General features: G+C 72.6%; 48 protein-coding genes (1 of these 48 running past the window's edge). 31 read left to right on the top strand and 17 right to left on the bottom strand.

From position 1 onward, the window contains the following. Window positions 1–120: 120 nt before the first annotated feature. Window positions 121–1,578 (top strand): MFS transporter, encoded by a 1,458-nt coding sequence (locus tag ACWCPF_RS19780; protein ID WP_451046334.1) that lies wholly within the window; start codon window positions 121–123, stop codon window positions 1,576–1,578. Between the two features lie 55 nt (window positions 1,579–1,633). Here the strand turns inward: ACWCPF_RS19780 and ACWCPF_RS19775 are convergent, their stop codons facing one another. The 4 genes from ACWCPF_RS19775 to ACWCPF_RS19760 form a co-directional block, all read right to left on the bottom strand. Further along, on the bottom strand, window positions 1,634–2,278 hold the full coding sequence (locus ACWCPF_RS19775; protein WP_451046333.1) for a response regulator: 645 nt from the start codon (window positions 2,276–2,278) through the stop codon (window positions 1,634–1,636). Next, the gene (locus ACWCPF_RS19770; protein WP_451046332.1) at window positions 2,275–3,528 is read right to left on the bottom strand and encodes a sensor histidine kinase; all 1,254 of its coding nucleotides are present in this window, start codon (window positions 3,526–3,528) and stop codon (window positions 2,275–2,277) included. Before ACWCPF_RS19770 ends, ACWCPF_RS19775 begins: the two co-directional genes overlap by 4 nt. A 99-nt stretch (window positions 3,529–3,627) precedes the next feature. Beyond that, complete coding sequence (locus ACWCPF_RS19765) at window positions 3,628–4,794, bottom strand: ABC transporter substrate-binding protein (protein ID WP_451046331.1); 1,167 nt, start codon at window positions 4,792–4,794, stop codon at window positions 3,628–3,630. 171 nt (window positions 4,795–4,965) lie between these two features. Continuing rightward, window positions 4,966–5,970, bottom strand: a complete 1,005-nt coding sequence (locus ACWCPF_RS19760) for a helix-turn-helix domain-containing protein (RefSeq protein WP_451046330.1) — start codon at window positions 5,968–5,970, stop codon at window positions 4,966–4,968. Between the two features lie 128 nt (window positions 5,971–6,098). On the opposite strand from ACWCPF_RS19760, the gene ACWCPF_RS19755 reads away from it, so the two are divergent. After that, window positions 6,099–7,466, top strand: coding sequence for a TerD family protein (locus ACWCPF_RS19755; RefSeq protein WP_451046329.1), 1,368 nt, complete (start codon window positions 6,099–6,101; stop codon window positions 7,464–7,466). A gap of 130 nt (window positions 7,467–7,596) precedes the next feature. Here ACWCPF_RS19755 and ACWCPF_RS19750 read toward each other — a convergent pair whose 3' ends face one another. Then, window positions 7,597–8,574 carry an alpha/beta hydrolase gene (locus ACWCPF_RS19750; RefSeq protein WP_451046328.1) on the bottom strand — a complete coding sequence of 326 codons (978 nt, stop codon included), beginning with the start codon at window positions 8,572–8,574 and terminating at the stop codon, window positions 7,597–7,599. Window positions 8,575–8,834: 260 nt separating this feature from the next. Between ACWCPF_RS19750 and ACWCPF_RS19745 the strand changes: the two genes are divergently transcribed. After that, on the top strand, window positions 8,835–9,809 hold the full coding sequence (locus ACWCPF_RS19745) for a TerC family protein (protein ID WP_451046327.1): 975 nt from the start codon (window positions 8,835–8,837) through the stop codon (window positions 9,807–9,809). Window positions 9,810–9,846: 37 nt separating this feature from the next. On the opposite strand, the gene ACWCPF_RS19740 is transcribed toward ACWCPF_RS19745, so the two are convergent. Further along, window positions 9,847–10,794 carry an FkbM family methyltransferase gene (locus ACWCPF_RS19740; protein WP_451046326.1) on the bottom strand — a complete coding sequence of 316 codons (948 nt, stop codon included), beginning with the start codon at window positions 10,792–10,794 and terminating at the stop codon, window positions 9,847–9,849. 103 nt (window positions 10,795–10,897) lie between these two features. Further along, window positions 10,898–11,461, bottom strand: coding sequence for an NADPH-dependent FMN reductase (locus tag ACWCPF_RS19735; RefSeq protein WP_451046325.1), 564 nt, complete (start codon window positions 11,459–11,461; stop codon window positions 10,898–10,900). Between the two features lie 120 nt (window positions 11,462–11,581). On the opposite strand from ACWCPF_RS19735, the gene ACWCPF_RS19730 reads away from it, so the two are divergent. From ACWCPF_RS19730 to ACWCPF_RS19720, 3 genes are all read left to right on the top strand, one after another. Beyond that, window positions 11,582–12,286 (top strand): TetR/AcrR family transcriptional regulator, encoded by a 705-nt coding sequence (locus ACWCPF_RS19730; protein WP_451046324.1) that lies wholly within the window; start codon window positions 11,582–11,584, stop codon window positions 12,284–12,286. Window positions 12,287–12,478: 192 nt separating this feature from the next. Continuing rightward, on the top strand, window positions 12,479–13,516 hold the full coding sequence (locus tag ACWCPF_RS19725; protein ID WP_451046323.1) for a LacI family DNA-binding transcriptional regulator: 1,038 nt from the start codon (window positions 12,479–12,481) through the stop codon (window positions 13,514–13,516). Between the two features lie 266 nt (window positions 13,517–13,782). Further along, a complete protein-coding gene (locus ACWCPF_RS19720; protein ID WP_451046322.1) occupies window positions 13,783–15,219 on the top strand; it encodes a benzaldehyde dehydrogenase in 1,437 nt (478 codons plus the stop codon). Between the two features lie 14 nt (window positions 15,220–15,233). Here ACWCPF_RS19720 and trxA read toward each other — a convergent pair whose 3' ends face one another. Continuing rightward, window positions 15,234–15,623, bottom strand: coding sequence for a thioredoxin (gene trxA / locus ACWCPF_RS19715; protein WP_451046321.1), 390 nt, complete (start codon window positions 15,621–15,623; stop codon window positions 15,234–15,236). A gap of 134 nt (window positions 15,624–15,757) precedes the next feature. Here trxA and ACWCPF_RS19710 point away from each other — a divergent pair, with 134 nt between their 5' ends. Then, window positions 15,758–17,179 carry a dihydrolipoyl dehydrogenase family protein gene (locus ACWCPF_RS19710; protein ID WP_451046320.1) on the top strand — a complete coding sequence of 474 codons (1,422 nt, stop codon included), beginning with the start codon at window positions 15,758–15,760 and terminating at the stop codon, window positions 17,177–17,179. Between the two features lie 20 nt (window positions 17,180–17,199). Here the strand turns inward: ACWCPF_RS19710 and ACWCPF_RS19705 are convergent, their stop codons facing one another. Further along, window positions 17,200–17,844 carry a peptide deformylase gene (locus ACWCPF_RS19705; protein ID WP_451046319.1) on the bottom strand — a complete coding sequence of 215 codons (645 nt, stop codon included), beginning with the start codon at window positions 17,842–17,844 and terminating at the stop codon, window positions 17,200–17,202. 150 nt (window positions 17,845–17,994) lie between these two features. Here ACWCPF_RS19705 and ACWCPF_RS19700 point away from each other — a divergent pair, with 150 nt between their 5' ends. Then, window positions 17,995–19,395, top strand: coding sequence for a PepSY-associated TM helix domain-containing protein (locus ACWCPF_RS19700; RefSeq protein WP_451046318.1), 1,401 nt, complete (start codon window positions 17,995–17,997; stop codon window positions 19,393–19,395). A 117-nt stretch (window positions 19,396–19,512) separates the two neighbouring features. Here the strand turns inward: ACWCPF_RS19700 and ACWCPF_RS19695 are convergent, their stop codons facing one another. Next, complete coding sequence (locus ACWCPF_RS19695; RefSeq protein ID WP_451046317.1) at window positions 19,513–19,869, bottom strand: tetratricopeptide repeat protein; 357 nt, start codon at window positions 19,867–19,869, stop codon at window positions 19,513–19,515. 403 nt (window positions 19,870–20,272) lie between these two features. On the opposite strand from ACWCPF_RS19695, the gene ACWCPF_RS19690 reads away from it, so the two are divergent. The 16 genes from ACWCPF_RS19690 to pcaB all read left to right on the top strand — a co-directional run bounded on the left by ACWCPF_RS19690 (window position 20,273) and on the right by pcaB (window position 39,168). Next, a complete protein-coding gene (locus ACWCPF_RS19690) occupies window positions 20,273–21,343 on the top strand; it encodes a type III polyketide synthase (protein ID WP_451046316.1) in 1,071 nt (356 codons plus the stop codon). Between the two features lie 47 nt (window positions 21,344–21,390). Beyond that, on the top strand, window positions 21,391–21,990 hold the full coding sequence (locus ACWCPF_RS19685) for a cupin domain-containing protein (protein ID WP_451046315.1): 600 nt from the start codon (window positions 21,391–21,393) through the stop codon (window positions 21,988–21,990). A gap of 5 nt (window positions 21,991–21,995) precedes the next feature. Then, window positions 21,996–23,153, top strand: coding sequence for a DegT/DnrJ/EryC1/StrS family aminotransferase (locus ACWCPF_RS19680; RefSeq protein ID WP_451046314.1), 1,158 nt, complete (start codon window positions 21,996–21,998; stop codon window positions 23,151–23,153). Continuing rightward, window positions 23,150–24,145, top strand: a complete 996-nt coding sequence (locus ACWCPF_RS19675) for a class I SAM-dependent methyltransferase (protein ID WP_451046313.1) — start codon at window positions 23,150–23,152, stop codon at window positions 24,143–24,145. Before ACWCPF_RS19680 ends, ACWCPF_RS19675 begins: the two co-directional genes overlap by 4 nt. 35 nt (window positions 24,146–24,180) lie before the next feature. Beyond that, window positions 24,181–25,779 carry a class I adenylate-forming enzyme family protein gene (locus tag ACWCPF_RS19670; protein ID WP_451046312.1) on the top strand — a complete coding sequence of 533 codons (1,599 nt, stop codon included), beginning with the start codon at window positions 24,181–24,183 and terminating at the stop codon, window positions 25,777–25,779. Between the two features lie 15 nt (window positions 25,780–25,794). Beyond that, window positions 25,795–26,712, top strand: a complete 918-nt coding sequence (locus tag ACWCPF_RS19665; RefSeq protein ID WP_451046311.1) for an aromatic prenyltransferase — start codon at window positions 25,795–25,797, stop codon at window positions 26,710–26,712. After that, on the top strand, window positions 26,712–27,998 hold the full coding sequence (locus ACWCPF_RS19660; protein ID WP_451046310.1) for a cytochrome P450: 1,287 nt from the start codon (window positions 26,712–26,714) through the stop codon (window positions 27,996–27,998). The genes ACWCPF_RS19665 and ACWCPF_RS19660 overlap by 1 nt, the downstream gene beginning before the upstream one ends. A 31-nt stretch (window positions 27,999–28,029) precedes the next feature. Beyond that, complete coding sequence (mvk, locus tag ACWCPF_RS19655; RefSeq protein ID WP_451046309.1) at window positions 28,030–29,037, top strand: mevalonate kinase; 1,008 nt, start codon at window positions 28,030–28,032, stop codon at window positions 29,035–29,037. Next, window positions 29,027–30,094, top strand: coding sequence for a diphosphomevalonate decarboxylase (gene mvaD / locus ACWCPF_RS19650; protein ID WP_451046308.1), 1,068 nt, complete (start codon window positions 29,027–29,029; stop codon window positions 30,092–30,094). Before mvk ends, mvaD begins: the two co-directional genes overlap by 11 nt. Next, complete coding sequence (locus tag ACWCPF_RS19645) at window positions 30,091–31,230, top strand: phosphomevalonate kinase (protein ID WP_451046307.1); 1,140 nt, start codon at window positions 30,091–30,093, stop codon at window positions 31,228–31,230. The genes mvaD and ACWCPF_RS19645 overlap by 4 nt, the downstream gene beginning before the upstream one ends. Next, window positions 31,227–32,354, top strand: a complete 1,128-nt coding sequence (gene fni, locus ACWCPF_RS19640; RefSeq protein ID WP_451046306.1) for a type 2 isopentenyl-diphosphate Delta-isomerase — start codon at window positions 31,227–31,229, stop codon at window positions 32,352–32,354. Before ACWCPF_RS19645 ends, fni begins: the two co-directional genes overlap by 4 nt. Beyond that, the gene (locus ACWCPF_RS19635) at window positions 32,351–33,409 is read left to right on the top strand and encodes a hydroxymethylglutaryl-CoA reductase (RefSeq protein ID WP_451046305.1); all 1,059 of its coding nucleotides are present in this window, start codon (window positions 32,351–32,353) and stop codon (window positions 33,407–33,409) included. The genes fni and ACWCPF_RS19635 overlap by 4 nt, the downstream gene beginning before the upstream one ends. Window positions 33,410–33,413: 4 nt before the next feature. Continuing rightward, entirely contained in the window at window positions 33,414–34,613 is a 1,200-nt protein-coding gene (locus ACWCPF_RS19630; RefSeq protein ID WP_451046304.1) for a hydroxymethylglutaryl-CoA synthase, read from the top strand. A 157-nt stretch (window positions 34,614–34,770) separates the two neighbouring features. Continuing rightward, window positions 34,771–35,745 carry a 3-oxoacyl-ACP synthase III family protein gene (locus ACWCPF_RS19625; RefSeq protein ID WP_451046303.1) on the top strand — a complete coding sequence of 325 codons (975 nt, stop codon included), beginning with the start codon at window positions 34,771–34,773 and terminating at the stop codon, window positions 35,743–35,745. A 23-nt stretch (window positions 35,746–35,768) separates the two neighbouring features. Further along, window positions 35,769–37,757, top strand: coding sequence for an FAD/NAD(P)-binding protein (locus tag ACWCPF_RS19620; RefSeq protein ID WP_451046302.1), 1,989 nt, complete (start codon window positions 35,769–35,771; stop codon window positions 37,755–37,757). Next, on the top strand, window positions 37,747–39,168 hold the full coding sequence (gene pcaB, locus ACWCPF_RS19615) for a 3-carboxy-cis,cis-muconate cycloisomerase (RefSeq protein WP_451046301.1): 1,422 nt from the start codon (window positions 37,747–37,749) through the stop codon (window positions 39,166–39,168). Before ACWCPF_RS19620 ends, pcaB begins: the two co-directional genes overlap by 11 nt. 123 nt (window positions 39,169–39,291) lie before the next feature. Here pcaB and ACWCPF_RS19610 read toward each other — a convergent pair whose 3' ends face one another. Together ACWCPF_RS19610 and ACWCPF_RS19605 are read right to left on the bottom strand one after the other, a co-directional pair. After that, entirely contained in the window at window positions 39,292–39,474 is a 183-nt protein-coding gene (locus ACWCPF_RS19610) for a hypothetical protein (RefSeq protein ID WP_451046300.1), read from the bottom strand. Then, window positions 39,471–40,088: a hypothetical protein gene (locus ACWCPF_RS19605; RefSeq protein WP_451046299.1), complete on the bottom strand. Its 618-nt coding sequence runs from the start codon at window positions 40,086–40,088 to the stop codon at window positions 39,471–39,473. Before ACWCPF_RS19605 ends, ACWCPF_RS19610 begins: the two co-directional genes overlap by 4 nt. A 199-nt stretch (window positions 40,089–40,287) precedes the next feature. Between ACWCPF_RS19605 and ACWCPF_RS19600 the strand changes: the two genes are divergently transcribed. The 3 genes from ACWCPF_RS19600 to ACWCPF_RS19590 all read left to right on the top strand — a co-directional run bounded on the left by ACWCPF_RS19600 (window position 40,288) and on the right by ACWCPF_RS19590 (window position 43,558). Further along, window positions 40,288–41,307, top strand: coding sequence for a polyprenyl synthetase family protein (locus ACWCPF_RS19600; protein ID WP_451046298.1), 1,020 nt, complete (start codon window positions 40,288–40,290; stop codon window positions 41,305–41,307). 283 nt (window positions 41,308–41,590) lie between these two features. Then, window positions 41,591–42,361 (top strand): isoprenyl transferase, encoded by a 771-nt coding sequence (locus ACWCPF_RS19595; RefSeq protein WP_451046412.1) that lies wholly within the window; start codon window positions 41,591–41,593, stop codon window positions 42,359–42,361. A 123-nt stretch (window positions 42,362–42,484) separates the two neighbouring features. Further along, window positions 42,485–43,558 (top strand): methyltransferase, encoded by a 1,074-nt coding sequence (locus tag ACWCPF_RS19590; protein ID WP_451046297.1) that lies wholly within the window; start codon window positions 42,485–42,487, stop codon window positions 43,556–43,558. Between the two features lie 44 nt (window positions 43,559–43,602). On the opposite strand, the gene ACWCPF_RS19585 is transcribed toward ACWCPF_RS19590, so the two are convergent. The 5 genes from ACWCPF_RS19585 to ACWCPF_RS19565 all read right to left on the bottom strand — a co-directional run bounded on the left by ACWCPF_RS19585 (window position 43,603) and on the right by ACWCPF_RS19565 (window position 51,913). Continuing rightward, the gene (locus ACWCPF_RS19585; RefSeq protein ID WP_451046296.1) at window positions 43,603–44,424 is read right to left on the bottom strand and encodes an AfsR/SARP family transcriptional regulator; all 822 of its coding nucleotides are present in this window, start codon (window positions 44,422–44,424) and stop codon (window positions 43,603–43,605) included. A gap of 187 nt (window positions 44,425–44,611) precedes the next feature. Then, window positions 44,612–46,732, bottom strand: coding sequence for a BTAD domain-containing putative transcriptional regulator (locus tag ACWCPF_RS19580; RefSeq protein WP_451046295.1), 2,121 nt, complete (start codon window positions 46,730–46,732; stop codon window positions 44,612–44,614). 60 nt (window positions 46,733–46,792) lie between these two features. Continuing rightward, window positions 46,793–47,656: a LuxR family transcriptional regulator gene (locus ACWCPF_RS19575; RefSeq protein WP_451046294.1), complete on the bottom strand. Its 864-nt coding sequence runs from the start codon at window positions 47,654–47,656 to the stop codon at window positions 46,793–46,795. Between the two features lie 142 nt (window positions 47,657–47,798). Further along, window positions 47,799–48,014: a tautomerase family protein gene (locus ACWCPF_RS19570; protein WP_451046293.1), complete on the bottom strand. Its 216-nt coding sequence runs from the start codon at window positions 48,012–48,014 to the stop codon at window positions 47,799–47,801. Continuing rightward, window positions 48,011–51,913: an amino acid adenylation domain-containing protein gene (locus ACWCPF_RS19565; RefSeq protein ID WP_451046292.1), complete on the bottom strand. Its 3,903-nt coding sequence runs from the start codon at window positions 51,911–51,913 to the stop codon at window positions 48,011–48,013. Before ACWCPF_RS19565 ends, ACWCPF_RS19570 begins: the two co-directional genes overlap by 4 nt. 233 nt (window positions 51,914–52,146) lie before the next feature. Here ACWCPF_RS19565 and ACWCPF_RS19560 point away from each other — a divergent pair, with 233 nt between their 5' ends. From ACWCPF_RS19560 to ACWCPF_RS19545, 4 genes are all read left to right on the top strand, one after another. Then, window positions 52,147–53,112 (top strand): PLP-dependent cysteine synthase family protein, encoded by a 966-nt coding sequence (locus ACWCPF_RS19560; RefSeq protein WP_451046291.1) that lies wholly within the window; start codon window positions 52,147–52,149, stop codon window positions 53,110–53,112. A 123-nt stretch (window positions 53,113–53,235) separates the two neighbouring features. Beyond that, entirely contained in the window at window positions 53,236–54,537 is a 1,302-nt protein-coding gene (locus tag ACWCPF_RS19555; protein WP_451046290.1) for an ATP-grasp domain-containing protein, read from the top strand. Beyond that, window positions 54,534–55,838 (top strand): ATP-grasp domain-containing protein, encoded by a 1,305-nt coding sequence (locus tag ACWCPF_RS19550; protein ID WP_451046289.1) that lies wholly within the window; start codon window positions 54,534–54,536, stop codon window positions 55,836–55,838. Before ACWCPF_RS19555 ends, ACWCPF_RS19550 begins: the two co-directional genes overlap by 4 nt. Continuing rightward, window positions 55,835–56,115 carry the 5' portion of an MFS transporter gene (locus ACWCPF_RS19545; RefSeq protein WP_451046288.1) on the top strand. It continues 985 nt past the right edge of the window, so only the first 281 of its 1,266 coding nucleotides appear in the window; its start codon is at window positions 55,835–55,837; its stop codon lies beyond the right edge, outside the window. Before ACWCPF_RS19550 ends, ACWCPF_RS19545 begins: the two co-directional genes overlap by 4 nt.

Genomic DNA, 56,115 nt, shown 5'->3' with positions numbered 1-56,115 from the left:
CACCATCCTGGCACACCGGTGTGCATGCGCCATGTCATGTGCTCGATACATACGACATGTACGATGCACATCCATCGCAGCAGAGATCCTTCACCGCGCACCCACGTTCGAGGAGTCCCCATGGGCGCCCCCGCCCCCCAGCCCACGGCCCGCCCAGGAGCCGTGATCGCCACGCTGGCCTTCGCCGGCACCACCGCGGCGGTCATGCAGACCCTGGTCACGCCCCTGATCGCCGAGCTGCCACAGATCCTGGACACCTCGTCCTCGAACGCCGCCTGGGTGATCACGGTGACCCTGCTCGTGGCCTCCGTGTGCGTGCCGGTCGTCGGCCGCCTCGGCGACCTGGTCGGCAAGCGCAAGATGCTGCTCGCCTGCTCCGTGCCGCTGGTCGTGGGCTCTGTGGTGTGCGCGTTCGCCTCCGACGTCGTGACGATGATCGTGGGCCGCGGTCTGCAGGGCATGGGCATGGGCATGGTGCCCCTCGGCATCGCCCTGCTGCGGGACGTCGTACCGGCCGAGAAGCTCAGCGGCGCCATCGCGCTGGTCAGCGCCTCCATGGGCATCGGCGGCGCCATCGGGCTGCCGGTGGCGGCGGCGGTCGCCCAGTACGCGAACTGGCGGGTGCTGTTCTGGGGCGCCGCCGCCCTGGCCGCCGTCGTCGCCGTCCTGATCTTCGTGTTCGTCCCGGACGTCCCCGCCGGCGCCAAGGGCCAGCGCTTCGACCTGCCCGGCGCGATCGGCCTCGGCGTCGGCCTGGTGGCCCTGCTGCTCGCGATCTCCAAGGGCGCCGACTGGGGCTGGGCCTCCGGCACGACGCTCGGCCTGTTCGCCGTCGCCGCCCTGGCGCTGTTCGGCTGGGGCGTGTGGGAGCTGCGCACCACCGACCCGCTGATCGACCTGCGCACCACCGCCCGCCCCCGGGTGCTCTTCACCAACATCGCCTCGGTCTTCATCGGCTTCGGCATGTACGCGAGCCTGCTGGTGATGCCGCAGCTGCTGCAGTTCCCCGAGGCCACCGGCTACGGCCTCGGCCAGTCGATGCTCGCGGCCGGTCTGTGGATGGCGCCCGGCGGCGTCATGATGATGATCGTCTCCCCCCTCGGCGGAAAGCTCACCAACGCCCGCGGTCCGAAGTTCACGCTGGTCTGCGGCGCCCTGGTGCTGGCCGCCGGCTACTTCGTCTCGCTGGCCCTGATCGGCTCCGCCTGGGGCGTCATGCTGGTCACGATCATCACCAGCAGCGGTGTGGGCCTCGCCTACGGCGCCATGCCCGCCCTGATCATGGGCTCGGTGCCGCTGACCGAGACCGCCGCCGCCAACGCCTTCAACACCCTGATGCGCTCGCTCGGCACCTCGATCGGCGCCGCCGTCATCGGTGTGATCCTCTCCCAGCTGACCACCACCATGGGCGGCCACACCTTCGCCTCCGAGGACGGCTTCCGCACCGCGCTGCTCGTCGGCGGCGGACTCGCCCTGGTCTCCGGGGCCATCGCGGCCGTCATCCCCGCCCTGCGCAAGACCGCGGCCGACGAGGACCCGGCCGCACCGGTCACCGCACCGGAGCAGGCCAAGGTCTGATCCGCCGCGGCACGAAAGGGGCGCCCGTGTCGTACCGGGCGCCCCTTTCGCGGTCTCACGCCAGGTCCAGCAGCCCCCTGCGCACCGCCTCCGACACCGCCGCTGCCCGGTTCTCCGCGCCCAGCTTGCGGTAGACCCGCACCAGATGCGTCTTGACGGTGGCCTCGCTCAGGAACAGCGCCTCGGCGATGGACCGGTTGCTCAGGCCGTCGGCCAGCAGCCGCACCACCTCCACCTCCCGGCCGCTCAACTCCCGCTCGGGCGCGACCACTTGGCCGACCAGCTCGTCCATCACCTCCGGCGCGAGCCCCAACGCCCCGGCCGCGGCCCCGCGCACCGCCCGGAACAGCTCCTCGGGCGGACCCGCCTTCAGCACATACCCCCGGGCCCCCGCCTCCAGCGCCCGCACGACATCGGCCCGGCCCGAGTAACTCGTCAGCATCACCACCGGCACCCCGGGAGCCTCGCCCGCCAGCCGGCGCACCGCCTCGATGCCGTCGATGCCACCGCCGCCGCCGAACCGCAGATCCATCAGCACCACGTCGGGCGCCAGCCGCGCCGCGAGCCGCACGGCCTCCTCCCCGCTCCCCGCCTCGGCCACCACCTCGACACCCGGCTCGCCCTCCAGCAAGGCCCGCAACCCGGCCCGTACGACGACATGGTCGTCCGCCAGCACCAGCCGCAACGGCACCCCGGTCACCGGACGGTCGCCGGGGCCGGGCGGGTCGCGGGCCGGGTCGGGACGGTCGCGCGCAGCCGGGTGCCGTGGCCCGGTGCGCTGCCGATGTCGAGATCGCCGCCGCATTCGCGCAGCCGCGCCCGGGCGGCGGGCAGCCCGAGCCCACGGGAGCTCTGGGACGGGACGCCGATCCGGCCGGGCTCGAAGCCCGCGCCGTCGTCGCGCACCTCCAGCTCCACCCGGTCCGCGTGCCCGTGCAGCGTGACCAGGACGTTCACCGCACGCGCGTGCTCGCGCACATTGGCCAGCGTGCTCTGCGCGACCCGGAACAGGGTCGCCGCCGACTGCCCGTCCAGGGCCGGCCGAGGCTCGCCCACCGAGCGGAACCGCACCCGGGCCGCCGCGCCCTCCGCCTCGGCCCGCGCGCACAGCAGCCGCAGCGCGCCCTCCAGACCGGCCTCGTCCACGGCCGCCGGCGTCAGATCGCTGATGATCCTGCGGGTCTCGGCGAGATTGGCGTGCAATCCGTCGGCGACCGTCCGCAGCCGGGTGCGGGCCACCTCCGGACGCGTGTCCCAGTCGCGGTCGGCGGCCTGCAGCAGCATCACCCCGCCCGAGAGCTCCTGGGCCAGCGTGTCGTGCAGGTCCCGGGCGATCCGGGCCCGCTCGGCCAGCACCCCGGCCTGCCGCTGCTGCCGGGCCAGCACATCCCGGGTGCCCCGCAACTCCTCGACCAGCCGCAGCCGTTCGGCCGCGTCGCGCTGCTGGGTGCGGTAGAGGGCGACGGTGCCCCACACGGCCGCCACCGGGATCAGGACGATCTCCGGGTCGAACGAGCCCGTGCTGCGCACGAGTTGAGCGGCCAGGACGACGGTCAGCACGGCCAGCGCCGCCCCGGCCGCCCGCCGGCCGAGCGCCCGCAGCGCGACACAGGCCAGGGGCACCGCACACCACACATAGGCGGCCGTGAGCGACTGCGGGGCGAGGGAGACCAGCGTCGTCCACAGCGTCACCAGGGCCGCGATCCACAGCGGGCGGCCGATCCGCCCGAGCCGCTCCCCGGCCGCGAGCCCGCCCGCGTACACCAGCGCGAGCAGCCCGCTGACGGTGACGATGTCCCAGCACAGGCCGATTCTCAGCCGCTCCAGCCGGACCAGCCCGGCGCCCACGACGACGAAGAACGTCAGATGGGCGAAGTGGGCGGGCGTCGGCCGGCTCGCGCGGACGGCTCTCACAGCGCCGGAACCACGGGCGGGAGCACGGTCGGACACGGCAGATCCCCTTGGACGATGATCCGTTCGAACGGGGGTCCGAGTCTATCCGCCGCCTGTAGGGACCGTGTGAGGACGGGTGGGGTCCGCCGCCCTCGGTCAGGCGCCCGGGCGCAGCCCGAGGAAGCCCGGGGTCGGGTCGCCCTTCACCTCGCCGAAGTACAGCGCGAACGTCTGCTTCAGCCGCTCCACCTCGGCCCGGTCGGACATGAAGCGGGGGAAGCCGTCGACGTTGGCGTTCGGGTACTCCCAGACCGGCTTCAGACCGGCCGGGGGAGTGATGTCGGTGCGCACCGACCAGCCGCTGAAGGACGCCCCCTGCGTGGCCGCGGACAGCTGCCAGTTGAGGTAGAGCTTGGCGGTCGCGGTGTTCTTCGCCGCCTTCAGGATCGCCGCCCGCTGACCCCACGCCATGAACGGGGCGCTGTCCGGCAGCACCCACTTCACCGGGCCGGTGGCCAGCGCCGAGCCCGAGCCGCCGACGCCGATCGCGTACTGCCCGGCGCGCACAGCGTCCCCGGGCGAGTTGCTGCCGCGGGCGAACCGGACGTCCTGCGCGGCCAGCCGGGCCACGAAGTCCCAGCCGTAGTGCTTGACGTAGAGGGAGTACAGGAAGAGCACCGCGTCGTCGTCGTGCGGGAACGACGACGCGATCTTCCCCTTCCACTTCGGGTCGAGCAGGTCCAGCGGGGTGCGCGGCGCGTCCGGGCCGACCGCGCCGGGCCCGTACATGAAGCTGAAGCCGATCGCCCCGATGGCGACCCACGCGCCCTGCGGATCCTTGAAGCCCTCGTGGACCTTGGAGAACCCGGCGGGCCGGTAGGCGAGCAGCCGGCCCTGGGACTTCCAGCGGACGAAGTCCTGGAGAGTCTGGAGCTGGACGACGTCCGGGACGAGGGTGCGGGTGGCGAACTGGTTGTCGACGCGGACGTCGTGGTACTTGCTGTAGTCCACGATCAGCTTCAGGTCGATGCCCGGGAAGGCCTTGAGGAAGGCGGCCTTGGTGCCGTCCTGCTGGGTCGGGGTGTCCCCGCCGGCGTAGACGACGAGCTTGCCGCCCTCGGCGAGCGCGGCCCGGTACAGCTCGTCGAGCGACCGGGTCTCCTCGGCGTCGGCGCTCCGACGGCCGGAGGAGGAAACGGAAGCGGCGGGAGTGGCGGGAGTGGCGGCGGCGGGCGAGGCGCCGAGGGCGCCGACGCCGAGGGCGGCGCCCGCACCGGTCACGAGGAGACGCCTTCTGCTGGGAGAGCCGGCGGAGCTGGGCATGTCGGGGAGACCTCTCTGCTGCTGACGGGGGATGGGGACCGGGCGCCTCGGTCGAAGCCGATTCTGCTGTGCCCCGTCTGTGCCGCGCGTCGTCCGGACGGATCGAACGCCCCGCGTGCGGTGGAACCCCCGTTCAACCGAACGGTTGAACGGCCTCCCTGGCTGCGGACGTTACGGCCGCGCCAACCGCCGCATCGTCAGCGCGAGCTGCAGCCGCAGCCGCCCCTGCGGTGTGCGCACCGCCCACCCCAGCAGCTGCTCGGCGTGCGTCAGCCGGTCCTGGAGCGTGGAGTGGTGGACGTTCGCCTCGGCCGCCGCCGCCCGCAGACTCGCCGTGGCGGTGACGGCGTACAGGGTCGCGAGCAGCCAGGGGGCGTCCGCGGCGGCCGTCTCGACCGCGTGGACGTCCGGCGGAGGCTCGGCCCCCGGCAGCACGAGGTCCGCCAGCAGGGCGATGCTGCCGAGTTCGTCGGCGTAGACGACCCGGGGACCGGGGTCCTGCGCGGTGCCGTCCGCGGTGAACCGGAGCGCGGTGCGGGCCGCGGCCCAGGAACGGGGCAGCTCCGCGACGGGCACGGCCGGCCCGTAACCGGCCCGGCCGACGGGCGCCGCGCCCACGGCGCCGACCGGTCGGCCGTCCGCGGGCAGCACCCGGGGCCGGCCGCCGGGGGTGGCCAGGGCGCGGGCCGGGGCGGCGGGGTCGAGGCCTAGGCGGCGGGCCGCGTGCAGCCGCGCCGGTTCGGCGGCCGTGGCGTCGAGGAGGGTCTCGACCAAGGCGGGATCGTCCAGCGGCGCGCGTCCGCGGGTGCGGTCGAGGACCAGCCGGGCCACCCCGGCCGCCCGTTCCAGGATCACGGCGTCCACCACGCTGGGCTCGGCGCCGGCGCGTTCCAGCCACAGGGCGGGAGGGCCCTCGGGCGTCAGTCCGGCGGACGGCCAGGCCGGGTCCGCCGGCAGGTCCGTGTCCCGGCGCGTGCCGTCGGCCTCCACCCGGATCCGCACCCGCCGGTCGGCGTCGACGAGCCGGGCGGGCACCCCGGCGAGCACCGCGGCCCCGCGCACCAGCGCCTCCACCCCGGCCCGGGACTCGGCCAGCCGGTCGAAGTAGGCGATGACCCGCACGGCGGCGCCGGCGTCCGGGTCGAGCGCGGTCAGGCGCCCGGCCAGCTCTTTCATACGGCCATGATGCGCCATGCGGGCACCCGCGAGGAGGGGGCCGGCCGCTGCTTCCCGCCAGGTGCTCGCACGGACGGTCGATTCCCGGCCAGGTATGGCAAAGTGGCGGTAAAACCGACGGAGATCGCGTGGGGGTGGGCGACATGCCGGAGCTGGGCAAGGGCGGGAACACGGCGCTGGGGGCCGGACCGGTGCGGATGGAGCTGTTCGCGCAGGGCGACCAGGTCGACCTGAGCGCGCTGCTCGTCGCGGCGGACGGCAAGGTGAGATCCGACGACGACCTGGTCTTCTACAACCAGCCCTCCGCGGAGTCCGACGCCGTACGGCACCGGACCGCCGACGCCGACGGCCCCGAGCGCGTCGAGGTGGACCCGGCGGCGCTGCCCGCGGACGTCGACCGGGTCGTGCTGGTGGCCAGCTGCGACCCCGACGACCGCACACGCACGTTCAGCGAGGTGAAGAACGTCGAGGTGCGTGCCGTGCAGGAGGGCGGCGAAGCGGTCGTCTTCCGGCCGCCGGCCCTCACCGACGGCGAACGCGCGGTGCTGCTGACCGAGCTGTACCGGCGCGGCGACGCGTGGAAGCTGCGCGCCATCGGCCAGGGCTACGCCGAGGGACTCGCCGGTCTCGCCACCGACTTCGGCATAGACGTCGCGCAGGAGGACGACGCGCCGGAGCCCGCGCCCGAGCAGACACCGGCGCCCGCCGCGCCGCCGCCCGCCGCGCCCCCGGTCGCCGCTGCTGCTGCCGCCCCGCCCCGGCCGAGCCTGGTCAAGCCGCCGCTCGGGAAGATCAGCCTCGACAAGGGCAGCCAGGTCTCCCTGAGCCTGGACAAGGCCGACCGCGAGCTCGTCGTCACCGTCGCCCTGGAGTGGGACGGCGGCAGCGACCGGCGTCGCCGGGCCGGGGCCGACCTCGACCTCTACGCCCTCTTCGTGCCCGCGAGCAAGGCGCTGCGCGGCCCGCAGCCGCCCGGCGCCCTCGTGAAGTCCGGGCACGTTCCGCAGGGCGAGCCGCTGCGCCCCGGCGGGCAGCACACCGCCGGGGCCACGGTGCAGAAGGGCAAGAAGCAGAAGGCCGACGTCGTCTACTACAAGCGGCTCGGCTCGCTCGGGAGCCGCCCGTACATCGTCCTCGACGGCGACTCCAAGGTCCCCGGCCGCGAGGCCGTGCGGATCGCGCGCCCCGACGAGCAGGGCTATGTGCTGCTGTGCGCGTACTCGGCGGTCAGCAACGGCTTCGGCTCGTTCCGCAGTTTCGGCGCGAAGGTCGTCGTCGACGACGGCCGGGGCTCCAACGTCACCGTCCCGCTCTTCGAGAACACCAAGACCCGCTACTGGGTGGCGATCGCGCTCGTCGACTTCACCTCCGCCGACGGCGCGGCGATCCACCACATCGAGGCCTACAGCGCCCGCATGACGGAACGCCGACCGGTGCTGCACCCCGACGGCGCCATCGAGATGAACGCAGGCCCGGTGGAGTTCAAACGCCGCTGAGCCCCCGCCCGGGCGGTCGGCTGCGGTTCGGCAGCGCCCCAAAGGGGCGCGGGGAACTGCGCGACCAGCCACGACGGCGCCGCACCGAAACGACGGCACAGGCACGTCGTAGGCGCTCCCAGCGGAGCGCCTACTCGGCGAGCAGCCTGCGCAGCCAGTCGAGTTGGGCCGCGCGGGCCGACTTCGACAGCGCGGCCTGCGGGGCGAAGCCGTCGAAGCCGTGGAAGCCGCCCGGCCACACGTGCAGCTCCGCGACCCCGCCGGCCTGCCAGATCCGGGAGGCGAACGCGACGACCTCGTCCCGGAAGGTCTCGGCGGAGCCCACGTCGAGGAAGGCCGGGGGCAGCGCGCTCAGGTCCTCGGCACGGGCGGGCGCCGCGTACGGGGAGACGTCCGGGCCGCCGCGCCGCTCGCCGAGCAGCGCGCCCCACCCGGTCGCGTTGGCCGTGCGGTCCCAGACGCCGAGGCCCGCCATCTGGTGGCTGGAGGGGGTGTCGTTGCGGTCGTCGAGCATCGGGCACAGCAGCAGCTGTCCCAGCGGCCGCGGCCCCTGACGGTCGCGCAGCAGCAGACCGAGCGCGGCGCCGAGGCCGCCGCCCGCACTGGCCCCGGCGATCACGATCCGCTCCGGGTCGGCGCCCAGCTCCTTCGCGTGCTCCACCGTCCACAGCAGACCGGCGTACACGTCGTCGATCGGCGCCGGGTGCGGGTGCTCGGGCGCCAGCCGGTACTCCACGGACACCACGATCATGTCCAGTTCCCGCGCCCACTCCAGGGGCCCGTCCACGCCGACCCGGTTGTTGCCGATGACCATGCCGCCGCCGTGCACGTGGTAGACGACGGGCCGCGGCCGGTCGGGAGCCGGCGCGGCGGGCCGGCAGATCAGCAGCGAGATCTCGGGGGCGCCCTCGGGCCCCGGCACCGTCCGGTCCTCGACCTCGAAGGCCCCGCCCAGGGTCAGGTCCAGGTCGGCCAGGAGCGCGATGCCCGGCCCCTGGCGGACGGCCTCGATGTCCTCCGGGCTCATCCCCGGCTGGATCGACTCCTTGATGAGTTCCAGGGCGGCGGCGAGCTCGGGGTCGAAGGGCGGCGGCGGTACGGACGTCATGGGCTTCTCCTCGCGTGACCTGTTGCGACTCGTGCGGCCCATGTTCGGCCCGTCCGCCGCTCGCCGGAGCACCGCCGTCCGGCGGAACCTGCCCGCCGTTCGGCGGGTGACAGCCGTTGCCGCCGCCGTCCGCCTTCGCAGCTTGCCAGGACATGACCCTTTGTTCACCTGTGCGGGGTGGAACGGATCCGGCCGTTGCGACAACGATTTTCACCCCCACACAGGTATCAGGGCCCCACACAGGTATCAGGAGTCCCACAGTGAACGTCTCGCTCTCCGTCTGGCTGCTGACCGTCGCCGCGCTGTGCGCGCTGGTCGCCGTCGACTTCCTCATCGGCCGCACACCGCACGACGTCTCGGTCCGGGAGGCCGGCGTCTGGACGGTCGTCTGGGTCGTCCTGGCCTGTCTGTTCGGACTCGGTCTGTTCCTCTTCGGGGGCGGGAGACCCACCGGGGAGTTCTTCGCCGGGTACATCACCGAGAAGTCGCTGAGCGTGGACAACCTCTTCGTGTTCGTCCTGATCATGGGCAAGTTCGCGGTGCCCACGCAGTACCAGCAGCGGGTGCTGATGGTGGGCGTGCTGATGGCCCTGGTGCTGCGCACCCTGTTCATCGCGGCCGGCGCGGCGATCATCTCGACGTTCTCGTGGGTGTTCTACCTCTTCGGCGCGTTCCTGATCTGGACGGCCTGGAAGCTGATCCAGGACGCGAAGAGCGGCGGGCACGAGGCGGAGTACGAGGAGAACAAGCTGCTCAAGTCGGTGGAGAAGCGCTTCGGCGTGGCCGACCGCTACCACGGCACGAAGCTGTGGGTCGAGCAGAACGGCAAGCGGGTCATGACCCCGATGCTGGTCGTGATGCTCGCGATCGGCTCCACCGACGTGCTGTTCGCGCTCGACTCCATCCCCGCCATCTACGGGCTGACCGACGACCCGTACATCGTCTTCACGGCCAACGCCTTCGCGCTGATGGGCCTTCGGCAGCTGTACTTCCTGATCGGCGGCCTGCTGAAGAAGCTGGTCCATCTGAGCTACGGGCTGTCGATCATCCTGGGCTTCATCGGCGTCAAGCTGCTGCTCCACGCGCTGCACGAGTCCGGGGTGCACGTGCCCGAGATCGGCATCCCGTTCTCGCTCGGCTTCATCGTGCTGGTCCTCGCGGTCACGACCGTCACCAGCCTGCGGGCCGCCAAGCGGCAGGAGGAGGCCGCGGCGGCGGCCGGTTCCATGGTCTGACGGCGGCGGGGCGCGGCGGCTCCCCGGGCGCGCCGGGCTACGGGGTGGGCGCCGCGTCCGCGCGCATCAGCACGCAGTCGAACTCGATCACCCGCCCGGTGCCCGCCTCGCGGGTCACCGGGTACATGCCGGTGATGCCGAATCCGGCGGCCTCGTAGGCGGCGACGGCCTCGCCCATGCCGGGGCTGCCCTCGTACAGCTTCAGCACGGCCACCTCGGACTGCATCCCGACGAACTCCGCGGTCCGCTCCCCGGCCCCGGCGAAGACCTCCAGGTCGTAGCCCTGGGTGTCCATCTTGAGATAGGGGCGCGGGTCGGCGAGGCCGTCCAGCGCCTCGTCCATGACCTCCGCGAGCCGCCGGACGCGGATCTCCTCGGTGTCGGGCTTCGTGAACCGGCTGTAGCGGCCCTTGCCGTAGTCGCTGGCCGGGAGCAGGGAGTTCATCGTCTTCCAGCCGGTGTGGATCTCGGCCGTGCTCTCCTCGCGGCCCAGCCCGCACCGGTGCACCCGCCACGCGGGGTCGTTCGCGGCGGCCGTCTCCAGCCGGGCGAACGCCTGCGACGTGGGCTCGAAGGACACGATCCGGCCCGTGTAGCCGTGCCGGCGCAGTCCCTTGGCGTACTGGCCGGTGTTGGCGCCGACGTCGAAGACGCAGTTCACGCCGTAGAGCTCCAGCATCGCGGCCACGTGCTGGGCGCACAGATACGCGGCCGCCGCCAGCTGCAGTCTGCGCTCGTCCTGCCGGTCCGGGGCGTCCATCAGCAGCACGGCGCCGGTGTCGCCCAGCCGCACGACGCCGCCTTCGACGACCTCGGAGCGCGCCGCGTCCTTCGTCCGCCGCAGTACCCAGGTGTCCTTGTCCGTGCCGGTCACCCGGTACGGACCGCCGCGCCGCGAGACCACCGCCGTGCCCGGACCGAGGTCGGTCACCTCGACGCCGATCCGAGGCAACAGGGCGAGCAGTCGTCGATACAGGGTTCGCATCCCCCAGCCCTATCAGACGCGACCGGGTGCGGTCTGCACGTCGAGGGACGACGGAAGGGGCCCGGCAGTAGTGCCGGGCCCCTTCCGTCATCCGTCCGTGCGCTCAGGCGGCAGCGACCTCGCCCGCGTGGCCGTGCAGCCGGGCCACGACCTCGGTCAGCTGGGCGACGACCTCGGCGTCGTCGACCGGGTGGGTCTCCGCGAAGCGGGTCAGGGAGCTCGGGATGGAGAGCTTCAGGTCCTCGATCACCTTGCCGCCGGCGATGTTCACGGCCTTGCGGGCCTCGTCCTGCGCCCAGACGCCGCCGAACTGGCCGAACGCGGTGCCGATCACGGCGACGGGCTTGCCGCCGAAGCCGCTGGCGCCGTAGGGGCGGGACAGCCAGTCGATGGCGTTCTTGAGCACGGCCGGGATCGTGCCGTTGTACTCGGGGGAGAAGAGCAGGAACGCGTCGGCGGACTGGGCGGTCTCGCGCAGCTTGGCGGCGGCGGCCGGGACGCTGCCCTCGACGTCGAGGTCCTCGTTGTAGAAGGGGATCTCGGCGAGGCCTTCGTAGAGGTCGATCTGGGCGCCCTCGGGAGCGACCTTGACAGCCGCCTCGGCGAGCTGGCGGTTGGTCGAACCGGCGCGAAGGCTGCCGACGAGCGCGAGGATGCGGACAGACATGGGTACTCCCAGAGAGCTTGAAACATTGCCGTAACGAATCCGGACCGGGGTCCGTTTAATGTTCTAGCACTCTAACCGGACCACGGTCCAGTTTCATTCCCGGTGCTTTACGCTGTGTTCATGTCCAGCCTGCTGCCGCCTTTTCCGGAGCCCGAGGAAGGGGCCGGCGAACTCGAGTTGTTGCAGCTCGGGTCTGCCGGCGACGAGCCGTGCCTGCGGGCCGACGCGGCCCGCAACCGGGCCCGGCTGCTGGACGCGGCCGCCCGTCTGATCGCCGAGCACGGCGCGGCCGGCGTCACCATGGAGGCGGTGGCGAGCGCGGCGAAGGTGGGCAAGGGCACAGTGTTCCGCCGCTTCGGCGACCGCACCGGGCTGCTGACCGCGCTCCTGGACCACTCCGAGCGCAAGTTCCAGGCCGCCTTCCTCGGCGGTCCGCCGCCGCTGGGACCGGGCGCGCCGCCCGTGGAGCGGCTGCGGGCCTTCGGAATCGCCCTGCTGAGGCGTACCGTCGACGAGCTGGACCTCCAGCTGGCGGCCGAGCCCGGACCGGACCGCCGCCACTCGGTGCCGGTGCGCCGCTTCCACCACGGCCATCTGGCCCTGCTGCTGCGCCAGGCGCTGCCCGACGCGGACGGCGAACTGCTCGCCCACACGCTGATGGGGTATCTCAACCCGGTCCTGGTGCACTACCTCACCCGGGAGTGCGGCATGCCGCCGGCCCGGCTGGAGGCCGGCTGGACCGAACTGGTCGACCGGATGACCACAGGGGTGACGAGTGGTGTGACCAGTGCGGTCACCGGTGCGGTGCCCTCGGCCCGGGGCTGAGCGCTTCGCTGGGAGTGCCGCGATGGGCCCAGCCGGTCGGGCGAAGTCGGCAGCGCCCCGAAGGGGCGCGGGGCGCTGACATCTGCGGCTCCGCCGCGCGGGCGCGACCAGCCACGACGGCGCCGCGCCGGCGCACCCTGCGTCCCCCCGCCCGACACGTCGTGCACAGCTTCTGCCAAGATGCGTCACGTCATGGTGCAGATACCGAACACGCCCGCGCCGACGAAGTCGCCGGCGCCGCGCCCCGTGCCCACGAGCGCAGACGTGGCCCGCCTGGCCGGCGTCTCGCGCGCGACCGTCTCCTATGTCCTGAACAACACCAGCGCCGTACGGATCAGCGAGCCCACCCGCCGTCGGGTCCACGAGGCCGCCAAGGAACTCGGGTATGTGCCGCACGCGGCGGCCCGCAGCCTGCGCGCCGGTCACAGCCGCATGGTGCTGATGCCCACCCTGCCGGTCCCGGCGGGGCCGCTCTACAGCCAGTTCGTGCACGAGTTCCAGGGTGCGCTCAGCCGCCTCGACTACACCGTCGTCCAGTACGGCGCGAGCGGACTGTCCGGGGACGCCGCCGCCCGCGCCTGGGCCGAACTGCGGCCGGTCGCCGTGCTGGTGCCCGTGCCGGGCCTCGGCCCGGAGGGGGTGGCCGTCCTCAAGCGCTCCGGGGCCCGGGCCGTGGTGACCTTCAGCCCCGAACAGGTCGAGGGCGCCCACGCTGTGCTCCTGGACCACGCCGGGGTCGGCCGCCGGGCCGCCGGGCACCTGTACGCCCGCGGCCGCCGCCGGATCGGCGTGGTCGTCCCCGAGGAGCCGGGCATGGAGATGTTCTCCGTGCCCCGTCTGCGCGGCGCCCGCGAGGTGCTGCAGGGCGCCGACGCCACCGTCACCGAGCTGCCGCTCGCCTTCACGCAGAGCTCCGCGGCCGCCCTCGCCGCCCGCTGGCCCGACCTCGGTCTCGACGCCGTGTTCGCCTACAACGACGAGTACGCGATGCTGCTGATCGGCGCCTTGCAGGACGAGGGTCTGCGCGTTCCCGAGGACGTCGCCGTCATCGGTGCCGACGACCTGATGCTCGGGCGGCTGCTGCGGCCCCGGCTCAGCACGGTCCGGATCGAGCTGCCCTCCGGCCGCGACCTCGCCTCGCTGGTCGACCGGGCCGTCCGCAACCCCGCGGCCGCCCCCGAGGCGCACCGGCTGATCGAGGCCACGGTGGTGCACCGCGAGTCCAGCTGAGCCGTGCACCACGCCGGAGCTCGGCGCGCGTCCCCCGGCGCCGCCGCCAAGTCCCGTGCGGGGCAAGGGCGCAGGACCGGCCCGAGGACCCGCCCGAGGACCGGCCCGACGATCGGAGCCGTCTCCGCGACTTGTGTGGCAGGCGCCACATTTTTCCCTAGGGCATGACTAGGATGTTGCCCGCTCAACCAGCTGGGGAGGCGTTCGACCACCGGATCCCCCTGGGCGAGCCGTGAGTCCCGCGGGTCACCGATCGGAGAGCCTTCATGCCGCTGCTCGACCCCCAGACCTGGCAGCCCCGCACCTTGTCGGGGCCCCGGTACACCGTCACCGAGCCCGCCACCGGCGACCAGCTGGGCACGGTCGTCCTCGCAGCCGCCGCGGACGTCGGCCCGGCCGCCGAGGCCGCCCGCGCCGCGCAGACCGAGTGGGCCCGGCTTCCGCACTTCGTCCGCGCCGGAGTGCTGCGCAAGGCCGGCGACCTCTTCGCCGCGCACGCCGACGAACTGCGCGAGTGGATCGTCCGCGAGTCCGGCTCCATCCCGGGCAAGGCCGACTTCGAGCTGCACGTCGCCGCCCAGGAGTGCTACGAGGCCGCCGCCCTGGCCTCCCGCCCGGCCGGACAGGTCCTGCCCAGCGAGGCGCCCCGGCTCTCGTACACCCGGCGCGTCCCCGTCGGCGTGGTGGGCGTGATCTCCCCGTTCAACGCCCCGCTGATCCTCTCGATCCGCTCCGTCGCGCCCGCCCTCGCGCTCGGCAACGCGGTCGTCCTCAAGCCGGACCCGCGCACCGCCGTCTGCGGCGGTCTGTCCCTGGCCGCGGTCTTCGCCGAGGCCGGACTGCCCGAGGGACTGCTGCACGTGCTGCCGGGCGGCGCCGAGACGGGCGCCGCGCTGGTCGCCGACCCGCAGGTCCCCGTCATCTCCTTCACCGGGTCCACCGCGGCCGGCCGCGCGGTCGGCGAGGCCGCCGGACGCCACCTCAAGCGGGCGCATCTGGAACTCGGCGGCAACTCCGCGATGATCGTGCTGGCGGACGCCGACCTGGACGCGGTGATCTCCACGGCGGCCTGGGGCTCGTTCTTCCACCAGGGCCAGATCTGCATGACCACCGGCCGCCATCTGGTGCACGCCTCCCTCTACGAGGAGTACGTCGAGCGGCTCGCGGCGAAGGCCGACGCCCTCGCCGTCGGCGACCCGCACCGCGCGCAGGTGCACCTCGGCCCGCTCATCGACGCCGGCCAGCTCGGCAAGGTGCACGCCCTGGTGGAGGCCAGCACCACGGCCGGCGCGAAGCTCGCCGCGGGCGGCACCCACGAGGACCTCTTCTACCGGCCGACCGTCCTCGCGGGCGTCGACGACGCCACCCCCGCCTATGCGGAGGAGGTGTTCGGCCCGGTGGCCCCCGTGCGCCCGTTCAGCACCGTGGACGAGGCCGTGGCCCTGGCCGCGCAGAGCTCCTACGGCCTCTCGCTCGGCATCGTCACCCGGGACGCCGCGCGCGGCCTCGACCTCGCCGAACGCGTCCCGACCGGCATCGTGCACATCAACGACCAGACGGTGAACGACGAGGCCGTCGCCCCCTTCGGCGGGGTCGCCGCCTCCGGCACCGGCGCCCGCTTCGGCGGCGAGTCCAACCTGGAGGCCTTCACCGACGTCCGCTGGACGACGGTCCGGGCCGACGTGGCGCCGTACCCGTTCTAAGCCCTCATCAGGGGTTATTCGCTCTTGGCCTGCTCAGCCTTGGCCTGCTCGGCCGCCACGGCCTTGCGGACCTCGTCCATGTCCAGCTTGCGCGCCTGTCCGATGACGTCCGTCAGGGCGGCCTCGGGCAGGGCGCCGGGCTGGGCGAAGACGGCGACCCGGTCCCGCACGATCATCAGCGTCGGGATCGACTGGATGTCGAACGCCGCGGCCAGCTCCGGCTGCGCCTCGGTGTCCACCTTGCCGAACACCAGGTCCGGGTTCTCCTGCGCCGCCTTGTCGTAGACGGGGGCGAACTGACGGCACGGCCCGCACCAGGACGCCCAGAAGTCGATCAGCACGAAGTCGTTCTCGCTGACCGTCCGGTCGAAGTTCTCCTTGGTGAGCTCCACGGTGCTGCTCATGACCTGATTCCTTCTTCCTGGTGTGGGGCTTCCCGGTGTGGGGCGAAGCAGTCCGCACAACACGGTCGGCGGATCGCGTATTCCGCGCCCCTACCCGTGTGGCCGCCCCGCACACCACCCACCAGACTGGCCCCATGACGGAAACGGAAACCATCGCGTACGACGTCGTGGTGCTCGGGGCCGGGCCCGTGGGGGAGAACGTCGCCGACCGCACCCGCGCGGCCGGTCTGAGCACCGCGGTCGTGGAGAGCGAGCTGGTCGGCGGCGAGTGCTCCTACTGGGCCTGTATGCCCAGCAAGGCCCTGCTGCGCCCGGTGCTCGCCCGCGCCGACGCCCGCCGCGTGCCCGGTCTCGCCCAGGCGGTCCAGGGCCCCCTCGACGTCCCCGCGGTCCTCGCGCATCGCAACTACTACACCTCCGACTGGCACGACGACGGCGCGGCCGGGTGGCTCGACGGCATCGGCGCCGACCTCTACCGCGGCCATGGCCGGCTCACGGGCCCGCGCACGGTGACCGTGGGCGACAAGGTGCTCACCGCCCGGCACGCCGTGGCCGTCGCCACCGGCACCCGCGCCGCCCTGCCCGCTCTGCCGGGGCTCGCCGAGGTGAAGCCCTGGACCAGCCGGGAGGCGACCAGCGCGCAGACCGTGCCCGGCCGGCTCGTCGTGGTCGGCGGGGGAGTGGTCGCCACCGAGATGGCCACCCTCTATCAGGCGCTCGGCGCGCAGGTCACCATGCTGGTGCGGGGCAAGGGCCTGCTCGGCCGGATGGAGCCGTTCGCCGGCGAACTCGTCGTCGAGGCGCTCCTCGAAGCGGGCGCGGACATCCGCACCGGCGCCTCGGTGGAGTCCGTGAGTCGCACGGCGGACGGCGTCGTCGTGGTCGTCACCGGGACCGGCGACCGGATCGAGGCCGACGAGATCCTCATCGCCACCGGACGCGTCCCGCGCACCGACGACATCGGACTGGACACCGTCGGCCTGGAGCCCGGCTCCTGGCTCGGCGTCGACGACAGCCTGCGGGTGAACGGCACCGACTGGCTGTACGGGGTCGGCGACGTCAACCACCGTGCCCTCTTCACCCACCAGGGCAAGTACCAGGCCCGGATCGCGGGCGCGGCCATCGTCGCCCGCGCCGCCGGGACCCCCCTCCTGCAGAGCGAGCCGTGGGGCGCCCACGCCGCCACCGCCGACCATCACGCCATCCCCCAGGTCGTGTTCACCGACCCGGAGGCGGGGGCGGTCGGCCTCTCCCTGGCGGAGGCGGAACGGGCCGGGCACCGGGTGCGGGCCGTCGACGTCGACATGGCCTCGGCGGCCGGAGCGGGTCTGTACGCCGACGGGTACAACGGCCGCGCCCGGATGATCGTCGACCTGGACGAGGAGATCCTGCGCGGGGTCACCTTCGTCGGACCGGGCGTCAGCGAGCTGGTCCACTCGGCGACGATCGCGATCGTCGGCCAGGTGCCGATCGCCCGGCTGTGGCACGCGGTGGCGGCCTACCCGACGATCAGCGAGGTGTGGCTGCGGCTGCTGGAGGCGTACCGGGACAACTGACCCACCGAACCCCGGACGACCTACGGCAGGTCGAAGTCCAGCGCCCGCGCCGCCTCCTGCGGCGTCGGCTGCGTCCAGCGCTCCAGCACGGCCTGGTTGGCCGACAGCGAGCGCGGTTCGGCCCGGTCGAGGTAGAGCAGGCCGTCGAGGTGGTCCGTCTCGTGCTGGACGATACGGGCGGGCCACCCGGCGAACACCTCGTCCAGCGGCCGCCCTTGCTCGTCCTCGCCGGTCAGCCGCACCTCGGCGGGCCGGGCCACCACGGCCTGGTAGCCGGGCACGCTGAGACAGCCCTCGAAGAAGCCGACCCGCGCCGAACCGACCGGCTCGTACGAGGGGTTGACCAGGACCCGGAACGGCAGCGGCACCCGCCCGCGGGCGAGGCGCACCTCCTCCGGCACCGGCGCGGGGTCCTCGATCACCGCGATCCGCAGTTCCACGCCCACCTGTGGGGCGGCCAGACCGACGCCCGGCGCGGCGAGCATGGTGATGCGCAGGGCCTCGACGAACCGGGCCAGCAGGGCGGGGTCGAGCTCGCCGTCGTAGCGCGCGGTCCCGGCCCGCAGGACCGGGTCGCCGGCCGCGACGATGGGCAACGGGCCGCCGGGAGCGAGGAGTTCCTCGATCCGGTCGGCAAGGGGCGCGCGGGGACTGGGAGATGCCATTCGGCCAGGATGCCACGGTCGAGGGTCATGTGACGCAGGTCACTCGAAGTGGTCGGAACTCGACGGGGCACCGATCCGACTACCTGATCGTCACGCCGGAATGCGTCCCCCTCCCCACCCCGGCCACCCCGAACCCGGAGAAGCCCGCCGATGTCCATCGCTCCCCCGACCAGCACGGACGAGGTCCCGCCCGCCACGGCCCCCGCGCCGAAGTCCCGCAACCCGTGGGCCACGCTGCGCCCCCTGGTCCTGCGCCTGCACTTCTACGCCGGCCTGTTCGTCGCGCCCTTCGTGCTGATCGCCGCCGTCACCGGGTTTCTCTACGCCGGCTCGTTCCAGGCCGAGAAGCTCCTGTACTCCCACGAGCTGACCGTCCCGGAGGTCGGCGACGCCAAGCTGCCGATCTCCCAGCAGGTGGACGCCGCCCGCAAGGCCCACCCCGAGGGCACGGTCGCGGCCGTGCGCCCCTCGCCGAAGGACGACGCCACGACCCGGGTGATGCTGTCCGGCGTCGACGGAATCGCCGCCACCCACACCCTCGCCGTGTTCGTCGACCCCTACACCGGCAAGGTGCGCGGCGCGCTGGAGCAGTACGGCTCGACCGGCGCGCTGCCGCTGCGCACCTGGATCGACGAGTTCCACCGCGACCTGCACCTCGGCGAGAACGGCCGCCTCTACAGCGAGTTCGCCGCGAGCTGGCTGTGGGTGATCGCGCTCGGCGGGGTCGCGCTGTGGTTCTCCCGCCGCCGCGCCCTGCGCAAGGTGCGCGGCACCAGCGGGCGGCGCCGCACGCTCGGGCTGCACGGCACCGTCGGCGTATGGGCCGCCGCCGGGTTCGTCTTCATGTCCGCGACCGGACTGACCTGGTCGACGTACACGGGCGCCAACGTCGCCGAGCTGCGCACCTCCCTCGGCCAGGCCACCCCGTCGGTCTCGGCGGGCGTGGTGGCCGGCGAGCACTCCGGGCACGACGCGGCCGCCGCCGAGGGCGGGGACGGCGAGCACGGCGTCGGCCTCGACAAGATCCTGTCCGCCGCGCGCGCCGAGGGCCTGGGCGACCCGGTCGAGATCGTCCCGCCCGCGGACGCGTCCTCCGCGTACGTGGTCCGGCAGGTGCAGCGCAGCTGGCCCGAGAAGCAGGACGCGGTCGCGGTCGACCCGGCCACCGGCGAGGTCACCGACGTGCTGCGGTTCGCGGACTACCCGCTGCTCGCCAAGCTGACCCGGTGGGGCATCGACCTGCACACCGGCGTGCTGTTCGGCCTGGCCAACCAGCTCGCGCTGATGGCCCTCACGGCCTCCCTGATCCTGCTGATCGTGCTGGGCTACCGCATGTGGTGGCAGCGCGGCCGCGGCTCCTCCTTCGGCCGGCCGATCCCGCGCGGCGCCTGGTCGCAGGTTCCGCCGTACATCCTGGTCCCGCTGCTGGCCGGGGTCGCCGTGGTCGGCTACTTCATCCCGCTGCTGGGCATCCCGCTGGCCGGCTTCCTGCTGGTGGACATCGTCCTCGGCGAGATCGCGCACCGACGGGGGCGGCGGACGACGGTCTGAGCACCGGTACCGCAGCGGCAGGCTTCGGTACGGCTTCGGTACGGCATCGGCACAGGAGCGGCCCGGCGGTGGATTCCACCGCCGGGCCGTTCGGTTTCGATGCCCGGCCCCGTGGGGTCACTCCTGCGGGAAGTCTCCGGCCAGCGCCGAGGCGATCCGCAGCTGCGGTCCCGCCTCCGCGTGCCGCCCCTGCCGCTCCAGGGTGCGGCCGAGCATCAGCCGGGCGTAGTGCTCCACCGGGTCCCGCTCGACGATCACCCGCAACTCGGCCTCGGCGCGCAGCAGTTGGGCCGAGTGGTAGTAGGCGCGGGCCAGCAGCAGCCGGGGCCCGGTCTGGTCCGGAACTTCCTCGACGAGCCCGGCCAGCACCTTCGCGGCCGTCGCGTACTCCTTGGCGTCGAAGAACTGCCGGGCCCGCTCCCACCGCTCCGCCGGCGTTCCGTGGGCGTAGTACGTGGTGTATGTCGTGTCCACTCGTGACCTCCTTCGGGGCGGTCAACCGGACCGGGTAGTTGAATATTCCACTACGATTGTCCGTCGAGCGCGGCCGGCTCCGCCTCGGCCCGTTCGGTGACGCGATCAGCGAGTACGGCAGGGTGTTTTCGGATCAGCGCATGATGTGACTTGGGTCACCCTGTGACGCCCTTGGCGCACCGGCCACTGCCGTGTCACGATTTCCGCACGCCTTCCCTGCCCGAAAACAGTTGCAGGGCACCTGGGTCGACCGCTCTTCGCCGGTCCCCGCAAGGCACCTCACCGAAGTTCCTTCCCTGGGCCTGTCCGGCCGCTCATCAGCGCTGCCCAGGCACCGTCGCCGCCGTCAGCGCGACGTCCCACTGCCCTTGCTGTCGAGACTCTGAGGAAGTGGATCCCACCCATGCCGAGGCTATGCAAGCCGGCGATGAATGCGCCCGAACACGTCATCACCCAGGAAGAGACCCTGGACTTCGCCTCCCGAGCCCATGCCGGCAAGCCGCAACTCGCCCTGGCGCTCCGGCTGATCCGGAACACCGGCGTCAAGAAGCGGCACATCGTCCAGCCCATCGAGAAGACGCTCCACCACCCGGGTTTCGCGGAGCGCAACCGCATCTACGAGATCGAGTCGAAGAAACGCACGCCCCAGGTCGTCGAACAGGCCCTGGCCAACGCCGGACTGAAAGCCCGTGACATCGACGCGATCATCTATGTGTCGTGCACCGGCTTCCTGATGCCGTCGCTCACGGCCTGGCTGATCAACACCCTGGGCTTCCGCTCCGACACCCGGCAGATCCCCATCGCCCAACTGGGCTGCGCCGCGGGCGGAGCGGCGATCAACCGCGCGCACGACTTCTGCACGGCCCACCCCGGCAGCAACGTCCTGATCGTGTCCTGCGAACTGTGCTCCCTGTGCTACCAGCCCGACGCCGACGACATCGGCTCGCTCCTGTCCGACGGCCTGTTCGGCGACGCGGTGGCCGGCGCCGTCGTACGGGGCGAGGGCGGCGTCGGCATCGACCTGGAGCGCAACGCCTCCTACCTCATCCCGGGCACCGAGGACTGGATCTCCTACGCCGTCAAGGACACCGGCTTCCACTTCCAGCTGGACCGCCGGGTGCCCGGCACCATGGAGCCGCTCGCGCCGGTCCTGCGCGAACTCGCCAAGGACCACAGCTGGGACGTCGGCAAGCTCGACTTCTACCTCGTCCACGCCGGCGGCCCGCGCATCCTCGACGACCTCGCGAAGTTCCTCGACGTCGACCGTGAGGTGTTCCGGCACAGCTGGTCGACCCTCAGCGAGTACGGGAACATCGCCAGCGCCGTCGTACTCGAAGCCGCTCGCAGGCTGTTCGAGGAGGACCCCCCGGCGCCCGGCGCGACCGGTCTGATCGCGGGTTTCGGTCCCGGCATCACCGCGGAGATGGCGCTCGGCACCTGGGCGGTCGACGGCGTCCCGCAGACCTTCGCCTGAACGCGCCCGACAGCCATGGGCAACGCGAGCCAAAGGAAACGGAGCACATGACCGACCTCGTCCTCCCGCCCGGCGCCGGGCGCCGACTGGTCACCCCCGCACAGGCGGTGACCTTCAAGGCCACCCAGGAGATGGGATCCTCCGTATCGATCTTCGAGGTGGTCGTGCCGCCCGGATTCGACGTCGGGGCGCATGTCCACGACCGGTCCCAGGAGTTCTTCTACGTCCTCGAAGGCGAGCTGGACCTGCTGTGCTTCGAGCCGGTCGAGCGCACCGCGGACACCTGGCACCACTGGGAGTCCCCCAAGGGCGACCGGGTCGTCCGCGTCGGCGAAGGCAGCTGCATGTTCGTGCCGCCCGGCACCCCGCACGCGTTCCGCAACGCCACGGACAAGCCCACGAAGATGCTCTTCCAGAGCTATCCCTCGCCCGAACACGAGGCCTACTTCGAGGAGATCGCCGAGATCTGGTCGCGCGGCGGCCCGGTGGACCCCGCGGCCGTGGAGGCGATGCGCCGCCGCTACGACGTCGACCAGATCACGCCGCTGCGCTTCGAGCCGCCGCCGACCGCCGCCGCGCCCGGCCGGGACCCGCAGCCGCACTCGCACACGCATACGCACCCGCACCCGCAGCGGAACGAGAGGTGACCGCGATGGAACCCATCCCGCTCGTCCACGCGAGCCTCGGGGAGCAGGAACTGGCCGCCGTGGCCGAGGTGTTCGCCTCCGGCTGGCCGGCCGGACAGGGCCCCCGGGGCAAGGCCCTCGAAGCCCGGCTGGCCGACCGCTACGGCGTCGGCGACGCCGTAGCGATGTGCAACGCCGGCGCCGCGCTCCATGTCTCCCTGCTCGCGCTCGGCGTCAAGCCGGGCGACGAGGTGATCGTCGCCGACTACGGCTTCCCGGCGCCCGCCCACGCCGTGCGCTACCTCGACGCGGTCCCCGTCTGCGCCGATGTGCGCGCCGACACCGGAACCGTCGACCCGCAGGCCGTGGCCGACCTCGTCACCGCGCGCACCGTCGGGGTGATCGCGGTGGACACGGTCGGCATCCCCGCCGACTACGTGGAACTGCAGCGCGTCGCCGACCGCCACGGCCTGTTCCTCATCGAGGACGCCGCCTGCGCCGTCGGCGCGAAATACCAGGGCCGCGAGGCGGGCGCACTCGCCGAGGTGGGCGTCCTGTCCTTCCACGGGCGCAAGGGCGCCAGCAGCGGCGAGGGCGGTGCGCTGCTCGCCGCGGACCCGAAGATCGGCGCGGAAGCACGGCTGTACGCCTCCTTCGGCATCGGCAGCATCTTCGACCTGGGCCAGGTCGTCGGCCTGCCCATCCCGGAGTTCACCCGGATCGGCCACAACTACAAGCTGTCCGACATCGCCGCGGCGATCCTCCAGGTGCAGCTGGCCCGGATCGAGGAGCTGCTGGCCCGCCGCGAGGCCGTCGCCGCACAGTACGCCGAGCTCCTCGCCGACGAGGAGCTGCTGACGGTGCCTCATGTCCCGGAGGACCGCACCCACGCCTGGCAGACCTACATGGTGACGCTGGACCCGCGCGTGGACCGCGCGGCCGTCGCCACGGAACTGCGCGCCCAGGGCATCGGCTGCGGACACGGCACGTTCGCGACCCACCTCCAGCCCGTGTTCGAGTCGAAGCACACCTGCCCGGTCTCGGCGGAGCTCTTCCGGCGCCACCTCGCCATCCCCATGCACGCGGAACTCAAGGCCGGCCAGGTCGAACGGGTCGCCCACGCCCTGCGCGGCGCGGTCCGCACCCACGCGGCGTCCACCCGGAGCCCAGGAGGGGCAGCATGACGGACCACCGGCCGACTCCGGACAAGGTACTGCGGCTGATCAACGGCTACTGGGCCACCGGCGTCGTCGGCGCCGCGGCCGCCCACTCGCTCTTCACCCACCTCGAAGACGGCGCGGGCACCGCCGCGGAGCTCGCCGACCGCGCCGGGATCGCCGAACGCGGCGCGCAGACCCTCCTCGACGGCCTCGTCAGCGTCGGCCTGGTCGAACTGCACCAGGGCCGCTACCGCAACACGCCCGAGGCATCCGCCTACCTGGTCGACGGCAGGCCCACCTCGCTGAGCGCGTTCGCCCGGCTGAAGCTCAAGCACATGGCCGGCCTGGCCGACCTGCCCGACGTGGTCCGCGCCGGCGGGCCGGTGCGCGACGCGGTGGTCGAGGTCGCCGAGAACCCGCACTGGGAGGAGATCGTCACGGCCATCGCCGCCCAGTCGGTGCCCGCCGCCACCATCGCCGCCGAGGTGCTCGGGCTGGCCGAGGCCGGTGCGGTCTCCATCCTCGACGTGGGCGGCGGCTCGGGCGTCTACTCGGCCGTCTGGCTGGAGGCCAACCCGGCCGCCCGCGCCACCCAGCTCGACTGGGAGCGGATCAACGCCATCGCCCGCCGACTGCTCGCCGAACGCGGCCTCGCCGACCGGTTCACCACGATCGCCGGCGACTTCCACACCACCGACTTCGGCACCGCGCGCTACGACATCGCCCTCTACTCCCACATCGCCCACCAGGAGGGGCCGCAGGACAACGTCGAGGTCTTCACCCGCCTGCGCAGCGCGCTCAAGCCCGGCGGCGCCCTGGTGGTCTGCGACTACGTCGTCGACGACGACCGCGGCGGTCCCGCCTTCCCGCTGATGTTCGCCGCGGAAATGCTGCTCAAGAGCAAGCAGGGCGCCACCTGGCGGCGGTCCGACTACCACGACTGGCTCGTCAAGGCCGGTTTCACGGACGTCTCGTTCCACTCCGCGCCGCCCGCCACCTTGGTCATCGCCCGCTGAGCGGCGCGCCCCCACCACCGTAAGGAGACAGCCCGATGAAGGGCTCTGCGGCCTATCGATCGATCCAGAAGCGCGGTCTGCACATCGGCCTGCTGCCGGCCATGGCCGCGGCCGTCAACGCGACGACGCCGATCACCCTCGACCACGACCTCGACGTCCTGCCCGAGGTGGGCAGGCACCTGACGGTCGCCCGCCTCGCCGAACTCGTCGACGACCTCGCGGCCCGCCTCTGGGCCGCCGGAGTGCGCCCGGACGAACACGTCGTGCTCCACAAGCGGCCCAACGCCGACGTCTGGGTGCTGGCCTGTGCCGCGTCCCGGATCGGCGCCGTGCCCGTGCTGCTCTCGCCCAGCCTGGACGCGGTCACGGTCGGCGCGCTGCTCCAGCGGGTCGACCGGCCGAACCTGCTCACCGACGCCCACAAGGTCGACGTGCTCGCCGAGCTGCCGCTGGCGCAGCTCACCCGGCAGGTGATCCTCGTGGCCGGTGAGCGGCCGGGCACCGTGTCGCTGGGCACGCTGGCCGGGTCGCCGCCGGTGCAGCCCGTGGTGCGGCCCATCGACGAGGCCGCCGTGATCACCCACACCTCCGGCACCACCGGGGTGCCCAAGCTGGTCGTGCACACACCCCGCACCCAGGGCATACGGCTCAAGCCGCAGTGGCGGCTGCTCTCCCTCATGCGGCAGCGGGAGAACGTCGCGATCCACATCCCCTTCGTGCACTCCCGCAACGTCGCGGCGATGGCCCTGGCCCTCCTCAAGGAGATGCCGGTGCTGCTCATGAACGAGTCGGACCCCGACCCGGTCGCCGAACTGCTCATCGCCCACCGGCCCGGGCTCATCGAGGCGCTGCCCAACTCGCTGATGGCCTGGGAGGGCCTGGCCGCGGACCCGCGCCGGCCGTTCGCCTCGGTCAAGTACTTCAGCAGCACCTTCGACGCGATCCACCCCAGGACCATGAGCCGGCTGCTCAAGTCGTCCGAGCGGCGGGGCGCGCTGTTCTTCCAGATCTACGGGCAGAGCGAGGTCGGACCCGCCGTCGGCCGCGCCTACCTCCGCCACTCCGCGCACAAGGCCAACGGCCGCTGCGTCGGCTGGCCGATGCCCCTCGGCTCGGCGAAGGTCCGGGTCGTCGGCCGCGACGGAAAGCGGCCGACGGAGCAGAACCCCGGCCGCATCCAGGTCGCGTGGCCCGGCCTCGCCAAGACCTACTTCGGCGAGCAGGAGCGCTACGACGACAACCGGGACGGCGACTGGTGGGGCACCGGGGACGTCGGCTACTTCACCCGCTTCGGCTGTCTGCACATGCTCGACCGCGAGGTCGACATGATCCCCGGGGTCCGCAGCTCCCTGGAGGTCGAGGACCTGGTCCTCGCCGAACTGCCGGAACTCAGCGAGCTGGTGGTGGTCCACGGACCCCGAGCCGAGGCCGTCCCCGTCGTCTGCACCCACGGCGACCGACCGCTGGACCTGGACCGCTGGCGCGCGGCCGTCGCCGCGTTCCCCCAACTGGCCGCCCCGGTGCAGATCCCCGAGGCCGAACTGCCCCGCACCGGCACCCTCAAGGTCCAACGCCTCGCGCTGGCCGACCGGCTCAAGGACCTGAGCAGCAAGGCAAACAGGAACAGAGACTGAACTCTTGGAGCAATGATGTCGGAAACAGTCGCCGTCGATGTGGCGAGTGTCTACTCGGCCATGGAAAAGGCAGCCGGCCTGCTGGACGTGACCGCTTCACGTGACGTCGTATGGCCCATTCTCTCCGCGTTCGAGGACGAACTCGCCCAGGCCGTGATCGCTTTCAGGGTGGCCACCAACGCACAGCACGAAGGAGATTTCGACGGTCGCTTCACCCTTCCCAAGGAAGTCGACCCGTACGCCGTCGCCCTGTCGAAAGGCCTGCTCGAAAAGACGGACCACCCGGTCGGCGACCTGCTCTCCGACCTTGCGCGGCTCTGCCCGATCGACAGCTTCGGCATCGACTTCGGAGTCGTCACCGGATTCAAGAAGATCTGGCTGTACTTTCCGGCGGGCGAACACGAGACCCTGGCCCGGCTCACCTCGCTGCCGTCGCTGCCGAGGAGCGTGGCCGAGAACATCGACTTCTTCACCCGATACGGAATGGCCGACAAGGTGGACGTCATCGGGATCGACTACCGCAGCCGCACGATGAACGCCTATCTCGCGGCGCCCCCGGAATGCTTCGAGCGGGACACCGTCCTGGCGATGCACCGCGAACTGGGACTGCCGAATCCGAGCGAGCAGATGTTCGCCTTCTGCGAGAAGTCGTTCGGTCTCTACACCACCCATGACTGGGACTCCAAGGAGATCCAGCGGATTTCCTACGGTGTGAAGACGGACCAGCCCATGGCTTACTTCGCCCGACTCGGCACCAAGATCGAGCACTTCGTGAAGAACGTTCCGTACGGCGGCGACGACCCCAAGATGGTCTACGCCGCCGTGACGTCCGGCGGCGAGGAGTACTACAAACTCCAGTCGTACTACCGCTGGCGCTCCGTCAGTCGCCTGAACGCCGCGTACATCGCCGCCCGCGACAAGGAATCCGCCTGATGAGCCGGCTGGACGAGGACCGCCCGGCGTTCCGATTCAGCCGTATGGAGAGCCTCCTTCGAGGACGCCCGCTGCGCCGCCTGACCGTGGACGGCGTCGACGCCGTATTCGTCCGGGATCCGGTTCTGGTCCGACGGATACTGGCCGGCGAGAGCAGGAACTACGGAAAGGGCGAACTCTTCCGGAAGGCCAGAAACCTCAGCAGGGTGGGCATGCTCTCGGAGGACGAGACCATGCACCGCCACTACCGGCGGCTGGCCCATCCCTACCTGCGGTCGACGAAGGTCGACGAATACGTTCCCACCATGCGGCGCATCGTCCGTGACGCCGTCTCCACCTGGCGCGCCGGGGACACCGTCGACGTCCAGGCCGAGATGTGCCGCATCACCTGTGCGATAGCCGTCGGCACACTGCTGACGGGACTGCCGCCCGACACGACGCGGGCGCTGAGCGAGCGCCTTTCGCGGCTGGCCTGGGAAATGATCAGGAAGCCGTTGTACGGGCGATCGGCGGCCCGCGCGGCCCTGCCGGGCGCGTCCCGACGACTGGCCCAGGCACGCCGGGAATTCCGCGAACTCCTCGCGACCTGCATCGCCGATCTGCTCGACTCTCCCGAATCGACGGTCGGCTATCTCTCGGCGCTCCTGGCGGACTCCGACGAGAAGGGCGACCGCGTCCTGACGGTCGAGGAGGTGTGCGAAGAGGCCGTCATGATGCTGACCGCGGCCACGGTCACCACGGCTTCCGTCCTGTCCTGGGCGCTGTACGTGCTCTCCGGGAACGCGGTGTCCGAGGAAAGGCTCCTCAAGGACCTGACGCAGCGGCGAAGCGGAAGCGCCGGCCACGACCACGACCACGACGCGCCCGGTTACACGCTCCGGTTCCTGATGGAGATCCTGCGTCTCTATCCGCCGGTGTGGATCTCCTGCCGCAAGACGCTCTCCGACGTGACGCTCGGAGACAGTCCGCTCCCCGCGGGCACCAACGTGGTGTTCAGCTCCTACCTCCTGCACCGGGACCCCGAGCACTATCCGGATCCGCACCGGTTCGATCCCGACCGCTGGCTCACCGCCCGGCCCGGCAGGGACGGCGCCTCCTACATTCCCTTCGGCATCGGCTCGAAGGGGTGCATCGGGGAGCCGTTCGCCTGGCAGGAACTCGAAGTCGTCCTCGACGTGGTGACGCAGGAATGGAAGCTGGGCACCGAGCCGGACCGCCCGGTCCGCACGGCCCCGGAGACCACCCTTCATCCACGCCGCCTGCTCATGATCCCCCGACCGCGGTGACCGCCGTTTCCTGATAGGGGAGTTGACTGCTGTGACTCTGTCGACCTCGGCGGAGGGGGTGTCAAGAGACCGCCGGGCGCGGTCCGTCGGCATCGGTCACGCCCACGCCAAAGCCATACTGCTCGGGGAGCATGCCGTCGTGTACGGGGCTCCGGCGCTCGCCCTGCCCGTCCCGCAGCTGACGGTCACGGCGACCGCCCGCCGCGCCCGCGGCGGGAGCGACGGACCGGGCGAGGTGTCCTTCACGACGACCGGTTCCCCGTCGCGGCCGATGGTGACCCAGGGCTCCGACGCCCTTCGCCTGCTGATCGGCGAGTTCGCCGCGACCATGGGCGCGGCGGACGGCCCGCATGTCGACGTCGTCGTCGACGGCGGGATCCCGCCCGGCCGGGGGCTCGGCTCCAGCGCGGCCTGTGCGCACGCCGTCGTCCAGGCCCTCGCCGACCTCCACGGCCGCGACCTCACGCAGAGCGAGACGTTCGCCCTGGTGCAGACCGCCGAGAACGTCGCGCACGGCCGCTCCAGCGGCGTCGACGCACGGGCCGTCGGCGCGTCCGCCCCGCTGCTGTTCCAGCGGGGCGAGGCCCAGGAGCTGAACATCGGCTGCCACGGCCTGTTCGTCATCGCCGACAGCGGAGTCGTCGGCCGCACCAAGGACGCGGTCGAGCTGCTGCGCGAAGGCTTCGAGCAGCACGCCGGAGCGAAGGAACGGTTCGTGCACCGTGCGGCGCGGCTGACCGAACGGGCCCGGCACGCCCTCGCCGACGGCCGGCCGGAGGATCTCGGTTCCCGGCTGACGGACTACCACGATCTGCTGCGGGCGGCCGGACTCAGCACCCACCGCGTCGACGCCCTCGTGGAAGCCGCGCTCACGGCGGGCAGCCTCGGCGCCAAGATCACCGGCGGCGGCCTGGGCGGCTGTGCCATCGCCCTGACCCGACCGGAGCAGGCCGACGACGTCGTCCGGCAGCTGCACGCGGCCGGCGCCGTGCAGACCTGGACGGTCCCGCTGAGAGGGCGTGCCCAGGATGCGCGCTGACCGCCCGGCCACCCTCGTCCATGCGCCCGAACCGGGCACGACCGGCCGGGCCACCGCCGTCGCGCACCCGAACATCGCCTTGATCAAGTACTGGGGCAAGCGCGACGAACACCTGGTCCTGCCCCGCGTCGACAGCCTCTCCATGACCCTGGACGTCTTCCCGACGACCACCCGCGTCCGCCTCGCCCCCGAGGCCCCGCACGACACGGTGACCCTCGACGGCCGGCCCGCCGAGGGCGAGGCGCTGCGCCGCGTCGTCGCCTTCCTGGACCTGGTGCGCGAACGGGCCGGGAGCGCGGCGCGGGCCGTCGTCGACAGCGAGAACACCGTCCCCACCGGGGCGGGCCTCGCCTCGTCCGCGAGCGGCTTCGCCGCCCTCGCCCTCGCCGCGTCGGCCGGCTACGGGCTCGATCTCGACGCCACCGCCCTGTCGCGGCTCGCCCGGCGCGGCTCCGGGTCGGCGTCCCGGTCGGTCTTCGGCGGCTTCGCGGTGTGGCACGCGGGCCCGGACCGCGCCGCCGCGGCGGAGGCCGACCGCGGCTCCCACGCCGAGCCCGTGCCCGTGGGGGACCTGGACCCGGCACTGGTCGTCGCCGTGGTCGACGCGGGCCCCAAGACCGTGTCCAGCCGGACCGCCATGCGCCGGACCGTCGACACCTCGCCGCTGTACGAGCCATGGGCCGTCTCCAGCGCGGACGACCTGACCGAGATGCGGGCGGCACTGCTCGCCGGCGACCTCGAAGCCGTCGGCGAGATCGCGGAGCGCAATGCGCTCGGCATGCACGCGACCATGCTCGCGGCCCGCCCGGCCGTGCGCTATCTGTCGCCGGCCACGCTCACCGTCCTCGACACCGTGCTCGGGCTCCGCCGGGACGGCGTCCCGGCCTACGCCACCATGGACGCCGGACCCAACGTCAAGGTGCTGTGCCGCCGGGCGGACGCCGACCGGGTCGCCGAGACCGTCCGCGAGGCCGTCCGCGAGGCCGTCCCGGACGGCGCGGTGCTCGTCGCCGGGCCGGGGCCGGGCGCCCGCCTGCTGCCCGGAGCCGGCCGATGACCCGTCGGCGAACCGTCGTCCGCCATGCGCCGGGCAAGCTGTTCGTCCTCGGCGAGTACGCCGTGGTCGAGCCCGGCAACCAGGCGGTCCTCGTCGCGGTCGACCGCCGCGTCACCGTCACCGTGACCCGTCCCGCCGGGCCGGGCGTCGAGCTCTCCTCCGACCTCGGCCCGCGCGGCGAGCGCCGGCGCTGGCGGGACGGCCGGCTCGTCCCGTACGGGGCCGACGGCGAGCGGGACGGGCACGCGGGGCTCGCCCATGTGACGTCCGCGATCGAGACCGTGGCCCGGCTGCTCGCCGAACGCGACCTGCCCGCACCGGAGTTCGGCGTCTCGGTCGAGAGCGGCCTGCACGACGACGGCGCCAAGTACGGCCTCGGCTCCAGCGGCGCGGTGACCGCGGCGACCGTGGCCGCCGTCGCCGCGTTCTGCGGGCTCACCCTCTCCGAGGAGGAGCGGTTCCGGCTGGCCCTGCTCGCCACCGCCGAGATCGACCCCAAAGGCTCCGGCGGCGACCTCGCCGCCAGCACCTGGGGCGGCTGGATCGCCTACCGCTCGCCCGACCGGGCCGCCGCAGCGGCTCTCGCCCGCACCCGCGGTGTCACGGAGGCGCTGCGCGCTCCCTGGCCCGGGTTCGCCGTACGGCGCCTGCCCGCGCCCGAGGGCCTCGCGCTGGAGGTCGGCTGGACCGGAACCCCCGCTTCCACCACGGCCCTGGTGGCCGAGCTGCACCGGCGGCCCTGGCGCGGCACCGCCGCCCACCGAAGGTTCGTGTCCGCCACCGCCGACGCTGTGCGCACGGCGATCGCCGCACTGGAGCGGGGCGACGGCCCCGGGCTGCTGGAGCAGATCCGCCGGGCCCGGCAGGAGTTGGCCCTACTGGACGACGAGGTCGCCCTGGGCGTCTTCACACCCCGGCTGACGGCGCTGTGCGAGGCCGCCGAAGCCCTCGGGGGCGCGGCCAAGCCCTCCGGGGCGGGCGGCGGCGACTGCGGCATCGCGCTGCTGGACGCCGCGGCCCCGCAGGACATCGCCCGACTGCGCGAACGGTGGGCCTCGGTCGGGGTGAAGCCCCTGCCGATCCGTCCCGCCGCGGAAGGGACCGCGGCAGGGAACGCGGAAGGAAACGAGGAATGATCGCTCAACGCAAGGACGACCACGTCCGGCTCGCTGTCGAGCAACAGCAACAGCAACAGCAACAGCAGCACCTTCAGCATCAGCAACAGCCCGGCGGACACAACCAGTTCGACGACGTGTCCTTCGTCCACCACGCCCTGGCCGGCATCGACCGGCCGGACGTCTCCCTGGCCACCGCGTTCGCCGGCCTCTCCTGGCCCGTGCCGCTGTACATCAACGCGATGACCGGCGGCAGCGCGCGCACCGGAGTCATCAACCGGGACCTGGCCGTCGCCGCCCGCGAGACCGGCGTGCCCATCGCGTCCGGGTCCATGAGCGCCTACTTCAAGGACCCGGACTGCGCCGACACGTTCGCCGTGCTGCGCAAGGAGAACCCGGACGGGTTCGTCATCGCCAACGTCAACGCGACCGCCTCCGTCGACCGGGCGCGCCGGGCCGTCGACCTGATCCGGGCCGACGCCCTGCAGATCCACGTCAACACCGTGCAGGAGACGGTGATGCCGGAGGGCGACCGGTCGTTCTCGTCCTGGGTCCCGCAGATCGAGAAGATCGCGGCCGGCGTCGACGTCCCCGTGATCGTCAAGGAGGTCGGCTTCGGGCTCAGCCGGGAGACCGTCCGGCTGCTGGCGAGCCTGGGCGTGCGGGTCGCCGACCTCGGCGGCCGGGGCGGCACCGACTTCGCCCGGATCGAGAACGGCCGGCGCGAACTCGCCGACTGCGCCCACCTCATCGGCTGGGGACAGTCCACCGCCGCCTGCCTCCTCGACGCGCAGGACGCCCCGATTCCCGTCCTCGCCTCCGGCGGCGTGCGCAACCCGCTCGACGTGGCCCGCGCCCTGGCGCTCGGCGCGTCCGGCGTCGGCGTCTCCGGCGTCTTCCTGCGCACGCTCCTCGACGACGGGGTGGCGGCGCTGATCGCGCGGATCACGACCTGGCTCGACCAACTCGCCGCCCTCCTCACCCTGCTCGGCGCGCCCACCCCCGCCGCCCTGACGCAGCGCGAGCTGCTGATCCACGGCGAGCTCCGCGAGTTCTGCGCCGACCGGGGCATCGACACCCGGCCGTTCGCCCGCCGCTCCGGCGGCCTCGACGTCCCCCACCAGCTGACGGGAAGCACACGATGACCGACAACGCGATCGCCGGGGTTCCGATGCGGTGGGTGGGCCCCGTGCGCATCTCGGGGAACGTCGCCGACACCGAGACCATGGTCCCGATCGCCACCTACGAGTCGCCGCTGTGGCCCTCCGTCGGCCGGGGCGCGAAGGTCTCGATGCGCGCCGAGCGGGGCATCGTCGCCACCCTCGTCGACGAGCGGATGACCCGATCGGTGCTGGTGGAGGCGGTGGACGCGCAGACCGCGCTGACGGCGGCGCGGACCATGGACGCCCGCCTCGGCGAGCTGCGCGAGGTGGTGCGCAGCTGCAGCCGGTTCGCCGAACTGATCGGCATCCGCCACGAGATAAACGCCAATCTGCTGTTCATCCGCTTCGAGTTCAGCACCGGCGACGCCTCCGGCCACAACATGGCCACGCTCGCCTCCGACGTGCTGCTCGGGCACCTGCTGGAGACGATTCCCGGCATCTCCTACGGATCGATCTCCGGGAACTACTGCACGGACAAGAAGGCGACCGCGATCAACGGCATCCTCGGCCGCGGCAAGAACGTCGTCACCGAACTGCTGGTGCCGCGCGACGTCGTCGAGGACGTCCTGCACACCACGGCCGCCCGGATCGTCGAGCTGAACATCCGCAAGAACCTGCTCGGCACGCTGCTCGCCGGCGGCATCCGCTCGGCGAACGCCCACTTCGCGAACATGCTGCTCGGTTTCTATCTGGCCACCGGCCAGGACGCGGCCAACATCGTCGAGGGCTCCCAGGGCGTGGTCCTGGCCGAGGACCGCGACGGAGACCTCTACTTCGCCTGCACGCTGCCCAACCTGATCGTGGGCACCGTCGGCAACGGCAAGGGGCTCGGCTTCGTGGAGGCGAACCTGACCCGGCTCGGCTGCCGGGCCGAGCGCGCCCCCGGCGAGAACGCGCGCCGGCTCGCCGTCATCGCGGCGGCGACCGTGCTGTGCGGTGAGCTCTCCCTCCTGGCCGCCCAGACCAATCCCGGCGAACTGATGCGCGCACACGTCCGGTTGGAACGCGACGACAACACGGCAAAGGCTGGTGTCTAGGGAAATGATCAATGATCCGGCGAGCGAGTCCGCCATCGGAATCCACGATCTGTCGTTCGCGACAACGGAGTTCGTCCTGCCGCACACGGCCCTCGCCGGGCACAACGGCACCGACATCGGCAAGTACCACCACGGCATCGGCCAGCGGTCGATGAGCGTGCCCGCCGCCGACGAGGACATCGTGACCCTGGGCGCCGCCGCGGCCGCGCCCGTCATCGAGCGGCACGGCAGCGACGGGATCCGCACGGTCATCTTCGCGACGGAGTCCTCGATCGACCAGGCGAAGTCGGCCGGCGTCTACGTCCACTCACTGCTCGGACTGCCCTCGGCCACGCGGGTCGTCGAGGTCAAGCAGGCCTGCTACGGGGCGACGGCCGCCCTGCAGTTCGCCGTCGGACTGGTGCGTCGCGACCCGGCCCAGCGGGTCCTGGTGATCGCGAGCGACGTCTCCAAGTACGACCTGGACAGCCCGGGCGAGGCCACCCAGGGCGCCGCCGCCGTGGCCATGCTGATCGCCGCCGATCCCGCGCTGGTGCGCATCGAGGAGCCCTCGGGCGTGTTCACCGCCGACGTCATGGACTTCTGGCGGCCGAACTACCGCGAGACCGCCCTGGTCGACGGACAGGAGTCCATCGGCGCCTATCTGCTGGCGGTCGAGGGCAGCTGGAAGGACTACACCGAGCAGGGCGGCCGCGCACTCGACGAGTTCGCCGCGTTCTGCTACCACCAGCCGTTCACCAAGATGGCCTACAAGGCCCACCGGCAGCTGCTCAACACCTGCGGGCACGACATCGACGAGGAGCGCGTCGCCCGGGACCTCGGGGCGACCACGGCCTACAACAACGTCGTGGGCAACAGCTACACCGCCTCGATGTACCTGGCCCTCGCCGCGTTGCTCGACCACGCGGACGACCTGACCGGCCGGGCCGTCGGCTTCCTCAGCTACGGCTCCGGCAGCGTCGCCGAGTTCTTCGCCGGCGTCGTCGTCCCCGGCTACCGGGACCGGCTGCGCACCAAGGCGCACCGCGAGGCGATCGACCGGCGCGAGCCCGTCGACCACGCCCGCTACCGCGCGCTGCACGAGTACGCCCTCCCGGCCGACGGCGGCGACCACCGCACCCCGGCCGAGACCACCGGCCCTTTCCGGCTGGCGGCGCTGCGCGGCCACAAGCGCATCTACGAGGCGACGGGCAGGACGCGCTGAGCGCTCCGCCTGGAAGTGCCGCGATGCGCCGTGGTTCCGCTGCGGCGCCGTCGTGGCTGGTCGCGCCCGCGCGGCGGAGCCGCATATGTGCGCGCCCCGCGCCCCTGAAGGGGCGAATGCCGGACCATCCAAGACGATCTGAGGGGAAGACGGGCGCATGAGCGGAGTCGGGATCCTCGGCACGGGTGCCCATGTGCCGGACCGAGTTGTCTCCAATGACGAGGCCGGAGCGGCGGCGGGGGTCGACGACGCCTGGATCGTCCGCAAGACCGCGATCCGGCGCCGCCGCTGGGCCGCCCCCGAGCAGGCCACCTCGGACCTCGCCGCGGCCGCCGGGCGGGCCGCGCTGCGGTCGGCCGGCATCACCGCCGACCGGCTGTCCGTGATCGTCGTCGCCACCTCCACGCCCGACCGGCCGCAGCCGCCCACCGCCGCCTATGTGCAGCACCTGCTCGGCGCGGTCGACGCGGCCGCGTTCGACGTCAACGCCGTGTGCTCCGGCGAGGTGTTCGCGCTCACCGCGGCGGAGGGGATCCTCACCCGGCGGGGCGGCTACGCGCTGGTCATCGGCGCGGACGTCTACTCGCGCATCCTGAACCCGGCCGACCGCAGAACGGTCGTCCTGTTCGGCGACGGCGCCGGGGCGATGGTCCTGGGCCTGGACCGCGGAGCACGCATCCGCAATCTCGCCGCGCACACCTTCGGCGAGTCGGCGGGCCTGATCGAGGTCCCCGCCGGCGGCAGCCGGCTGCCCGTCGACCAGGCCGCCCTGGACGCCGGCCTGCAGTACTTCACGATGGACGGCCGGGCGGTGCGCGGCTTCGTCGAGGACCGTCTGCCGCTGCTGACCAAGCAGTTCCTCCACGAGAGCGGCGTCGGCCCCGACGACCTCGACCACTTCGTCCCGCACCAGGCCAACGGCGTCATGCTGGACGCCGTCTTCGCGCAACTGGCCCTGCCCAGGGCCACCATGCACCTCACGCTGACCGACTACGGCAACACCGGAGCCGCCTCCATCCCGATCACCCTGGCCGAAGCCGCCCGCGCCGGAGCCTTCCGGCCCGGTGACCTGATCCTGCTGGCCGGTTTCGGCGGAGGCATGGCGGCGGCGTTCGCGCTGGTCGAGTGGTGAAGACATCGGCAGAAACAGGAACCATGACAGCGAGACACTGCACCGTGGGCCTGATCGGCAGCGGCCCGCGCGGGCTGTCGGTGCTCGAACGGCTCTGCGCCAACGCCCGCTCGCAACCGTCGGGCAGCACGGTCCACGTCCATGTCGTCGACCCCTACCCGCCCGGCTCCGGCAAGGTGTGGCGCACCGACCAGTCCCGCCGGCTGCTCATGAACACCGTGGCCGGACAGATATCGGTGTTCACCGATTCCTCCGTGGACCTCGACGGCCCGCTGGAACCCGGACCGAGCCTGTACGAGTGGGCCGCGGAGCTCCTCGCGGGCCGGTACGGCGACGGCGTCGCGGCCCACGTCCGCGCGGAAGCCCGCGCGCTGGGACCCGACACCTACCCGACCCGCGCGTTCTACGGCCACTACCTGCAATGGGCGTATCGACGCATCGTCGAGGGCGCGCCCGCCGGGCTGACGGTCACCGCGCACGCCGCCCTCGCCACAGCACTCGACGACGACCCGGACACCGACCCGGGCACCGACCCCGACGCCGATCCCGACGCCGAGGGCGGAGCCCTTCAACGGGTGGTGCTCGACGACGGGACCGTGCTCGCGGGCCTGCACGCGGTGATCCTGTGCCAAGGCCACCTGCCCGCCCGCGCGAGCGCCGCCGAGCGGGAGTTCGCCTCCCGGGCCCGGCGGGCCGGGCTGGTCCACATCGCGCCGGCCAACCCGGCGGACGTCGACCTGGACGTGCTGCCCCCGGGCGGCACGGTGCTGCTGCGCGGGCTCGGGCTGAACTTCTTCGACCACATGGCCGAGCTCACCGTCGGCCGCGGCGGCTCCTTCTCGCGGACCGCCGGACGACTCGTCTACCACCCCTGCGGGCAGGAGCCGCACCTCTACGCCGGGTCCCGGCGCGGCGTCCCGTACCAGGCCCGGGGCGACAACGAGAAGGGCCCGCACGGCCGGCACGAGCCGCTGCTGCTCACCGCCGACCGCATCGCGCGGCTGCGCCGCACCCACGAACGCTCCGGCCTCGACTTCCGGACCGAGCTGTGGCCGCTGATCTCCCGGGAGGTCGAGGCCGTCTACTACCGGACGCTCTTCGCCTCCCGCGGACACCTGGCCAGGGCCGAGCAGCTCCAGGCGGACTTCCTGGCCGCCGGACCGGGGGAGCGGGAGCGCACGGCGGTCCTCGCGGCGTACGGCATCGGCGAGAAGTACCGCTGGGACTGGGAGCTGATCGCCCGCCCGTACCGGGACCGGGAGTTCACCGGCCCGCGGGACTTCACCGACTGGCTGCTCGACCATCTGCGCAAGGACGTCTCGGAAGCGAGGTGCGGCAACGTCGGCGGGCCGCTCAAGGCCGCCCTCGACGTCCTGCGGGACCTGCGCAACGAGGTCCGTCTCGCGGTCGACCACGGCGGCCTGCACGGCGACTCGCACCGCGCCGACCTGGACGACTGGTACACCCCGCTCAACGCGTTCCTGTCGATCGGACCGCCCGCGCAGCGCGTCGAGGAGATGACCGCCCTGATCGAGGCCGGTGTGCTGAACGTCGTCGGACCGGGCCTGCGGGTGACGGTCGACGGCGCCGGGTACACCGCCGGTTCGCCGCTGGTGCCCGGCTCCGGGATACGGGTGGACGCACTGGTCGAGGCCCGGCTGCCCGACATCACCCTGCGCCGGACGGACGATCCGCTGCTGCGCCGGCTGCTGGCCACCGGGCAGTGCACCGCCTACCGCATCCCCACGCGCGCCGCCGAACCGTACGAGAGCGACGGACTGGCCGTCACCGGGCGGCCGTTCCGGCTGATCGACGCGCGGGGACGGGCGCATCCGCGGCGCTTCGCCTTCGGCGTGCCCACCGAGTCGGTGCACTGGGTCACGGCCGCCGGCATCCGACCCGGCGTCAACTCGGTGACGCTCACCGACTCCGACGCCCTCGCCCGCGCGGCCCTCGCCCGCGGCGGCGAACAGCAGGCCCACACCCGAAAAGGACTCAGCCATGCCCACTGACAGCAGTAGCGGCAGCGGCTTCACCGCGGACCCCGGTCTGCTGTCGCCGGTCTGGGCGGCCACCCCGGTCGTGGCCGCGGTGTCCGACGGGGCGTGGCTGCAGGCCATGCTGGACGCCGAGGCCGCGCTGAGCCGGGCGCAGGCCCGACTCGGCACGGTGCCGAAGGCCGCCGCCCAGGTGATCACCGAGGCCGCGCGGGCCGACCGGCTCGACCTGGTCGCGCTGGCCCGCCAGGCGCGCGAGTCCGCCAACCCGGTGGTGGCGCTGGTGCGGGAGTTCACCTCGCTGGTCGCGGACCGGGACCCGGTCGCGGCCCGCCAGGTGCACCGGGGTTCGACCAGCCAGGACATCCTCGACACGGCGACCGTCCTGGTCGTCGGGCGGGCGGTGCGGTTGATCCGCGCCGACCTCGAACGCGTCGAGGAGGCGCTGGCCGGGCTCGCCCGGGAGCACCGGGACACGCTGATCGCGGGCCGGACCCTCGCCCTGCACGCGGTGCCCACGACCTTCGGGCTCAAGGCGGCGGGCTGGCGGCATCTCGTCCTGGACGCGGTGCGCAGGCTCGACGCACTGAGCGCCGAGGGGCTGCCCGTCCAACTCGGCGGCGCGGCCGGCACCCTGGCCGGCTACCTCGCCCACGCGCCGGAAGCCGATCCGGCGCTCTACGTCGAGGAGTTGACGGACGCCTTCGCGGCCGAACTGGGGCTGTCCGCCCCGCTCCTGCCGTGGCATGTGCTGCGCACGCCCGTGGTGGACACGGCCCTCGCCGCCGCGTTCCTGTGCGGAGCCCTCGGCAAGATCGCCGTCGACGTGCTGTCCCTGACCCGCACCGAGGTCGCCGAGGTGCACGAGCCGGCGCCCGACGGCCGCGGGGCGTCCTCGGCGATGCCGCACAAGCGCAACCCCGTGCTGGCCACGGCCATCCGATCCGCCGCGTTGCAGGCGCCGCAGCTCGCCGCGACGGTGCTGGGCTGTCTGCCGAGCGAGGACGAGCGGTCCGCGGGCGCCTGGCACGCCGAGTGGGAGCCCCTGCGCGCCCTGTTGCGGCTGGCCGGCGGTGCGGCGCACCAGGCGGCCGAACTCGTCTCCCAGCTGTCGGTGGATCCGGGGCGCATGCGTGCCAACGCACGGATCACCGGGGGACAGATCGTCTCCGAGCGCATCGCCGTCGTGCTCGCCCCGCTGCTCGGCAAGGCGCAGGCGCGCGACCTGCTGAACGAGGCGTCCGCCCGCTCGGCGCGCACCGGCGAGCCGTTGGCCGAGGTCCTGCGGCAGGACAGCCGGGCGTCGGCGGTCCTCGCCGACGCCCGGCTGTCCGATCTGTTCGAACCCGAGGCCTACACGGGCGCCGCGGGCCCGCTGACCGACCGCGCGCTGTCGCGTCCGCTGCCTGTCAGGGGCTGGCGCTGAGCGCTGAGCGCTGCGCTGGAAGTGCCGCGATGCGCCGTCGTGCCCGCTGCGGCGCCGTCGTGGCTGGTCGCGCAGTTCCCCGCGCCCCTTCAGGGCGCTGCCGTACCGCAGCTGACTTCGCGGTCAGGGGCGGCGGCGCATGACGATCTGGGTGAGTTCCTCTATGTCGAACTCGGAGCGGCCCGGTGTTCCGTAACGGGTGATCTTCCCGCGGCTCACCCACTTGCGGATCGTGGCTTCGGTGACGCCGGCGGCGAGTGCGGCCGCACTGGTGGGCAGCAGGCGATGGCGCGGCGGTTTCCTCATGCGCCGACCGCCTTCCCCTGCTGTTCCCGCTGTTCCCGCTGTTCCATGAGCGGGCGCAGAGTGATCCACTCGTGCATTTCCCAGGTGTGTCCCGACGAACACCGGATACTTCTGCCGTTCGCCTTTCCGGCGTTCTGGAAAGACGTGGTGATCTTTCCCGGGCAGTCGGCCACCACGCAGTCCCGGGTGGACGCCGGCAATTCCCCGGTCTCCGGGTCGATGGTGCGCAGAAGTTCCCGTCGAATACCGTCGATCTCGTCCGCGAAATCGGCCGCCGGCGGTTGTTCGGTGAGCCAATCCAGGTGGCGCAGCAGGAATTCCGCCAAGGCGGGAACCGAGCCGGTGGGGACGGTTCCGCCGAGCTCGTCGGCCACGAAATCGGCCCATGACTCGAGAACGGCCAGGATGTTGTGCCGGGCGTCGAGCGTGGACAAGTTGAGGTGATCCCTGTTCCGGCTCCCGGACACCCGCGTGTTGTGCATGCGTCTGGATATGGGGGAGATGTGGTGCAGACTCTCCTGGTAGAGACCGGGGAGCGCGCGCAGATTTCCCTCCAGTTCCCGGATGCGCGAGGCGCAGAGGCTGGGTTCGGCGGGGCAGACGGGTAACTCCATTCGATCTCCTTGTGGATTACGCGGTCGTCAGGAGGGTGCGTCATGCGCTTTCCGTACCTCCGGCGCACAGGGAGGTTTCCACGGGACAGTTCAGGGTGTCAACGTTCACCATTCGCAGTCGACCGCCGCTGAAGGGGAACTCCAGATTCGCCCCGTGCCGGCGTCGAGTACCGCTCCAGCCGAACCCGAGGAGATACCTGTGACTTCGGAAGTGACCGTCATTCTTGGCCGCGTCGAGGACCGACTGCGCTCCCTCCTCACGGCCGAGCGCGAGGCGTGGTCCGGGGTGCACGAGCGGGCGGTCGTCCCCGTCGAGGCGCTGTCCGAGCTGATCGCGCTGGGCGGCAAGCGCATCCGGCCCGCCTTCTGCGTCACCGGCTATCTCGCCGCCGGCGGCGACCCGGACGACCCCGGGATCGTGGCCGCCGGCGCGGCCCTGGAGATGCTGCACCTGTCCGCGCTCGTCCACGACGACGTGCTGGACGACTCCAGCCGGCGGCGCGGCGCGCCCACCGTCCACACCCGGCACACGGCGCTGCACGAGAGCCGCGGCTGGCAGGGGGAGTCCCGCCGGTACGGCGAGGGCGTGGCCCTGCTCGTCGGCGACCTCGCGCTCGTCTACTCCGGGGAGTTGATGGCCGAGGCGCCGAGGTCGGTGCTGCCGGAGTGGCACAAGCTGCGCTCGGAAGTCATGATCGGCCAGTACCTGGACGTCCACGCCGCCGCCGAGTTCTCGGTCGACCCACGGGCGTCGCGGCTGATCGCCAGGATCAAGTCCGGCCGCTACACCATCCATCGGCCCCTGGTGGTGGGCGCGGAAGCGGCGGGCCGCGGCGACCTCGGCCCCGCCTTCGAGGAGTACGGCGAGGCGGTGGGGGAGGCGTTCCAGCTCCGGGACGACCTGCTGGACGTCTTCGGCGACTCCGCGGACACCGGCAAGCCGACCGGCCTCGACCTCGACCGGCACAAGATGACGCTGCTGCTGGGCTGGGCGATGCAGCGCGACGAGCGCATCCGCACGCTGATCACCGAGCCGGGCCACACATCCGACGACGTCCGCCGCCGTCTCGTCGACACGGGTGTCCCCGCCGACGTCGAAGCGCACATCGCGGGCCTCGTCGAGCGGGGCTGCAAGGCGATCGGGGACGCGCCCGTCGACGAGGTGTGGCGCCGCGAACTGGCCGACATGGCCAGGCGAGTCGCCTACCGCGAAGCCTGAGCGCTCCGCTGAAAGTCTGGAAGTGCCGCGCTGTGCCGTCGTTGCGCCGCGGCGCCGTCGTGGCCGGTCGGGCCCGCGCGGCGAAGCCGCAGATGTCAGCGCCCCGCGCCCCTTCAGGGCGCTGCCGGAACCGCAGCCGACTCGCCCAGCACGATCGGGCGCCAGGCTCCCGCCGGGCTTCTGACAGGCCCCTGCCAGGCCCCCGGGCAGGGCGGCGGACGCCGGGCGATACGGTGGCCCCCGGTCAGCCGTTGGCGGGGACGAAGGGACATGGCACGTGGCACTGAGGGCGCTTCGCTCGGCATTGGAAGCCCTGTACGTCAGGCGCCTGGCGCGGAAGTTGGAGGGCAAACCCCGTCCACGGCACGTCGCCATCATGCTGGACGGCAACCGCCGCTGGGCGCGCGGGGCCGGGCACGACGACGTCCGTGAGGGCTACCGCGTCGGCGGTGCGAAGGTCGGCGACTTCCTGCGCTGGTGCGCCGCAGCGGACATCGAGCACGTCACCTTGTGGATGCTGTCCGACGACAACCTCCACCGGCCGCCGGCCGAGCTCGAACCGCTGCTCGCCATCATCGAGGAGACCGTCGCGAGCATCTGCGCGGCCGACGAGGACTGGCAGATCGAGGTCATCGGCGCGCTGGACCTGCTGCCGTCGGACACCGCGCGGGCCCTGAAGGACGCCGTCGCGGGCACCACCCACCGCACGGGCCTCAAGGTCGATGTGGCGGTCGGCTACGGCGGGCGCCGCGAGATCATCGACGCGGTCCGGTCCGCCTTCGACAAGCACATCTCCGCCGGAGGCGACCCGCGCGAACTGGCCGAGAACTTCGACCTCCAGCACATCTCCGACAACCTCTACTCCTCGGCGGGCCACGACACCGACTTCGTCATCCGCACCTCCGGCGAGCAGCGGCTGTCCGGCTTCCTGCTCTGGCAGTCCGCGTACGCGGAGGTGCACTTCGTCGAAGTCCTGTGGCCTGCCTTCCGCGAGATAGACCTGCTGCGCGCGCTGCGCTCGTACGCGGCCCGGGAACGGCGCTACGGCAGATGAGGTGACGGCTGCGAGCCGCGCCGGAGCCGTCCTCCACCGGCGCTCCAGTGCCGCTGCCGATACTCGGTGGCTCGGGAGCAGGGGGCAGGGCCCCGCCCGACATGCCGATCCGGAGGGATACCTGTGTCCGATTCTGAAGCCGTACTCGCCCGCATGCGCGAGTACATGGTGGGACCCACGCGGTTCATGAACCTCCACGCCTGCTTCGAGCTCGGCATCGTCGAGGTGCTGCGCAAGGAGGCCGGCCTGACCGCCGCCGAACTCGGAGCGGCCGTCGGTGCGAAGCCCGACGCGGTGGAGCAGTTGCTGCATCTCCTGGTGAAGGAGGGCTTCGTCGCCCGGGACGAGACCACCGGCGGCTACACCCTCGACGGGCTCGCGGACGTCGCCGAGCCGGACCTCCAGCGCGTACTGACGTTCATGGGCATGATCAAGACGGGCATGCTGCGGCAGTTGTACTACCTCGCCGACAGCGTGTCGACGGGCAGCGTGGTCGGCCTGAAGGAGCTCTACGGGTTCGAGGGAACGCTGTTCGAGGCGGCGGCCGAGGTCGCGGAGGTGCGCGGTGCGTGGGGGCCGGTGGCGCAGAACGAGACCGCCAGTGTCTATCCCTGGTTCTTCCGCAGCTTCGACGTCCCGTCCGGGGCGCGGGTGCTCGACGTGCAGGGCGGCAACGGACTCGGGGCGATCATGACCTGTCAGTTGAAGGCATCGCCCGGGCTGCGGGTGACCACGTTCGACCGGCCCGCCCTGGAGGCCGAGTGCCTGCGGAACTTCGAGGCGCAAGGCGTCGCGGAGCACTGCTCGTTCGTGGGCGGCGACGTGCTGGAGTCCCTGCCGGGCGGGTTCGACGTGCTGCTGCTCAAGCACTTCGTCGACATGTACGACCGGGACGAGGTCCGCACCATCTTCAGGAACGCCCACCGGGCGCTGGAGCCCGGCGGCCAGATCGTCGTCCTCGCGCCCGTGTACCCCGAGGACATCGCGGACGTCGACGACTACCAGGCCGACTTCTTCCCGGCCTACATCCTCGGCTGTGTGATGGGACGCGGCGGCCTGCAGAAGGTGTCGACCTACCGCGGCTGGCTCGAGGAGGCCGGCTTCGAGGTCACGAAGGTGAGCGCCAAGGACCCCGCCGACATCCCGGCGGACGCCATCATCAACCGGGTCGTCATCTGCGCGACGAAGCGGGGCTGAGCCGCGTTCGAGGGCGAGACCGTCGTCTCGCCCTCGGGGCGGCCTCAAGCGGCGTAGAGGTCGAACGTGGAGCCGCGCCGGGGTCCGGCGAGGATGTCCAGTTGGGGGTCGACGACCAGCATCGCCTGGTGCAGCCGCTGCACCTGCGGCGAGGGTTCCACGCCCAGCTCGTCGATCAGCCGGATGCGCAGCCTGCGGTAGACGTCGAGCGCGGACGCCTGCCGCCCCGATCGGTACAGCGCCACCATGGCCTGCGAGTGCAGCCCCTCGTGCTGTGGATGACGCGCCGTCAACTCCATGAGTTCCGGAATGAGTTCGGTGTGCCGGCCGAGCCGCAGATCGGCGTCCATCCGCCGCTCGACGGTGCCGAGGCGGCTCTCCTCCAGACGCATGACCTCGATCCGCAGGACCGGCCCGAGCCGCACGTCGACCAGCGTCGGCCCCTGCCACAGCAGGAGGGCCTGCCGGAAGCGGTCGGCCGCGACGGCGTCGTCGCCGGCCTCGAAGGCCGACCGGCCCTCCGCGACGGTGCGTTCATAGGTGTGCACGTCGACGCTCTCGGCGGGGATCTCCAGCACATAGCCGCCGTGCCGGGTGGCGAGCACCTCCTTGGCCGCGCCGAGGGCGTCGGGCCCCAGGGCGCTGCCGAGCCGCCGGCGCAGTTGCAGGATGTAGGTCTGCAGGGTGGCGAGCGCGCTCTGCGGCGGCTTGGCTCCCCACAGTTCCTCCATGAGCGTCGGGACGGGCATCACCCGTCCGGGATAGAGCGCGAGCAGCGACAGGATCTGCCGCGGTTTACCGGCCGTCGGGACGATCGACTCCCCGTTGACCTCGGCGCATAAGGTGCCCAAGACCTGAATCTTCATGCTTCCCCCGTACTTTCGAGTCCCTCTCGGTGCCGACGCCCGACTGGCTTGAACCGGACCGGTCCGGTGGCGAACGCCCACCAGTGTCGTCCATGGGACTTGAGCGGGACTGTGCGACGGCTTGGCGTCGACTTGGTGCCGGCTTGGCGGCGGGGGCACGGCGCGGGTCACGGCGGGGGTCGCGGCGTCACGGAGCGGTACGGATCCGGCGCAGCAGCTGGATCCGGCGGAGTCGCCCGATCGTCGGGTACAGCACCTGGGCGGTCAGGGCATGGGTGAAGGAGTACCAGCCCAGCCGCTGTTGGTCCTCTCGTATCAGCCCCGCCGCAACCATGGCGTCGACGGCCTTCAGCGCCTCGTCGAGGTCGATCGAGGAGGCTTCGGCGACGACGTCCACGGCGAAGCTGCGGCCGTCGATGGCGAGGCTGCGGCCGGCGACGGAGGCGACGGACAGCAACTCGGCGGCCGTCGGGCCGAGTCGGGCGACGCGTTGCAGCACCACCTCGCGCACGGGCGCCGGCACCGGGGCGGTGCGGGCCCGGCTCGGGCGCTCCTCGCCGTCCAACTCCTTGATCAGCTCCCGCAGATAGAACGGATTGCCGCCGGTGCGGTAGCGCAGTTCCTCGGCGGTCGCCGCGCTCACCTCGCGCCGCAGCATGGCGCTCGCCAACGCCCCGGTCTCCGCGACGCTCAGGCCGGTCAGCTCCACCCGGGTCATCTCCGCGCGGGCCAGCGCGGCCGACGTCCCGGCCAGGGCCGCCGCCTCGTCGGAACGGTAGGACACCGCCACCAGCAGGCGACTCGTCTGCACCGACTCGGCCAGGTGGGCCAGCAGACGCAGCGAACTCGGGTCCGCCTGATGCAGTTGATCGAGCACGATCACCAGCGGTGTGGAGTAGGACGCGTCGGTCAGATAGTCGACGATCGCCTCGAACTGCCGCCAGGTGTCCGTGTCCGCGGTCGGATCCGCGTCCGTGGCCGTGCCGTCCGGCGGCTGCCGGGCGTCCCCGTCGAGCACCTCGGCCACGGGCCCCGGCACCGGATGCCGCGGGAGCTGAGCGCCCGCCATGCTCAGCACCTGCCGCCAGGGCCACAGCGGCGGGGTGGCGACATGCCCGGGCGAGGAGCCCCACAACACCGGTGCACCCGCGGCCGGTTCGGCGAACCGGCGCAGCAGACCGGTCTTGCCGATGCCCGGTTCCCCGGACACCGTCACCACCCGCCCCCGGCCGGCCGCGGCCGCGGCCGAGACCGCGGCCAGATGCCGCAGCGCCACCTCACGGCCGACGAAGATCTCCTCGCCCGCGGCCGGGGCGGACCGAGGTGGGGTGCGCACCCGGACCTGCGGCGCGACCGCGGGCCTGCCCGGCGCCGTGACGGCCCTGACGGCCGTGCCGCCCTCGACGGCCGGGCGGACCGGGCCGACCGGGGCCGGACGCCAGTCCAGCGCCGGAGCATGGCTGAGGATCTCGCGCTCCAGCTGCTGCAGCGCCGGTCTGGGGTCGATGCCCAACTCCTCGCCCAGCCGCCGCTGGTTGGTCCGCAGCACCGCCAGCGCGTCGGCCTGCCGCCCGGCCCGGTACAGCGCCAGGCTCAGCAGCTCGCAACCGTATTCGCGCAGGGGATGGGCCTGCATGAAGGCCTCCAGCGCGGCGACCGCCACCTCGTGCGCCCCCACGGCCAGCAGCGCCGCGCAGCGCCCCTCGACGGCCGACAGCCGCAACTGCTCCAGCCGGGTCGCCTCCGCCGCCACCTGGACCGCGTGGGAGACCTCCGTGTAGGCATCGCCCCGCCACAGCGCCAACCCGGCCTCGAACTCGCTCAACGCCTCCTGCGGTTCACCCCGGTTCCACGCCTGCCACCCCGCTCCGGCACGTCTCTCGAAGCGGTGGACGTCCGTGTCGACGACCTGCCCGTCCAGCAGATAGCCCCGGTCGCTGGTGTGCAGCACCTTCGTCGGCGTCCGAGGCTCACGGCCCGGTTCCAGCGCCCTGCGGAGATTGGCCACATAGGCCTGCAGCGAGGTGACCGCCGACGGCGGGGGGCCTCCCGGCCACAGAGCTTCCAGCAGCACGTCCACCGGCACCGGCCGCCCTACCCGGCTGACCAGCAACGCCAGCAGCTTGCGTTGCTTGGGCGCGCCCAGATCGGCCGGCCGGCCCGCGACCACCGCCTCCAACGGGCCCAGCGCCCGGAATTCCACCATGGGCGGTGCGGTTCTCCGCCCGGCCGGCGGCTGCGCTTCGGTCCAGCGGACCAATCCCGCCGGCGTGTCGAACGAGGGCGCAGGGAATTCCAGGTCGGTCATGTCGTCGATTCTTCCAAGTCGGCGGCAGGGAAGGTACAGCGATGAGCCATGTCGACACGGTCAGGGCCGGGCCACGGCCTCGTCGCCGCGGGCCATCCGGTAGCCGAGCTGGAAGCGGTGCTCGGCGCCGTACTGCTCGCGCAGGGAGGCGATGTGCCCCTGCACCGACCGCAGACTCATGCCGAGACGGCGCGCGATCGCCTTGTCGGAACGGCCCTCGATCAGCAGCGCCTTGATGGCCTGCCGCACATCGGGGACGACCTCGCGGGCGGCGTCCGCGGCCCGCACCGGACGGAACGGGAACCGCTCGGCCCGCACCCAGGCCCGCTCGAAGACGTCCACGAGGAACGCGACGACCGCGCCGTCCCGGATCAGCGCCGCGCTGTGCGGGTGGGCGGCGCCGGGGATGAAGGCGACCTCGCCGTCGACGACGATCAGCCGGTCGAAGAACTCCGGGAGCGTGCGCACCTCCACGCCCGGGTGCTCCAGCACCTTCTGCACGTACTTCTTCGTCGGCTCCGAGAACCGGGCGCTGTGCTGGAAGAGCGAGCGCAGGGCGACGCCGCGGGCCAGCGGGGCGCGGACCGCCGCGTGGACCGCGTCCAGTGTGGCCGCGGGGTCCGGTTCGTCCGGCTGGGCCGTCAGGATCTCGCGCCTCGCCCGCCACAGCACATCGCTGATCGCCTCCTCGACGACTCCCGGGCCCTCGATGTGCCGGATGCGGCCGGGCGCCGCGGCGGTGTCGTCGTCGGAGCCCTCGTCGAGCAGCAGCCGGCCCGCGGTTTCCGTGGCGTACCGTCCGACGCTGCTGAGCGCGTCGGCGATGCGCAGCAGGGACTCCAGCGGCGAGTCAGCGGGGGAGTCGGCGGGGGACAAGGTGTCCCCCGTCCGTCTGCTGCCTGCGCTCATCACGTCGTCACGCATGTGGTTCCCCCCGTTTCTCGAACCCCGGCCCCCTCAGATCCTTCGTGAACGCCACGCGAGCCGCAACCACGAACGCGGTCGCCCCAGCGATCCTGGCTCGGGACTCGAGCGGGGCCGGAGGCCGATCAACGGCCCGGTGCGATCAGTAGCCCGGGGCCTTCGCCAACTCCTCGCGGTGCGCGACGATCAGGGGCTGGTACACCTGCGCGTCCCAGTCCTGCGGCTCGACCGGGACCAGGGCGATGGAGATCACCCCTTCCTCGACCTCGAACGCCTCCTGCACGGCGGCCGTCACCCGCTCCACGAGGAGGGACCGCTGCTCCGGGCTGAGGGACTTCGGGAAGTGCTGAACGCTCACGTGAGGCATGCTGTCGTCCTTCTCTCCAGGGTGGCGCGCCGCAGCGCCTTGATCAGTTCGCCGACGCCCGGTTCGCGCAGCGCCCCGTAGTGGTCGCTCTCCAACTGGACGACGGTCGGCGGCGACGCCGTGCGGCCCGGCGCGCGCTCGATGAACGAGGGTTCGTCGTCCCGCGCCCGGAACACCGTCACCGGCGCCGAGACCCGGCGGGCGGCCGGGTCGACGTCGTCCCGGGTGAACCCGTAGGTGCGGCGGACCACGGCCACCACCCGGCGGATCAGACCGGGATCCAGCTGCGGGAACCTGCGCTCGACGAACCGCGCGAAGCTCTCCGCGTCGGAGGCCGTGCGCAGGCACTCCTCGACGGCCGGGCCGCGGACCGTGCCGGCGAACACGGAGAACAGGACGGCGGTGAACACGGGATCGGCGAAGTCGGCCACCGTCGCGCCAGGCGCCGTCGGCCCGCTTCCCCGCGCGGCGCCGGCCACCCGCGGCGATCCCGGCGCCAGCAGGAACAGCTCCGCCACCCGCTCGCCCGCTCGTTCCAGCTGCCAGGCCGCCTCGAAGGCGACCCGCGCGCCGAAGGAATAGCCCCACAGGGTGTAGGGGCCCTCCGGCTGGATGCGCCGCAGCGCCGCGACGTCGGCGGCGGCCATCTCCTCGATGGACGCGAACGGCGTCTCGCCCTCGTTGACGCCGTGCGCCTGGACGCCGTAGACCGGCCGTTCCCCGGGTGCGCGGGCCGCCAGCAGCCGCAGGTTCATGGTGACGCCGCCGAGCCCCGGCCAGCAGAACACCGGCGGCCGGCCGCCCTCGGTGCGCAGCGGGGTGATCCGGGAGGCGGCGACGGCGTCCTGGGCGCTCACCGCCTGCGCCAGCTTCGCCACCGTGCTCGCCTCGAAGAGCAGTTGCAGCGGCAGGCTGCAGCCGAACGCCTCGTTGATCCGCTTGACCAGGGCGACGGCGATCAGCGAATTCCCGCCGAGCTGGAAGAAGTCGTCGTGCACGGAGACGAAGTCCCGCTTCATGGCCGTCCGCCACAGACCGCACAGCCGGGCCTCGACCGGGCTGCGCGGCTCGACCACCGGACGGGCCCGGGCCGCGACCTCGTCGACGTATCCTTCGAGGGCCCTGACGTCGAGCTTGCCGTTGGGCGTGTGGGGCAGTTCCGGCACCACCAGAATCCGGCTGGGCAGCATGAACTCGGGCAGGGACGCGGCCAGATCGTCCCTGATCAGCTCCTCCGGTCCCTTCATGTGGACCTGGTCCTCGTGCATGCCCTCGTGGCGCAGCTGCTTCTCGCTGACCGTGCCGCCCACGCAGAAGTACGACGGGCCGGTGGGCAGCCGGCCCGCCTCCAGGATCGCCGTCATGCGCCGGGCCGCGGGCAGGTCGTCTCCGGCGCGCGAGCTGTAACCGGCGGGCATGAGGCCCAGGTTGCCGGTGTTCATCATCAGGTGCTGCAGCGCGCGGCCCAGGTCCACATAGCTCAGCCGCTCCCTGCCGTGCTCGGCGGCGCGGCTGACGAGCGTGACGCCGAACCCGGACCGGTCGTAGACGGCCTGGTTGACGGCGATCACATGCCGCTTGAGGACGAGTTCGTCGCCGACGCGGTGCAACGCGCCGTCCCGGTACAGGTATTGGCCGCGCGGCAGCCCGGCACCGCTGCCCGGATGGAACTGCACGTAGACGTCGAGGAACGCCTGTGCGGGCGGCTGCGCGTGCGCCGCCGTCCAGGGCGTCAGCTCGAAGGAGCCCAGGTAGTGGTCGTCGTCATCGCACCCCAGGAGGCGGGTCGGCGCGCCGTCCCGGCTCGCCTCGGCGAGGGCGAGGCCCTGGGCGGGCAGCACCTCGTCGAAGAGTCCGGCCATGTGCCCGGCCTCGATCTCCAGGACCTCCTGGATGTTCTTCTTGTACACCGGCTCGATCGCCGATCTGCGGCCGATGAAGTGCGCCCGCACCCCGGGGCGGACGGCCGCCCCGGCGCGGTGGATCAGCACCAGCTCGTGCCGGACCGGGTGGTAGTAGTAGCAACCCGCCGCCAGGCCGCCGATCCCGGCGAGCTCCAGGTAGAGCTGTGTCGCGTAGAGGGATCCGGGAGACGCGTACGCGTACTTCGGCAGCAGCCGCTCCGCGCTGAGATGCTGCCCGAAGTCCCGCAGTATCCGGCCGAGTTCGTCCAGGGTCAGCTCTTCCGGGCGACGCGATCCGACGCCGGCGGTCCGCCGCCCGAGCGCCGCCGTCACGTCCGCGGCCGTCAGCGGGCCGCCCTCGTAGAAGCGGTAGGCCTTGCGGGCGAAGGCCCGGCGCCGCTGCTCGGGTTCGGCGACGGCGCCGGGCAGCGGGACCGTGGGCCGGCCGGCAAGATCGGCCGCGTCGCGCACCCCCGGGTTCGACAGCTGGGCCCTGACCTGGAGCTTGGACGACTTCGACGCATGGTGCTCGCCGAACTCGCCCTGGTCCATCAACGCGGCTTCCCGGGGGCTGAGTTCGATGCACGCCACCAGGCTCCGGGCTTCGGTGAGCGGATCGGTGCGCAGCAGGACGGCGGCGTTGCGCACCCAGTCGTGGGCCTCGACGGCGAGCCGTATCTCGTCCAACTCGATCCGGAAGCCGCGCAGTTTGACCTGGTTGTCGGCCCGGCCCACGAACTGGACGGTGCCGTCGGGGTTCCAGTGGGCCAGATCGCCGGTGCGGTACAGCCGGTCGTGACCGGGCTCGCCGTCGGACGCGCCCGGCGTCGGGTTCGGCCGGAAGCGGTCGGCGGTCAGCCCGGGCTGGTTCAGATAGCCCCGCGCCAACTGGACGCCGCTGATGTGCAGTTCACCCGTCCCGTCGGCCGGCACGGGAGCGCCCTCGGCGTCCAGGATGTGATAGCGCAGGCCCGGCACTGCCGTCCCGATGGGCAGGGTCTCGGGGCCCGCGCCGAGGGCGGCGGGATCGACGGTGTGCGCCGAGGTGTTGATGGTGCACTCGGTCGGACCGTAGAGGTTGACCAGGGCGGTCCCCGGCAGCGCCCGGGTCACCTTCCGCGCGAGGGATCGGGACAGCGCCTCGCCGCCGCTGAAGAGATGGGTGAGCGAGGCGCAGCGGTCGAGTGCGTCGGTGTCGACGAGGGCCTGCAGCAGCGTCGGCACGCACTGCAGCGTCGTGACCCCGTGGCGGACGACGGCCTCGACGATCCGCAGCGGATCCCGGTGGATGCCGCCGGACCCGACCACGACCCGGCTGCCGCACGCGGAGGCCAGGATCTCCCACTGGGCGGCGTCGAAACCGATCGGGGTCTTCTGCAGCACGGTCTTGTCGGCGCCGAGCGCGAACGCGTCGGCGAGCCAGCGCAGTTGGTGCACGATGGAGCGGTGCTCGATCGCCACGCCCTTGGGCTTGCCGGTGCTGCCCGAGGTGTAGACGAGGTACGCCAGGTCCGTCGGGCGCGGACCGTCGGGTAACTCGGCCGGATCCGCGCCGGACCGGCCCTTGAGGAACTCCACGACGTCTTCGAGGGTGATGACGACGGTGTCCGCGGCGAGGAACTCCGCCAGCGAGGCCCGCAGGAAGTCCTGGGTGAGGACGACTCGCACGCGGGCGTCCCGCGCGATATGGCGGATGCGGTCCGGCGGATAGTCGGGCGAGAGCGGCAGACAGGCCCCGCCGGAGCGCAGGATGCCCCACGCGCCGACCACCAGATCCAGCGACGGTTCGACGAAGAGCCCCACGCAGACGTCGGCGCCCACGCCGAGGTGGTGCAGATGACGCGCCACGTCCTCGGCCCGGTCGGCCAGCTCGCGGAAGGTCAGCGAATCGCCCTCGTGGACCACGGCGATGTCGCCGGGGCGGGCGAGAGCCTGAGCGTTCAGCAGTTCGGGCAGAACCGTCCCGGCGGCGTCCTGGCTCCTCATCAACGTACCCCCGTACTCGGTTGGACCTTCAACCTCCGGCTCGAACGTACGGATGCGAGCGGGGGACGGCGGTGCGCACAACCCCCGCAATCAGTGCAGTGCGGCAACCCGAACCATGGGCGGCGTGGTCATCGCCCACCCGGAGCGGCAGATTCAGGGCGAGCATGTGCCGACGAAGGCGCACCGCACCCCGTGGCACGTGTCGAACAGAACCGATCCGGAGGGCCGCCCCTGTGACCGACCTATCCACCGGCAACGTCGTCGGCTCGCTCGACGAACTCGTGGGCGACACCCCGATGCTGCGCCTGCGCCTCGCCGGGCTGCCCGAGGACGCACAGGTGCTGGCCAAACTGGAGGCCGCGAATCCGCTGTCCAGCGTCAAGGACCGGGCCGCCCTGTTCATGCTGCGCGCCGCCGAGGAGGCGGGGACGCTGCGGCCCGGCGGGACGATCATCGAGTCGACCTCCGGCAACACCGGCATCGCGCTGGCCGCGCTGGCCGCCGCCCGCGGCTACCGCTGCCGGATCGTGCTCCCCGACAACGCCTCGCGCGAGCGCCTGCTGACGCTGCGCATGCTGGGCGCCGAGGTCGAACTCACCGACCACACCCGCGGTTTGGCCGGGTGCGTGGAGCGCGCCGAGGAACTGCTCGCCGCGACCCCCGGCGCCTGGTACGCCGCCCAGCATCTGAACCCCGACAACGTCCGGGCCCACTACGAGACGACGGGGCCGGAGATCTGGCGGGACACCGGCGGCCGCGTCGACTATCTGGTCTGCGGGGTGGGCACCGGCGGCACCCTGACCGGCATCGCCCGCCGGCTGCGCGAGCACAACCCGGAGCTCACCGTCGTGGCCGTCGAACCCGCGGGCTCGCCCCTGCTGTCCGGCGGGGAGCCGGGACCGCACCGCATCCCCGGTCTGAACGGCGGATTCACCAGCCCGGTCACCGACGTCACCCTCATCGACGAGGTGATCGTCGTTGCGGACGAGGACGCCGCGGCCGCCACCCGCGCGCTCGCCGCCACCGGACTGCTGGTCGGCGTCTCGTCGGGCGCCGCCGCCCACGGCTGCGTGGAACTCGCGCGCCGGCACGACCTGGCCGGCGCCACGGTCGTCACCGTCTTCCCGGACACCGGGGAGCGCTACCTCAGCTGGTGGCCCGAGGCGCCGGGCGGCCCGGGCGGCCCGGGCGCTCGGTGACGTGCGCACCTCACCGTTCGCACCTCACAGTTCGCCGCGCTGTCTCGTCGAACGGAGAGGGCGGACAGCCCGCGCACGGACGCCCAGCCCGCACAGAGGAACGGAACGGAGCGCAACCGACCGATGAATCCCGAGCGTTCACTGCTGCTCGTCGGCGCCACCGACGAGACAGTGGCCAAGGCCAGTCAACTGGGCCTGAAGGTCCTGCTGTTGCAACACCCCACCAAGATCACCGCCGAGCAGGAGCGCCTCGCCGACCAGGTGGAGATCGTCGACTACACCCGCTGGGACCTGGTCGAACCGCTGGCCGTACGGCTGTGGGAGAGCCCCGGCTTCGCCGCCGCCACCTCGATCACCGAACCGGGCCTGGAGAACGCCGCCCGCATCAACGACCTGTTCGCCCTCGGCGGCACCGGCCACGAGGTGACCCGCCGCTTCCGCGACAAGGCCGTCATGCGCGCGCACCTGGCCGGCCTCGACCCCGACGCCGTCCACGCCCGGCCGCTGCGCAGCCGCGCGGACCTGCCCGCCTTCGGCGAGCGCCACGGCTACCCCTTCATCGTCAAGCCGACCGACGCCACCGCGAGCATCGGCGTACAGCGCCTCGACGGGCCCGCCGACGCCGACCGGGTCTGGGCCGAGGTACGGCGGCTGTCGGGCACCAGGACCGACCGGGTGTCGACGCTGCTGCTGCTCCAGGACTTCCTGATGGAGGAGTACCTCGACGGCCCCGAGTACAGCGTCGAGTCGTTCAGCTCCGCCGGCCGCCATGTGGTCATCGCGGTCACCGAGAAGTTCACCGACCCCGCGCACTTCGCCGAACTGGGGCACGCCGTCCCCGCCCGGCTCGGCACGGCGGTCGAAGAACAGGTACGCATGTGCGTCACCGGATTCCTGGACCGGCTCGGCTTCCAGGACGGCGTCTGCCACACCGAGATCCGCATCGGCGCCCACGGCCCCCGGGTCGTCGAGAGCCACAACCGGATCGCCGGCGACGCCATCACCGACCTGGTGCACAGCGTCTACGGCATCGACACCGTCACCCTCGCCCTGGCCGCGCCCTTCGGCCTCGCCCCCCGGCTCCCCCGACGGCCCGAGGCGCACGGCGGGGCCGCCGTGCGGGCGGTGGTCGGCCGCCCGGGCGACGTCGTGGCGTCGGTCGACGGCGTGGCCGAGGCACAGGCCCTGCCGGACGTGCTCGCGGTACGCATCAGCGCCACGCCCGGGGAGACGGTACGGCCCCTGCGGGACAACTGGGACCGGCTCGGCCTGGTCGCCGCCGCCGGCGCGGACACCGCCGCCGCGATCCGACGCGCCGCCGAACTCGTCGGCGACGTGGTGAAGGTGTGGGTCGAGGACCCCGACGGCCGCCCGAGTCTGGCCGTCGCCGCGCCCGTGAGCGACCGGACGGTGATCCCGGCATGAGCGTCCTCGTCCTGCACCGCAACCCCTTCACCGCCTTCCCCTACCGCCGCTGGCTGGACGGCGACGCCCCCGGCATAGAGAGCCGCGCCCCCTACCCCGGTGACATCGTCGTCCTGGCCGCCCGCGACAAGATCGAGTCGGCCGGCGAGCAGCTCCCGGGCGACGCCGACCACGACTTCACCCACCTCGAACTCTTCGACACCCTCGACGACGAGCGGGTGCCGCACCGCGCGCTCGCGCTCGCCGAGCAGCACCGGATCACGCACGTCGTCGCCCACCACGAGGCGGACGTCGCCCTCGCCGCCCGGCTGCGCGAGCGCCTCGGCCTCGACGGGGCGTGGAGCGCCGACATCACGCCGTTCCGCGACAAGGCCCTGATGAAACGGCTGGCCCGGCAGGCCGGCATCGAGGTCGCCCCGCACACCGTGCCGGGCACCGCCGAGCAGGCCCGCGACTTCGCCGCCCGGCACGGGTTCCCCGTGGTCCTCAAGGACCGGGCGGGCTACAACTCCATCGGCCTGAGCATCATCGCCGACCAGGACGCACTGGAACTGCGGCTGGAGCAGGCCTACCGGGACGGCGCCCGCGACGACCTGCTGATCGAGGCCTTCGTGCCCGGCCGGATGTGCCATGTCGACGGACTGGTGGTGGACGGCCGCACGGTCGCCGCCTGGCCCTCCCAGTACCAGTACGACCTGGCCTCCTTCGGCACCGACCCCGGTCCGCGCGTCGATCTGACCCTGGACGTGGACGACCCGCTCACCCCCCGGCTGCTCCGGCTGATCGAGCAGACCCTGACCGCCCTGAAGCCCGCGGACTCCCGGCTGCGCACCCACGCCTTCCACGCCGAGGTCTTCCACACGCCCGACGACCGGCTCGTGCTGTGCGAGATCGCGGCCCGCTCGGGCGGCGCCAAGGTCCGCGAGGTCTTCGAGGTCCTCTTCGGGATCCGGCTCGCCGTGCACGTCACCCGCGCGGAGGCCGGTCTCCCGCTGCCCGCGATCGAGGGCGCCGTGGACGACCGGGGGGCGCTGCGGCCCCGCTGCATGTCCGGGCAGGTCCTCACGATGAAGCGGCCCGGCCTGGTCCGCTCGCTGCCCGCCGTCCCCGACGAGGAGTGGGTGCGGGGCTTCTGGCTCTTCGCCGAGGAGGGCCAGGTGATCGCTCCCGCCTCGGGCTCCGCGGACTTCCTCACGGCGGCCGTGGGTTCGGCCCCGACCCGCCGCGAGTGCGAGCGCAGACTGCGCGCCCTCGGCGCCCGGATCGACGCGGGGACGAAGATCGTGGCGGTGGCGTCATGAGGCCGCAGCTGTCGTCCGTCCGCTTCAAGTACATGGCGGGCATGGTCGTCGACGCCACCGGCAGCGGTATGTACGTCCCGCTGTCGCTGCTCTACTTCCACCACGTCACCGGCCTCTCGCTGACCCAGGTCGGCGCCATCGTGACGACCGCCTCGGTGATCGGCCTGGTGAGCAACCCGATCGCCGGCGTCCTCATCGACCGCTTCAGCGCCCGCGCCGTGCTGGTGGGCGGCTACGTGCTGCGCGCCTCCGCGTTCTGCGTCTATCCCTTCGTCGA

Source organism: Streptomyces sp. NPDC001858 (assembly GCF_053594615.1).
The sequence above is the reverse complement of the archived record's forward strand: the minus strand, read 5'-3'. Positions and strand labels throughout refer to the sequence as shown.

Excerpts from the sequence above, each read along its gene's own strand:
- ACWCPF_RS19635 (WP_451046305.1), top strand. The coding sequence starts at position 32,351 with ATGACCGACAACGCGATCGCCGGGGTTCCGATGCGGTGGGTGGGCCCC.
- ACWCPF_RS19580 (WP_451046295.1), bottom strand. The coding sequence starts at position 46,732 with ATGACCGACCTGGAATTCCCTGCGCCCTCGTTCGACACGCCGGCGGGA.
- ACWCPF_RS19575 (WP_451046294.1), bottom strand. The coding sequence starts at position 47,656 with ATGCGTGACGACGTGATGAGCGCAGGCAGCAGACGGACGGGGGACACC.
- ACWCPF_RS19765 (WP_451046331.1), bottom strand. The coding sequence starts at position 4,794 with ATGCCCAGCTCCGCCGGCTCTCCCAGCAGAAGGCGTCTCCTCGTGACC.
- ACWCPF_RS19720 (WP_451046322.1), top strand. The coding sequence starts at position 13,783 with ATGCCGCTGCTCGACCCCCAGACCTGGCAGCCCCGCACCTTGTCGGGG.
- ACWCPF_RS19670 (WP_451046312.1), top strand. The coding sequence starts at position 24,181 with ATGAAGGGCTCTGCGGCCTATCGATCGATCCAGAAGCGCGGTCTGCAC.
- ACWCPF_RS19740 (WP_451046326.1), bottom strand. The coding sequence starts at position 10,794 with ATGCGAACCCTGTATCGACGACTGCTCGCCCTGTTGCCTCGGATCGGC.
- fni (WP_451046306.1), top strand. The coding sequence starts at position 31,227 with ATGATCGCTCAACGCAAGGACGACCACGTCCGGCTCGCTGTCGAGCAA.
- ACWCPF_RS19550 (WP_451046289.1), top strand. The coding sequence starts at position 54,534 with ATGAGCGTCCTCGTCCTGCACCGCAACCCCTTCACCGCCTTCCCCTAC.
- ACWCPF_RS19665 (WP_451046311.1), top strand. The coding sequence starts at position 25,795 with ATGTCGGAAACAGTCGCCGTCGATGTGGCGAGTGTCTACTCGGCCATG.
- ACWCPF_RS19685 (WP_451046315.1), top strand. The coding sequence starts at position 21,391 with ATGACCGACCTCGTCCTCCCGCCCGGCGCCGGGCGCCGACTGGTCACC.
- mvaD (WP_451046308.1), top strand. The coding sequence starts at position 29,027 with ATGCGCGCTGACCGCCCGGCCACCCTCGTCCATGCGCCCGAACCGGGC.
- ACWCPF_RS19675 (WP_451046313.1), top strand. The coding sequence starts at position 23,150 with ATGACGGACCACCGGCCGACTCCGGACAAGGTACTGCGGCTGATCAAC.
- ACWCPF_RS19730 (WP_451046324.1), top strand. The coding sequence starts at position 11,582 with ATGTCCAGCCTGCTGCCGCCTTTTCCGGAGCCCGAGGAAGGGGCCGGC.
- ACWCPF_RS19555 (WP_451046290.1), top strand. The coding sequence starts at position 53,236 with ATGAATCCCGAGCGTTCACTGCTGCTCGTCGGCGCCACCGACGAGACA.
- ACWCPF_RS19760 (WP_451046330.1), bottom strand. The coding sequence starts at position 5,970 with ATGAAAGAGCTGGCCGGGCGCCTGACCGCGCTCGACCCGGACGCCGGC.
- ACWCPF_RS19645 (WP_451046307.1), top strand. The coding sequence starts at position 30,091 with ATGACCCGTCGGCGAACCGTCGTCCGCCATGCGCCGGGCAAGCTGTTC.
- ACWCPF_RS19585 (WP_451046296.1), bottom strand. The coding sequence starts at position 44,424 with ATGAAGATTCAGGTCTTGGGCACCTTATGCGCCGAGGTCAACGGGGAG.
- ACWCPF_RS19680 (WP_451046314.1), top strand. The coding sequence starts at position 21,996 with ATGGAACCCATCCCGCTCGTCCACGCGAGCCTCGGGGAGCAGGAACTG.
- ACWCPF_RS19630 (WP_451046304.1), top strand. The coding sequence starts at position 33,414 with ATGATCAATGATCCGGCGAGCGAGTCCGCCATCGGAATCCACGATCTG.
- ACWCPF_RS19705 (WP_451046319.1), bottom strand. The coding sequence starts at position 17,844 with ATGGCATCTCCCAGTCCCCGCGCGCCCCTTGCCGACCGGATCGAGGAA.
- ACWCPF_RS19605 (WP_451046299.1), bottom strand. The coding sequence starts at position 40,088 with ATGGAGTTACCCGTCTGCCCCGCCGAACCCAGCCTCTGCGCCTCGCGC.
- ACWCPF_RS19660 (WP_451046310.1), top strand. The coding sequence starts at position 26,712 with ATGAGCCGGCTGGACGAGGACCGCCCGGCGTTCCGATTCAGCCGTATG.
- ACWCPF_RS19610 (WP_451046300.1), bottom strand. The coding sequence starts at position 39,474 with ATGAGGAAACCGCCGCGCCATCGCCTGCTGCCCACCAGTGCGGCCGCA.
- ACWCPF_RS19625 (WP_451046303.1), top strand. The coding sequence starts at position 34,771 with ATGAGCGGAGTCGGGATCCTCGGCACGGGTGCCCATGTGCCGGACCGA.
- ACWCPF_RS19565 (WP_451046292.1), bottom strand. The coding sequence starts at position 51,913 with ATGAGGAGCCAGGACGCCGCCGGGACGGTTCTGCCCGAACTGCTGAAC.
- ACWCPF_RS19750 (WP_451046328.1), bottom strand. The coding sequence starts at position 8,574 with ATGACGTCCGTACCGCCGCCGCCCTTCGACCCCGAGCTCGCCGCCGCC.
- ACWCPF_RS19735 (WP_451046325.1), bottom strand. The coding sequence starts at position 11,461 with ATGTCTGTCCGCATCCTCGCGCTCGTCGGCAGCCTTCGCGCCGGTTCG.
- ACWCPF_RS19725 (WP_451046323.1), top strand. The coding sequence starts at position 12,479 with ATGGTGCAGATACCGAACACGCCCGCGCCGACGAAGTCGCCGGCGCCG.
- ACWCPF_RS19710 (WP_451046320.1), top strand. The coding sequence starts at position 15,758 with ATGACGGAAACGGAAACCATCGCGTACGACGTCGTGGTGCTCGGGGCC.
- trxA (WP_451046321.1), bottom strand. The coding sequence starts at position 15,623 with ATGAGCAGCACCGTGGAGCTCACCAAGGAGAACTTCGACCGGACGGTC.
- pcaB (WP_451046301.1), top strand. The coding sequence starts at position 37,747 with ATGCCCACTGACAGCAGTAGCGGCAGCGGCTTCACCGCGGACCCCGGT.
- ACWCPF_RS19620 (WP_451046302.1), top strand. The coding sequence starts at position 35,769 with ATGACAGCGAGACACTGCACCGTGGGCCTGATCGGCAGCGGCCCGCGC.
- ACWCPF_RS19700 (WP_451046318.1), top strand. The coding sequence starts at position 17,995 with ATGTCCATCGCTCCCCCGACCAGCACGGACGAGGTCCCGCCCGCCACG.
- ACWCPF_RS19780 (WP_451046334.1), top strand. The coding sequence starts at position 121 with ATGGGCGCCCCCGCCCCCCAGCCCACGGCCCGCCCAGGAGCCGTGATC.
- ACWCPF_RS19690 (WP_451046316.1), top strand. The coding sequence starts at position 20,273 with ATGCCGAGGCTATGCAAGCCGGCGATGAATGCGCCCGAACACGTCATC.